This is a genomic window from Pseudomonas sp. TH32, from assembly GCF_016650855.1.
Classification (GTDB): Bacteria; Pseudomonadota; Gammaproteobacteria; order Pseudomonadales; family Pseudomonadaceae; genus Aquipseudomonas.
The window spans coordinates 3324128-3381798 of record NZ_JAEKFA010000002.1 but is presented as its reverse complement, the minus strand read 5'-3'; the positions used below and the strand labels follow the sequence as shown (position 1 = coordinate 3381798).

Here is a 57671-nt window from a genome sequence, read left to right as displayed (position 1 = left end):
CCCGTAACGAGCGCAACCCTTGTCCTTAGTTACCAGCACGTTATGGTGGGCACTCTAAGGAGACTGCCGGTGACAAACCGGAGGAAGGTGGGGATGACGTCAAGTCATCATGGCCCTTACGGCCTGGGCTACACACGTGCTACAATGGTCGGTACAGAGGGTTGCCAAGCCGCGAGGTGGAGCTAATCCCAGAAAACCGATCGTAGTCCGGATCGCAGTCTGCAACTCGACTGCGTGAAGTCGGAATCGCTAGTAATCGCGAATCAGAATGTCGCGGTGAATACGTTCCCGGGCCTTGTACACACCGCCCGTCACACCATGGGAGTGGGTTGCACCAGAAGTAGCTAGTCTAACCTTCGGGAGGACGGTTACCACGGTGTGATTCATGACTGGGGTGAAGTCGTAACAAGGTAGCCGTAGGGGAACCTGCGGCTGGATCACCTCCTTAATCGACGACATCAGCTGCTCCATAAGTTCCCACACGAATTGCTTGATTCATTGAAGAAGACGATAAAGAAGCAGCCCGAAATTGGGTCTGTAGCTCAGTTGGTTAGAGCGCACCCCTGATAAGGGTGAGGTCGGCAGTTCGAATCTGCCCAGACCCACCAATTTTGTGTGGGAAACGCCTGTAGAAATACGGGGCCATAGCTCAGCTGGGAGAGCGCCTGCCTTGCACGCAGGAGGTCAACGGTTCGATCCCGTTTGGCTCCACCACTACTGCTTCTGAAAGTTGAAAGCTTAGAAATGAGCATTCCATCATTGTGATGGTGAATGTTGATTTCTAGTCTTTGATTAGATCGTTCTTTAAAAATTTGGGTATGTGATAGAAAGATAGACTGAACGTTACTTTCACTGGTAACGGATCAGGCTAAGGTAAAATTTGTGAGTTCTCTTAGTTGAGAAATTCGAATTTTCGGCGAATGTCGTCTTCACAGTATAACCAGATTGCTTGGGGTTATATGGTCAAGTGAAGAAGCGCATACGGTGGATGCCTTGGCAGTCAGAGGCGATGAAAGACGTGGTAGCCTGCGAAAAGCTTCGGGGAGTCGGCAAACAGACTTTGATCCGGAGATGTCTGAATGGGGGAACCCAACCATCATAAGATGGTTACCTTACACTGAATACATAGGTGTATGGAGCGAACCAGGGGAACTGAAACATCTAAGTACCCTGAGGAAAAGAAATCAACCGAGATTCCCTTAGTAGTGGCGAGCGAACGGGGACTAGCCCTTAAGTGGCTTTGAGATTAGCGGAACGCTCTGGAAAGTGCGGCCATAGTGGGTGATAGCCCTGTACGCGAAAATCTCTTAGTCATGAAATCGAGTAGGACGGAGCACGAGAAACTTTGTCTGAATATGGGGGGACCATCCTCCAAGGCTAAATACTACTGACTGACCGATAGTGAACTAGTACCGTGAGGGAAAGGCGAAAAGAACCCCGGAGAGGGGAGTGAAATAGATCCTGAAACCGTATGCGTACAAGCAGTGGGAGCAGACTTTGTTCTGTGACTGCGTACCTTTTGTATAATGGGTCAGCGACTTATTTTCAGTGGCGAGCTTAACCGAATAGGGGAGGCGTAGCGAAAGCGAGTCTTAATAGGGCGTCTAGTCGCTGGGAATAGACCCGAAACCGGGCGATCTATCCATGGGCAGGTTGAAGGTTGGGTAACACTAACTGGAGGACCGAACCGACTACCGTTGAAAAGTTAGCGGATGACCTGTGGATCGGAGTGAAAGGCTAATCAAGCTCGGAGATAGCTGGTTCTCCTCGAAAGCTATTTAGGTAGCGCCTCATGTATCACTGTAGGGGGTAGAGCACTGTTTCGGCTAGGGGGTCATCCCGACTTACCAAACCGATGCAAACTCCGAATACCTACAAGTGCCGAGCATGGGAGACACACGGCGGGTGCTAACGTCCGTCGTGAAAAGGGAAACAACCCAGACCGTCAGCTAAGGTCCCAAAGTTATGGTTAAGTGGGAAACGATGTGGGAAGGCTTAGACAGCTAGGAGGTTGGCTTAGAAGCAGCCACCCTTTAAAGAAAGCGTAATAGCTCACTAGTCGAGTCGGCCTGCGCGGAAGATGTAACGGGGCTCAAACCATACACCGAAGCTACGGGTATCATCTTCGGATGATGCGGTAGAGGAGCGTTCTGTAAGCCTGTGAAGGTGAGTTGAGAAGCTTGCTGGAGGTATCAGAAGTGCGAATGCTGACATGAGTAACGATAATGGGTGTGAAAAACACCCACGCCGAAAGACCAAGGTTTCCTGCGCAACGTTAATCGACGCAGGGTTAGTCGGTCCCTAAGGCGAGGCTGAAAAGCGTAGTCGATGGAAAACAGGTTAATATTCCTGTACTTCTGGTTATTGCGATGGAGGGACGGAGAAGGCTAGGCCAGCTTGGCGTTGGTTGTCCAAGTTTAAGGTGGTAGGCTGGAATCTTAGGTAAATCCGGGATTCTAAGGCCGAGAGCTGATGACGAGCTAACTTTTAGTTAGCGAAGTGGTTGATGCCATGCTTCCAAGAAAAGCTTCTAAGCTTCAGGTAACCAGGAACCGTACCCCAAACCGACACAGGTGGTTGGGTAGAGAATACCAAGGCGCTTGAGAGAACTCGGGTGAAGGAACTAGGCAAAATGGCACCGTAACTTCGGGAGAAGGTGCGCCGGTGAGGGTGAAGGACTTGCTCCGTAAGCTCATGCCGGTCGAAGATACCAGGCCGCTGCGACTGTTTATTAAAAACACAGCACTCTGCAAACACGAAAGTGGACGTATAGGGTGTGACGCCTGCCCGGTGCCGGAAGGTTAATTGATGGGGTTAGCTAACGCGAAGCTCTTGATCGAAGCCCCGGTAAACGGCGGCCGTAACTATAACGGTCCTAAGGTAGCGAAATTCCTTGTCGGGTAAGTTCCGACCTGCACGAATGGCGTAACGATGGCGGCGCTGTCTCCACCCGAGACTCAGTGAAATTGAAATCGCTGTGAAGATGCAGTGTATCCGCGGCTAGACGGAAAGACCCCGTGAACCTTTACTATAGCTTTGCACTGGACTTTGAATTTGCTTGTGTAGGATAGGTGGGAGGCTTTGAAGCGTGGACGCCAGTTCGCGTGGAGCCAACCTTGAAATACCACCCTGGCAACTTTGAGGTTCTAACTCAGGTCCGTTATCCGGATCGAGGACAGTGTATGGTGGGTAGTTTGACTGGGGCGGTCTCCTCCTAAAGAGTAACGGAGGAGTACGAAGGTGCGCTCAGACCGGTCGGAAATCGGTCGTAGAGTATAAAGGCAAAAGCGCGCTTGACTGCGAGACAGACACGTCGAGCAGGTACGAAAGTAGGTCTTAGTGATCCGGTGGTTCTGTATGGAAGGGCCATCGCTCAACGGATAAAAGGTACTCCGGGGATAACAGGCTGATACCGCCCAAGAGTTCATATCGACGGCGGTGTTTGGCACCTCGATGTCGGCTCATCACATCCTGGGGCTGAAGCCGGTCCCAAGGGTATGGCTGTTCGCCATTTAAAGTGGTACGCGAGCTGGGTTTAGAACGTCGTGAGACAGTTCGGTCCCTATCTGCCGTGGACGTTTGAGATTTGAGAGGGGCTGCTCCTAGTACGAGAGGACCGGAGTGGACGAACCTCTGGTGTTCCGGTTGTCACGCCAGTGGCATTGCCGGGTAGCTATGTTCGGAATAGATAACCGCTGAAAGCATCTAAGCGGGAAACTAGCCTCAAGATGAGATCTCACTGGAACCTTGAGTTCCCTGAAGGGCCGTCGAAGACTACGACGTTGATAGGTTGGGTGTGTAAGCGCTGTGAGGCGTTGAGCTAACCAATACTAATTGCCCGTGAGGCTTGACCATATAACACCCAAGCAATTTGCTGACCTGAAAAGGCACCAGATTGCGGTGTGTGAAGACGAAATGAACCGAAAGTTCGATTCTTGCAAACACCGAAAGCTGTCACATACACAATTTGCTGAAGCGAGGCCAACTGGTCACGACTCAGTACCCGAATTTCTTGACGACCATAGAGCATTGGAACCACCTGATCCCATCCCGAACTCAGCAGTGAAACGATGCATCGCCGATGGTAGTGTGGGGTTTCCCCATGTGAGAGTAGGTCATCGTCAAGATTAAATTCCGAAACCCCTGATTGCTAACGCAATCAGGGGTTTTGTTTTGGGCGGTCGAAAAGAAGCGAGCTTGCTCGCGAAAGACTTTAACGCTTACACGGGCCTACGGATGCCCCCCGCGCCTATAAACTCCGCCTCCCCGTTTAAAACCCTTGCTCCCTGATCAGCTCAATCAGTGCTCTTAACCCCGCCGGCACATGGCGCCGACCCGGATAATAGAGACGCAAGCAGTCAAAAGACGGCGTCCAGTCCTCCAGCACGCGTACTAGCGTCCCTTTCGCTAAATCAGCGGCCGCATTCCATTCCGTAAGATAGGTCAATCCCAGTCCCGCCCTGGCAGCCTCAAGCATCAGAGTCGGGTTATCCAGGGTCAAAGCACCCTGCACCTCTACAGCGATCGCCTCGCCATGACGCTCAAACTCCCAGTGATAGATTGCCCCACTGGGCATCCGGCTGCGAATACACGCATGAGCACGCAAATCCATGGGACTTAGGGGCATTGGGTGGCTGGCAAAATAGTCCGGGCTGCCCAATACCGCAAAACGCTGGGCAGGGCTGATATCAATCGCGATCATGTCTTGAGGAACGGTATCCCCCAGTCGAATCCCCGCATCAAATCCCTGCGCTACGATATCCACCAGGCGCCCTTCAGTGACGATATCCAACTTCATCCGAGGATGACGTCGCAGGTACTCCAGCAGCAGTGGCATCACCTGCTTTGCAGCACCCGCCGAGGTATTCAGGCGCAAGGTCCCGCTGGGTTCCGCGCTGCGATTTCCCGCCTGTTCCAAAGCCGTGCGGATGCTCAACAGTGCCGGGGTAATCGTCTCGACAAACTCTGCCCCCACTTCAGATAACGACACACTGCGCGTCGTGCGGTTGAACAGCCTCACCCCCATTCGCGCTTCAAGCCCTGCGATAGAGTGGCTCAGAGCCGACGTTGACACGTTCAACTCAGTCGCCGCCGCGCGAAAACTGCGATGCCTTGCCACGGCCAGTACGGCTTCCAGTTCATTCAGCCCGGATGTGTTCATTGTCCTGAATCACTCACTAACTCATGCCGATTTGTACGGCTTATCAGCTCAATCATAGTGACTTACCGTAGGACGCACTAGCTCAGCGTCCCGGAGGACCTATGCAACACATCAACCAGATTTACATCAACGGCGCCTTTGTGACGCCCCACGGCGAAGAGCGTTTTGACCTGTTCAATCCCGCGACGGGCCTGCGTATTGGCCAGGTTCGGTTGGCAAATGAACAGGACGCCCAGGCTGCCATCGCTGCCGCCAAGCGAGCGTTTGCCGAGTTTTCCCAAAGCTCCAAAGCGGTACGCATCGGCTATCTCCAACGCATGCACGCCGCCGTTGAATCGATTGAGGACGAGCTCACCCAGGCAATCATCGAAGAGTACGGTGCGCCGGTTTCCCGTGCGCGATGGATGGCCAGGCATGCCGCCAGCGTCCTGAAGGATGCCGCTTCGGTACTGGAGAACTACAACTTCTCCCGACGCATTGGCATCGCCGAGGTGGTCATGCAACCGCTGGGCGTGGCCGGATTGATCACACCCTGGAACAGCAATGCCGGTTTCATCTGCGGCAAGCTCGCTGCAGCGTTGGCCGCCGGCTGTACCGCGGTGATCAAACCCAGTGAGATGAGCGCCATCCAGACTTCTATTGTCACCCGTGCGCTTCATGAAGCGGGTTTGCCTCCCGGCGTGTTCAACATCGTCACCGGCCGTGGCGAAACCGTAGGCGCGGTGTTGAGCACCCATCCAGACATTGCAAAAGTCTCTTTCACAGGCTCGACTGCTGTCGGCAAAACGATCCTGCGTGCCGGCGCCGACACTCTGAAACGAATCACCCTGGAACTGGGCGGCAAATCACCGGTGCTGATTCTCGATGATGCGGACCTCAAGACCGCCGTGCCCATGGCGCTTCAGGCCGGCTTCATGAACAGCGGCCAGGCGTGCATTGCCGGCACTCGAATCCTGGTACCTGAAAATCGCCTGGCTGAAGTCGAAGCGCTGATGATCGAGGAGGTGGCCAACGTACGAGCCGGCGATCCTCATGATCCAGTTACCGCAGTCGGCCCCATGGTCAGTCAAAAACAATGGGAGCGGGTGCAGCGCTACATCCAGATCGGGATTGAGGAGGGTGCTCATCTATTGGCGGGAGGTCCCGGTTTGCCAGAAGGTATCAACGCCGGCTGGTTCGTAAGACCCACTGTATTCAGCCGCGTGAACAACCAAATGACCATCGCCCGCGAGGAGATTTTCGGCCCCGTATTATCGATTATTACCTACGCAACCGAGGACGAAGCCCTGGCCATCGCCAACGACACGCCCTACGGCCTCCAGGCGTACATCCTGTCATCAAACCCCGAACGCGCCCGCAGGCTGGCCAGCCACATCGACGCTGGCCGCGTCCTGATCAACACGCTGGCCCATGAGCCACTGGCACCGTTTGGTGGTTTCAAGCAATCGGGTATTGGCCGCGAGTACGGCACATTCGGCATGGAAGCCTTCCTGGAACCCAAGTCGGTCTTGAGCTGATTTCTCAGCATAAAAACGCATGAATAAGATCGCCGGCCCAAACCAAAGTGCATGAACAGCCCCATATGCACGCCGTTCAGGGAAATCGATGCAAAGTGTTTCTGCATTTTTGGTATGGTGCAGCACATTTTCACAGGGACTGATTTTCTTCCGCAGGATGCGGCGTCGACCTTATTCAACGAGATGCTGTAGAAATGCCTGAACCGATACCCATCAAGGATCACGAAAAAGAAAACCGCCTGGTCAACAAGCGGCTGCTGGCCTGCGCACTGCTGGTGATCGGCATCACCTGCGCCCTGGTAGGCCGAATGTACTTCCTGCAGGTGGTGCAGTACGACTATCACTCCACAATTTCGGAAAACAATCGTGTCCATGTCCTGCCGATTACACCGACGCGCGGCCTGATCTATGACCGCAACGGCGTAGTACTTGCCGACAACCGCCCCAGCTACAACCTGACGATCACCCGCGAGCGAACGACCGACCTCAAGGGAGAACTGGACGCCATCGTCAGCCTCCTGCATCTGCCCGCTGAAGACCGCGGTGTATTCGACAAAGCGCTCAAACAGGCGCGTCATCCCTTCGTGCCCGTCACGCTGTTTTACGAGTTGACCGAAGAACAGATCGCCGTGCTGGCCGTCAACGAATTCCGCCTGCCGGGCGTCGACGTCGAGCCGCAATTCGTCCGCCATTACCCGCTGGGTGCGCACTTTGCCCACTCCATTGGTTACGTTGGCCGGATCAACGAAAAAGAATCCAAGGCCCTCGACTCGGTGGAGTACCGGGGCACGCAGTCCATCGGCAAAACCGGTATCGAGCGTTTCTACGAGTCGGAGCTGCATGGCCACGTCGGCTATGAAGAAGTCGAGACCAACGCCCAGGGCCGTGTGCTGCGGGTGCTCAAGCACACCGACCCGATCCCCGGCAAAAACATCGTGCTGAGCCTGGACGTCAAACTCCAGGAAGCCGCCGAAGAGGCCTTGGGCGATCGGCGCGGCTCGGTGGTTGCCCTGGACCCGGCAACCGGCGAAGTCCTGGCGATGGTCAGCAAGCCGAGCTTTGACCCGAACCTGTTCGTCACCGGTATCAGCTTCAAGGAATACGCCGCGCTTCACGATTCTCTCGACCGGCCGTTGTTCAACCGTGTGCTGCGCGGGCTCTATGCGCCGGGTTCGACGATCAAGCCGGAAGTGGCCATCGCCGGCCTCGACAGCGGCGTGGTCACCGCCCAGACCCGCGTGTTCGACCCTGGCTACTACCAACTCCCGGACTTCGACCACAAATACCGTAACTGGAACCACAGTGGCGACGGCTGGGTGGACATGGACGCGGCGATCATGCGCTCCAACGACACCTACTTCTACGACCTGGCCCACAAGCTGGGCATCGATCGCCTGCACGACTACCTGGCCGAGTTCGGCCTCGGGCAGAAAGTCTCCCTGGACATGTTCGAAGAGTCAGCCGGCTTGATGCCATCCCAGGCCTGGAAGCGTGCGACCCGGCGCCAACCGTGGTTCCCGGGTGAAACCGTGATCCTCGGCATCGGCCAGGGCTACATGCAGGTCACCCCGTTGCAACTGGCCCAGGCCACTGCGCTGATCGCCAACAAAGGCGTGTGGAACCGGCCACACCTGGCCAAGACCATCAATGGCGTGGCGCCAGTGGATGAAAACCCGATGCCCAATGTCGTCCTCAAAGACCCGCGCGATTGGGAACAGGTGAACCACGGTATGCAGCTGGTTATGCACGACCCGCGCGGTATTGCCCGGGCGGCGGCAGCCGGTGCGCAATACCGGATTGCCGGCAAGAGTGGTACCGCCCAGGTGGTGGCGATCAAGCAGGGTGAGCGCTACAACCGCTTGAAAACCCTGGAGCGCAACCGCGACAACGCCTTGTTCGTCGGCTTCGCCCCGGCGGAGCACCCGCGGATCGTGATTTCAGTCATGATCGAAAACGGCGAGGCCGGTGGCCGTGTGGCCGGGCCGGTGGTGCGCCAGATCATGGATGCCTGGTTGCTCGATCAGGAAGGTCACTTGAAGCCGCAATACGCGACCCCCAGCAAGGCACCGGGTGATCCCCACGTTTAAGGCCATGGGGCATGACGCGAGTCATGCCCTATCCCTTCTCAAAGGTTGCGCATTGGTCGATGTCGCCTACTGTCAATACAGGAGGTGTCTCATGCACGAATCAAATGAAATCAAACGTAAGGTCCTGCTCAACGTTCCACGTCAACGCGTCTGGGAAGCACTGACCGACGCCGAGCAATTCGGCAGCTGGTTTGGCATCGCCCTCAAGGGCAAGCAGTTCGCCCCGGGTCGGGCCATTGAAGCCCAGATCACTTACCCCGGTTACGAGCATGTGGTGTGGAAGGCGACAATCGAGCGCCTTGAGCCGCAAACGCGGTTCTCTTTCAGTTGGCATCCCTACGCCGTAGACAAGGATGTGGACTACGACACGGAAACCCCCACGCTGGTGGAGTTCACCCTTGAGGATCACGCCGAAGGCATCTTGTTGCGAGTGGTGGAATCAGGGTTTGACGCAATCCCGGAAGCTCGCCGCCAGAAAGCCTACAAGAAGAACTCCCGAGGCTGGGACGATCAGATGAACAACATCGAAGACTATTTGGCGCAGGCCCATCAGCCTTGAGCTGATGGGCCTGCGCTGCCATCAGCCTTCGTGGGCGGTGCTGATTTCCAGGGTGTCGGTGTAGGTCACCAACACGCTCTGGCCGACCTTGAGGTCTTTGAGGCCGGCGCGGATTTCCGGTTTTTCCACGGTCAGCACTTTGCTCAGGCCCGCCGGGTTCTCCAGGGTCACCTGGTTTTTCTTCAAGTCGATGTGGGTGATCTTCAGTTGCACCTGCACCTGGCGGAAGGCAGCACCGCCCGGGTTCGGGTTATCCGCAGTGGCACGCAGCACGCCGGCTTTCTCGGTGGCGTCGGGCGCGCCCTTGTCGATGTCGGTGTCCAGTACGGCTGCGACCGAATGAGTCACCAGCACCTTGACCTGATCGCCAACCTTGAGGTTGCCCAGGTCCTTGGCCTGGTCGCTGAGCTGCACATGCACCTCGCGGCCTTCAGCGCCCTGGAGCACCACCTGATGGCTGGCGGCATCCACTTTGAGCACCTTGGTGGTCACCTCATCGGCTTCCAGCGACTTGGACAGCGGGATATCGGCGGCATGTGCCGTCAGAGCACCGGCGGATAACAGGATTACCAGGGCAATGGCCTGGCGAAGAGGGCGAATGACATTCATTGAGTGGACTTCCATGTAAGAGGAGTCCTGAGTCTAGTGGCGAGTCGGCGATACGCAAATTCGCCACCCGATCCAATCGAACCTCGGGGGCAAAACCGCATCACAACAAGACAGACAGCTATCTGACAAGGAGAACGCCCATGCCCAGTCCAGGTTCGTGCCCGGGATTTATCCCGCCCTACATTCTCCATCGGCTGATCGACCACGGTTCCGATTGGCAGCGCTCGCGAGCCCTGAATACCCTGACCCACGTTCGCCAGTTACTGCCCAATCCGGGCAAGCCTGGCCAGGCTTCGGCGGCGCCCGTTACCGGCGCGTTGCAACGCAATGTCTACGACGCCGGCCACCTGACGGTGCTCCCGGGTGACCTGGTACGCGCAGAAGGGCAGCGGGCCAGCGGCGATGCGGCGGTGGATGAGGCTTACGATGCCTTGGGCGCGACCCATGATTTTTTCTGGCAGGTTTACGGGCGCGACTCCATCGATAATCGCGGTTTCGCACTGACCGGCACCGTGCATTATGGCGAAGGCTATGACAACGCCTTCTGGAATGGTGCGCAAATGGTCTTCGGCGACGGCGATGGTGAGGTGTTCCAGCGCTTTACCCGGTCCCTGGACGTGGTCGCCCACGAACTGACTCACGGCATCATCGAGAGCGAAGCCGGCCTGGTTTACCGCAACCAGTCCGGGGCGCTCAACGAATCAATCTCCGACGTGTTCGGCGTCCTTACCCGGCAATACGCGCTCAAGCACACGGCCGAGCAGGCGGACTGGCTCATCGGCGCAGATTTGCTGACCGACAAGGTCCATGGCAAAGGCCTGCGCTCCATGTCCCATCCCGGCACCGCCTATGACGACCCGGTGCTGGGCAAGGACCCGCAGCCGGCGCATATGCGGGACTTCGTCGTCACTCAGGATGACAATGGCGGCGTGCACTTGAACTCCGGGATCCCCAACCGTGCGTTTTACCTCGCAGCGACGGCCTTGGGCGGCGCGGCCTGGGAGCAGGCAGGACAAGTCTGGTATGACGCCCTCTGCGATAAACAACTCGATAATGATGCGGACTTCCAAGGCTTTGCCACCTTGACCGTCGCGCATGCCCGTGAGCGTTTCGGCGCCACCCAGGCCAAGGCGGTGGAGAAAGCCTGGGCCGGTGTGGGTGTGAGCCCGGGATGAGGAGAATGCGATGAAACAGCTACCACCCCTGGGCAGCGATGCCACGGTGCGTCTGTCCCGCCAAGGCGGGGTAACAGCGATGTTGAGCCGGCCGCGCGAGATCGAGTTTGCCCAGTGCAATCTGGATGAGCGCGAACAGATCTGCACGTTGCTCAACGGTTGCCTGCCGCTGGCCTCGGTTGACTCGGGGAGGGGCGACCAGCGCTTCTACCAAATCGAAGTGCGCTTTCGCCAGGATGATCGCGATGACCGGTTGATGCTCCAGGTGCCCGAAGAGTTGGCACCTGGAGAGTTGGTCCGGCTATGGGACAAAGGTCAGGTCTGATCCTCGGGTTACTTGATCACCACCGGGTTCACCGGCGCACCACTGCCCCCGACAATCTTCAACGGGGCGGCGGTGTAGAGGAACTTCCACTGGCCGTCGTCCGCGCAATCGGCGGCCAGTTCCTCCAGCAGCACGATTTCGGTGAAGGCGATCCCCAGGTTGCGCATCAGCGCGCAATGCAGCGGAATCTGCACCCCGGACACCGGGTCGGTGATCACTTCGTTGGCGATGGTGTCGGTCACCAGGTTGGGGATTTCCATCTCGTGGAACCACTCCACCAGCTCCCGGCTGTAAGTCAGCCCCGGCTCCATCAGGTCCTTGAAGAACTCGGTTTTGCCCAGTTCATAAAACGCGCCCATGGAGCCGGTGCGGATGATCAGGATGTCGCGCTTTTCAATGGTCACGCCCTGGGCTTTGGCGGCGTCGAGCAAATCCAGATGGTTGAAGGTTTCGCCACGGCCCAGGCACTTCTTGCCGCGATATCGGGCCATGTCGATCAGCACGGCGCGACCCACCACACCCCGTTCGGCAATCGCCAATACACTGGCCTTGGCCATGCCGCCGACTGTGGTGTTGGCGTCGTAGCCGTTCCACAGTTGATTGTCGTACCAGGCGTGCCCGAGGGCGTCGTACTGGGTCGAGCCTTGCAGCTGCATGAAGATCACGTCGTCGGAGTACGCCGCGCCGCCGGTCATGTGCGGCTGTTTGCCGAAGTGGTAATGGCTGTGGTCCAGGGTGTTGAAGCGCATCGACGGGTTGCGCGCCGGCCACATCGGGTCGCCGCCCGGGTGGCCGATCTGCACTTGCAGGGTAAAGGTCTTGCCCTGGCGCACCGAGGCGACGCCCCGCAGTACTTCGGCTTCAGTCAGGTAATTGAGGGCGCCGACTTCGTCGTCCGGTCCCCATTTACCCCAGTTCTTTGGCAGGCCTTCAAGCAATTGTCTGGTGTTCGGCTCGTTCTTATTATGAAGATCACACATAGCAATTCCGGTCCCTGTGAGAGTGAGTTACACGCAGCGTCCGCCATCGACTTCCAGGCAGGTGCCGGTGATGAACGCTGCTTCGTCCGACGCCAGGTACAGGCAGGCGTTGGCCACATCTTGCGGGGTGGAAAAGCGCCCCAGGGGAATGGTTGCCATGAACTTCTGGCGGTTTTCCGGGGTGTCCGGCACGCCCATGAATTCGCTGAGCAACGCCGTGGCACCGACGACCGGATTCACGCAGTTGACGCGGATATTGTCCGGCCCCAACTCTGCCGCCATGGTCTTGCTCATGACCACCACTGCACCCTTGCTGCCGTTATACCAGACCAGTCCCGGACGCGGACGGATCGCCGCCGTCGAGGCAATGTTGACGAACACACCGCCGCCCTGGCCGCGAAAGTGCGGCACAAAATGCTTGGCGCTCAGGAAGATGCTTTTGACGTTGACCGCAAACACCCGGTCGAACTCGGCCTCGTCGACCTCCAGCATCGGCCGGTTGCGGTGGGTGGTGCCGGCGTTGTTGATGACGATATCCAGGCCGCCGAACTGTTCCAGGGTGCCGCGCAGCAGGGCGCCCATGCTTTCATCGTTGGCCACGTTGACCTCGATGAAATGCGCATGGCCGCCGCTTTCGGCGATTTCATTGACCACCCGCTGGCCGCCGACCGCGTTCATGTCGGCGACGATCACCTTGGCGCCCTGGCGGGCAAAGGTCTTGGCGATGCCCTCACCAAAACCCGACCCGGCGCCGGTGACGATCGCAACTTTATTGGCTAAACGCATGGTGTGTTCTCCGTTCTTGTTGTTGTGAGGAATCAACCGTGTTTGATCGCAATGGTCTTCAAGGTGGTAAAGCCCAGCAGCGCCTCGAAGCCCTTTTCCCGGCCATAACCGCTGGCCTTTACCCCGCCAAATGGCAGTTCGACGCCGCCACCGGCCCCGTAGTTATTGATGAACACCTGGCCGCAGCGCAGCTTGCGGGCCAGGCGCATTTGGCGTGCGCCGTCGCGGGTCCACACGCCGGCCACCAGGCCGAACTCGGTGCCGTTGGCCAGGTGAATCGCTTCGGCTTCATCTTCGAAGGGCATAACGGCGAGTACCGGGCCGAAGACTTCCTGTTGCGCCAGGCGACTGTCTGGCGGCACATCGCGAAATAGCACCGCTTCCTGGAAATACCCGGCGCTGCCGGCCTCGGCCACCACCGTGCCGCGCGCGGCGACGGTGATCCCGGCCTGTTCGGCTTCGCGAATAAACTCGCGCACCTGGCGTTGCTGCTTCTGGTTGATCAGCGGGCCCATGTCCAGGTCCAGCGCTGAAGGCCCGGCGCGCAGCTCGGAAAAACGCTGGCTGAGGTGCGCCAGCAGGGTTTCGTAAATGCTGCGCTCCACCAGCAAGCGGCTGCCGGCGGAGCAGGTTTGCCCGCAGTTCTGCACGATGGCATTCACCAGCACCGGCAGCGCTTCATCCAGATCGGCATCGGCAAACACCAGTTGCGGCGACTTGCCGCCCAGCTCCAGCGTCACCGGGCAGTGGCGCTCGGCGGCGGCTTTCGACACCGCCGTGCCGGTGACAGTGGAGCCGGTGAACGAGATGTGATCGATGCCCGGGTGTGCGCACAACGCCGCGCCGGCTTCGTAGCCATAACCGGTGACCACATTGATCGCGCCGGCCGGAAAGCCCACCTCCGTGGCAATTTCCGCCAGGCGCAGCAACGACAGACTGGCATCTTCCGCCGGCTTGACCACACAGGCATTGCCCGCCGCCAGGGAGGCGCCGACGCTGCGCCCGAAAATCTGCATCGGGTAATTCCACGGGATGATATGCCCGGTCACGCCATGGGGCTCGCGTACCGTCAGCACCGTGTAGCCGGCCTGATACGGCAGGGTTTCGCCGTGCAGCTTGTCGGCGGCACCCGCGTAATATTCGAAATAGCGGGCAAGGGCGGTGGCATCGGCGCGGGCGACTTTCAAGGCCTTGCCGGTGTCCCGCGCTTCGATCTGCGCCAGCTCTTCATGATGCTCCAGCACTGCCACGCCGAGCTTGGCCAGCAGGCGGCTGCGCTCCACGGCAGACAACTGGCCCCACGGTCCATCGAAGGTTTCCCCGAGGGCCTGGCGCGCCGCGCTGATCGCCGCGTCGATATCGGCGGCCGTGCCACGGGCAATGCTCGAATAGGTTTCGCCGGTGCTCGGGTCGATCACCGGAATGTCTTCCAGCGAGGTCGATGCCCGCCATTGGTTCGCAATGTAATGTGCGTGGGTCATGTTCAGCTCCTGTTCCCTGCGACGCATTCGGCGATGGCGCGGCCCACTTCGACGGTGCTGGCGCTGCCGCCCATTTCCCGGGTGCGCGGGCCTTCGGCAAGCACCGTTTCGATGGCGGACACGATGGCTGCCGCCGCTTCCTGATAAAGCGGATCACCGTCACCCAGGTGCTCGATCATCAGTGCGGCCGACCAGATCTGCCCGATGGGATTGGCGACGCCGAGCCCGGCAATGTCCGGCGCCGAGCCGTGCACCGGTTCAAACAACGACGGGTAGCGCCGCTCCGGATTGAGGTTGGCCGACGGCGCAATGCCGATGGTGCCGGTGCACGCCGGGCCAAGGTCGGAAAGGATGTCGCCGAACAGGTTGGACGCCACCACCACATCGAACCAGTCGGGATGCTGCACGAAGTGCGCGCACAGAATGTCGATGTGGAACTTGGCGGTCTTCACGTCCGGGTAGCGCCGGGCAATCTCGTTCACCCGCTCGTCCCAGAACGGCATGGTGATCGAGATCCCGTTGGATTTGGTCGCCGCCACCAGGTTTTTCCGAGGCCGTTGTTGCGCCAGTTTGAAAGCGTAATCCACCACGCGGTCCACACCTTCGCGGGAGAAAATCGATTCCTGTACCGCGATTTCCCGCGACGTGCCTTCCCACATGCGCCCACCGATGCTGGAATATTCGCCTTCGGTGTTTTCCCGCACCACGATGAAGTCGATGTCCCCCGGTACACGGCCGGCCAGCGGGCAGGGCACGCCGGGCATCAGGCGCACCGGGCGGATATTCACGTATTGATCGAACTGGCGGCGGATCTTCAGCAGCGACTCCCACACAGCGGTGTGGTCGGCAATGATGTCTGGCGCGCCGACGGCGCCGAAGAAGATCGCGTCATGGCTGCCGATCTGTTCGGCCCAGTCGTCGGGCATCATCGTGCCGTGGGCCAGGTAGTGCTCGCTGCACCAGGCAAAGTGGTCGAAGTGAAAGTGAATACCGAAGCGCCGGCTGACGGCGTCGAGTACCCGCAGGCCTTCGGGCACCACTTCGCGGCCGATGCCGTCGCCGGGAATCACGGCGATGCGGTGGGTGGAGCGGGTGGGGGATTGGGACACGCCGTGTCTCCTGTGTTGTTTTTATAGGAAGGTCTGGCGGGGGCATTCTTGGCACAGCTGCGGCAACAGGGGAATTGCTAATTGTGGAATCGGCCTTCGCGAAATTCGAAGGCCGAAGGTTTATGCCGGGTTGGCGCTGAGGTAGTCGAACAGCGCCAGGCTGGTCAGTGAAGGCTGTTCCTTGCGCATGCACAGGTACATCTGCCGGTCGGCCCAGCTGTCGTCGATTTCGATAAAGCGCAAGGCCATCTCCTTGCGGAAAATCTGCACCGCGCCCTGTGGCAACACGCCCACGCCCTGGCCGGCGGCGATCAGGCGGCACACCGCTTCGAAACTGCGCACCTGCATCCGCAGCCGCAACGGCATGCCGATCGCGGCGGCGGCGTCGGTAATCAGCGGGGTGATGGCGGCGTTGTCTTCCAGCCCGACGAAGTCATAGCCGAGCAAATCTTCAAAGCGCGCGTGGCGCATTTTCAATGGATGGTCGTGGGGCACGATCAGGCACAGGCGGTCCTGGCAGTAGGGTTCAAAGCGCAGTTCTTCACCGCTGTGCCGGGTGGTGACAATGCCGACATCCGCCACGCCGTCGCGCACCGCCTGGAGAATTTCCCGGCTGCGTTCCTCGCGAATATCCAAGCGGATGCCCGGGTGCAACGTGTTCCACTGGGTCAATTGGCGCGGCAGCTCCTGGCTCATTGCTGAACTGTTGGCGTACAGGCACACCCGGCCGGTGGCGCCCTTGGCGTAGTCGGCGAGGTCCGCGTGCATGCCGTCCACCGCCCGCAGGATCGACTGTGCATGCTGGGCCAACACCTCCCCGGCCGCCGTCGGTGAAACGCCGGTGGAAGTGCGGGTCAGCAGGGCGACCTTGAAGTGTTGCTCGAGCAGCGACAGGCGTCGGCTGGCGGCAGAAAGGGAGATATGGGATTGCTCGGCCGCCCGGGACAGGTTGCCCAGCTTGACCGCCTTGAGGAACAGCTCGATGGAAGTGAGGTCGGGGGACATGCCGGGGTCCTTGTGCGCAGTGGGTGAAAAACTACGCAGTTGGCACGCGGCTGTCCAATATCCGGCAAACGAAAGGGCTGAAAGCAGATCTGCTTTTCTGTAGGCGCTGGCTTGCCTGCGATAGCATCACCGAGGTGCATCTGACACACCGAGGTGCCTGCATCGCAGGCAAGCCAGCTCCCACATTGATTGGGGTTAGAAGTCGATGCTGGCCGACAGCTTGGCCACACGCGGATCACCTTGGGTCAGGTAGCCGCCGAGTGCCGATTCCCAGTACTTGGTATTGGCGACGTTCTCCACGGTGGCGCCGAGGGTGACGTCACGCTGGTCCACCTTGAAGGTGTAGCGCGCGCCCACGTCGAAGCGGTTCCAGGTGGGCAGGCTGAGGGTGTTGGCCTGGTCGGCGTATTGGCCGCCGGTGCGCAGCATACGACCGTCAACGGTCACGCCTTGCAGGCCGGGCACATCCCAGTCCACGCCGGCGTTGAGCTGGAAGCTTGGTACGCCGACGGCGCGGTTGCCGTCGTTGGTGCCGTTCTGGGTGCCTTTGAGTTCGGTGTGGATAATGGTTGCGCCGCCCAGCAGGCGCAGGCCAGCGATGGGTTCGCCGAAGACGTTGAGTTCTACACCTTTGTTGATTTGGTCGCCTTGGCGAAAGTAAGTCGCAACGGGCTTGCCGAGTGCGTCGACGCCGGTCACTTGGGAATAACCATCACTCGGCTGTTCGATTCGGTAGACACCCAACGTGGCGCCATAGGTGCCCATGTCGACCTTGACCCCGGCTTCGCTCTGTTTCGAGCGGGCAGGTGCAAAGGCTTGATCTGCGTTGAGTACCTTGGCGGTGCCAAACGTAGTAGGCGCGGTTGGCCCCTGTGCCAGCCCTTCAATATGGTTGGCATAGAACGACACATGGTCCCACGGCTTGAACACCAGGCCATACACCGGTGTGGTGATCGACTTGTCGTAGTCGGCAGTGCGAGTGCCGGTGCCGTAGGCAAAGCCCTGAACCACCAGTTCCTGGCGGCGCAAACCGGCAGTCACCAGCAAGCGATCATCCATAAAGCCCAGGGTGTCCGAGACCGCCGCACTGCGGGCGAAGGTCTTGGCGGTGATACCCGGGTCGTTCAGGTCGCCGCCCACCGAGCCACCCTTGACCGGCTCGGCAACGTCCACCGGGTTATAGATATTGCTGGCGTGGCCGGTGAAGTCGAAGTCATAGGCGTTGCGCGCCTGGGCCCAGATGCCGGTCAACCCGAGGTTCAGCCTGTGGCTGACCGAGCCGGTCTGGAACTTGCCGTTCAAGCCCGCCATCAGGCTGGTGTTGTCTTCCTGGTGGGCGATGCGCGAGCCGCTGACGGTGGCATTGCCCTGCGTGTCATTCAGCGTGACCGACGAGTAACGGCCGATCTCGTTGGTGTGTTTGGCACCGCCGGCGATGTAGGCCGTCCAGGTGTCGTTCAGGTCGTACTCGGCGCGCAGCATGCCGAAGGTGTCTTCCAGGCTGCTGGTGCCCCAGTTCGGCGCGTAGTTGGTGTCGGCCGAAGGCGCGTTGGGGATGTGGGTCAGGTTCTGGCCGAGCAATACGGTGTTGCGCCCGCCATTGATCTGCTGTTTCGAGTAGACAAAATCTCCCGACAAGCGCAGCGCATCGCCGCGATAATCCAGGCCAACCGCAAACAGCTTCGAGCGCTGGCTCTCGTCATCAACCCCGGTATCGCCTTCGCGCTGGGAAATATTCACCCGCGCGCCAAACCGATTGTCCTCACCAAAACGCTGGCCGATGTCCAGGTGCTCGCCGACCCGGCCATCACTGCTGATGTCGGTGCTGAAACGGCGCAACGGCACATCATCGGCGCGTTTGGGTTGCAGGTTCACACCGCCGCCAATCCCGGAGCCGCCGGGTGTCACGCCGTTGATAAAGGCGTTGGGGCCCTTGAACACTTCAACGCGTTCCAGGGCGTCGGTGGACATGATCTGGCGCGGCAGGATGCCGTACAAACCGTTGAACGAAATGTCGTCGCCATTCAGCGGCAAGCCACGAATCACAAAGGCCTGGGCCTGGTTCGCATAACCCGACGCCTGGCGCACGGACGAATCGTTGAGCAGCACATCGCCGACGTTTTCGGCCTGCTGGTCGCGGATCAGTTTTTCGGTGTAGGAAGACATGCTGAACGGCACGTCCATGATGTCCTGGTTGCCCAGCACCCCCAGTTGCCCGCCACGGGCGACCTGGCCGCCGGCGTACACCGGGGGCAGGGCATTGGGCGTAGGCGCGTCGGCACTGATGGTGGTGGCGCCCAATTCCAGCGCCTTGCCGTCCTGACTGTTGTTCGCATCCTGCGGGGTTTCTGGAGTTGCGGCGTGAGCGGCGAGGCTCAGGGAGCAGCAAAGGGCGAGCAGGGTAGGGCGAAACGGCACAGCCAAACGGGTGGAAGTGGGCATGGTCGATCCTGACGGCGAACCGTCACTGTGAGGAAAAGGGCAACAACGTTGCGCGTCCTCGCTGCGCGGATACGACTCCGGTACGAATGATAGTAATTGTCATTAACATTCTGCAACAAGTTTGTGAGGTTGCGGTCTCCGTACGCGTAGGTCATTTCCGTTAAATCGCCGCGCCTTGTCACAGGCCGAGTAGAATCACGCCCTGAAAGTGATTCTTGAGGTGTGGCAAGGTGGATTTACAGCAGGGGTTTGTCCTGACCCGGCATTGGCGCGACACCCCGGCGGGCACGGAGGTCAGTTTCTGGCTGGCCACCGATCAAGGCCCAAGGTTTGTGCGCTTGCCGGTGCAGACCTCCGTGATGTTCATCCCCCAGGCCCATCGCAAGCCCGCCGAACTGCAGCTCAAGGGTGAGCGCGGCATCGAGTGGCGCGACCTGGCGCTGTGCGATTTCCACCATCGCCCGGTGCTGGGCCTCTACACCAAACAGCATCGCCAATTGATGGACCTGGAAAAGCGCCTGCGCAAAGCCGGCATCGACGTCTACGAAGGCGACGTGCGCCCGCCCGAGCGCTACATGATGGAACGCTTCATCACCGCGCCGGTGTGGTTCGGCGGCACGCCGGGCGAGGGCGGCATGCTGGTAGAGGCGCAGATGAAACCTGCGCCGGATTACCGCCCGCCCCTCAAGCTGGTATCGCTGGACATCGAGACCACCGCCCAGGGCGACCTGTATTCCATCGCCCTCGAAGGCTGCGGCGAGCGCCAGGTGTACATGCTCGGCCCGCCGAACAAAACCGACGCGGTGGACTTCAAGCTCGACTACTGCGACACCCGCGCCGAACTGCTGGAACGCCTGAACCTGTGGCTCGCCACCCATGATCCCGACGCGATCATCGGCTGGAACCTGGTGCAGTTCGACCTGCGTGTCCTGCACGAACATGCGCAGCGCCTGAACGTGCCGCTGTTGCTCGGCCGTGGCGGCGATGCCATGGGCTGGCGCGAACACGGCAGCCGCAATCATTACTTCGCCGCGGCGGCTGGGCGGCTGATCATCGATGGCATCGAAGCCCTGCGGTCGGCGACCTGGAGTTTTGAATCCTTCAGCCTGGAAAACGTCGCCCAGGCCTTGCTCGGCGAAGGCAAATCGATCTCTACGCCGTACCAGCGCATGGACGAAATCAACCGCATGTTCGCCGAGGACAAGCCCGCACTGGCGCGCTACAACCTCAAGGACTGCGAGCTGGTGACGCGGATTTTCGAGAAGACCGAGCTGCTGAAATTCCTCCTGGAGCGGGCCAGCGTCACCGGCCTGCCGGCAGACCGCAACGGCGGTTCGGTGGCCGCGTTCACTCACCTGTACATGCCGCTGATGCACCGCCAGGGTTTCGTCGCGCCGAACCTGGGAGACAAACCGCCCCAGGCCAGCCCCGGCGGGTTTGTCATGGACTCGCGCCCGGGCCTCTACGAATCGGTGCTGGTGCTCGACTACAAAAGCCTCTACCCGTCGATCATCCGCAGCTTTCTGATCGACCCGGTGGGTCTGATCGAGGGCCTGCGTCACCCCGAAGACAGCGAGTCGGTGGAAGGCTTTCGCGGTGCGCGGTTTTCCCGTACCCGGCATTGCCTGCCATCGATTGTCGCGCGGGTTTCCGAAGGCCGCGAAGTGGCCAAGCGCGAACACAACGCGCCGCTGTCACAGGCCCTGAAGATCATCATGAACGCCTTCTACGGTGTACTCGGTTCCAGCGGTTGCCGCTTCTTCGACACCCGGCTGGCGTCGTCCATCACCCTGCGCGGCCACCAGATCATGCGCCAGACCCGTGAACTGGTCGAAGCCCGGGGGTATGAAGTGATCTACGGCGACACCGACTCCACCTTCGTCTGGCTCGGCAGCGCCCACTCCCAGGAAGACGCCACGCGCATCGGCCTGGACCTGGTGCAGCACGTCAACACCTGGTGGCGTGAGCGCCTGCAGAAGGAGTTCGGCCTGCAGAGTGCTCTGGAGCTGCAATACGAAACCCACTTCAGCCGCTTCCTGATGCCGACCATTCGCGGCGCGGAAGAGGGCAGCAAAAAGCGCTACGCCGGGTTGGTCACCCGCGCCGATGGCAGCGAAGAAATGATCTACAAAGGCCTGGAAACCGTGCGCAGCGACTGGTCGCCCCTGGCCCGGCAATTCCAGCAGGAGCTCTACCGGCGTATCTTCCACCGCCAGCACCATCAGGATTACGTGCGCGACTACGTGCGCCGCACCTTGAGTGGTGAGCTCGACGAGTTACTGATCTACCGCAAACGCCTGCGCCGGCAACTGGGCGACTACGAACGCAACGTGCCGCCCCATGTGCGCGCCGCGCGCCTGGCCGACGAATACAACGACCGCCAGGGCCGCCCCCGCCAGTACCAGAACGGTGGTTGGATCAGCTACGTGATCACTGTCAACGGCCCGGAACCGCTGGAAGTGCGCCAGGCACCGATCGACTACGACCACTACGTCACCCGGCAACTGCAACCGGTGGCAGACGCGATCCTGCCGTTTGTCAGTGACGACTTTGGCACCCTGGTGGGTGGCCAGATGGGCTTGTTCTAAAACGGCTTGCCTTGCAGTGGCCAGAGCCTGCAATCTTGGCCACTGACGACCACCAGACGGCGCAGCACTCCCATGACTGAAATCACCCTGACCGGCACCACGGTCGAACTCCGCCCCCTGCAACGCGAACATTCGGCCGCCCTGGTACAGGCCGCCGCCGACGGGCAATTGTGGAACCTGAAGGTGACCAACGTGCCGGGCCCCGACACCGTCGACAAGTACGTGGACATCGCCCTGGCCGGGCGTGACGCAGGCACCATGATGCCGTTTGTGATCGTGCGCCGTGACACCGGCGAGGTGGTGGGCAGCACCCGCTTCTGGAAGGTCGACCGGGTCAACCGCAAGCTGGAGATCGGCCACACGTTTATCAGCCAGTCGGTGCAGAAATCCGGGGTCAACACCGAGGCCAAGCTGTTGCTGCTGACCCACGCGTTTGAAGTCATGGACTGTGTGCGGGTGCAGTTCACCACCGATGAACTGAATGAGAAATCCCGGGCCGCGATCCTGCGCCTCGGTGCGGTACAGGAAGGGATCGTGCGCCACGAGCGCATCATGCCCGATGGCCGCAAGCGCAACTCGGTGCGCTTCAGCATCATTGATCCGGAATGGCCGCAGGTGAAGGCGGGTTTGCTGGCCAAGCTGGCTTACTGAGGGTTGCCGCAAGCCTCAGGGCTTGTGGCTCAACTCCTCCACCAACTCATCCATCCGGTCGGCGATTTTCGGTGTGGTCGACAACACAAAACCTTTCTGCGTGCCCACATAGGTCTCGACGATATACAGCGTGTCGCCCACATCCAGCCCCAACTCCTGCAAGGCTTCGTCTGGCAGGCGAATGGCACCGTCGCCGTCCCAGTCTTCGATCGTGACGCGTTTACTGTGCATGATGGCTTCCCGTTGAACGATTGAACGGCCTAGCCTAACACCTCAACCCACTGCCAGGAGGCTCGGCACCGTGTACACCCTTTACGGAACCCAAGGCACCGGCTCGTGCATCATCGAAATCGCCCTGCAGCGTTGCGGTGTCGAGTGGCGTCAGGTTGACGCCTGCTCCTGGGAGCACAGCGCGGGCAGCGAGGCCCTGGCGCGGATCAACCCGCTCAAGCAAATTCCTACCCTGCAACTGCCCGATGGCAGCGTGTTGACCGAAAGTACGGCGATCCTGATTCACCTCGGCCTGCAATTTCCTGCCTCCGGCCTGCTGCCCCAGAAGCCTGCCCAAGTCATTCGTGGCCTGGTGTACATCGCGGCCAACTGTTATTCGGCGATCGGCATCATCGACTACCCGGAACGCTGGACCGACAGCGCCGAAGCGCAGCAGCATCAGCAGCTGGTCAGCGGCACCCGTCGCCGCCTGCATGGGGCCTGGGAAGTGTTTGCCGATCAATTTGCCGATCAACTGTTCACCCCGGCGCAGGGGCCGAATGCACTGGGGATCATGGCTGCGGTGGTGTCGCGATGGGCGGGAGGGCGTGAGGCGCTACAACAATCGCGGCCTGAGTTCGCCCGGGTGCTGGCACAGGTGGATACCGACCCCGGCGTAGCGCCGGTGTTTGCCCGACACTGGCCGCGGTGAGCAACCGCAATCAAAAGAAACAATGAGGCGTAAGGTGGCTAAACGCCTTGCTTCGCGGGCGTCCTGACCTACGCTTTCTGAAGTTGTCGTAGGAATCATCCTTGAATTTGACTGTCGCAGACATGAAACTCAAGAACCCTGCATGGAATTCAAAGGAGGTGTGCATGCTCATCCGGTCGCTGACCCTGGCTACCTTGATGGCTTTTACGGGGCCGCTGCTGGCCGCGGATGATCTCAATCCGCTCAAGCAGGACCTGGGCAAGTCACGCCCGTTGGTGGTGGTGGAACTCGACTCCGGTAACCCGACGTTGGCCACCCTCAAGAAACAGCTGGACGAGCCTGCCAACAAGCAGTCCTTTGAAGAGCGCAACATGGTGCTCTACACCGTGTCCTTCGGCAGCATCGGTGCCGAGGGCGAGAAGTTCGCCAAGGACGCAAAGGACAACAAGAAGCTCGCGCCGCCTGAAACCAACGCGCTGATCCGTGCACTCAAGCTGGGTGCAGGCAGTGGCACCAAAGTGATTCTGGTGGGCAAGGACGGCGAGAAGAAACTCGAGAAGACCGTGCCGCCGGACACCCTCAACCTGGCGGATTTCTTCAGCGCGATTGACCAGATGCCCCAGGCGGAAAAGGACCTGGCTGCCCCGGCCGAGCCTGAACCCGCGGCCCCGGCGGCTGCCAAGCCTGGCGCCAAGGCCGGCAAGAACGCCAAGCATCCAGCGCCCCAACCGGCACTGGATGATTGAACACCCGCAAGTGGCCGCCAGCCGGCCCTTGCGGTAGAAACTTGCAGCGCTGGCGTCATGAGTCATATGATAAGCGTTATCATTTGCACTCTGCGCGCCTTTCATGTCCCCGACTCCTGCGACAACTCCCACTGACCTGGCCACGCTTTACCAGCAGCAACACCGCTGGTTGCAGCAGTGGCTGTGGCGTCGCTTGAATTGCTCGCAGAGCGCCGCCGACCTGGCCCAGGACACCTTCCTGCGCTTGCTCGCCAAGAACCAGCCGCTTGAAGTCCTGGCGCCCCGCAGCTTTCTGGCCAAGGTCGCGCAGAGCGTGCTGTCCAATCACTTTCGCCGGCAAAAACTCGAAAAGGCCTATATGCAGGCCCTGGCCCTGTTGCCGGAAGAGTCGGCCCCCAGCGCCGAAACCCAGTGGATCCTCCTCGAAACCCTGGCTGCCCTCGACGAAGTACTCAGCCGCCTGGCGCTGCCGGTGCGCCAGGCATTCCTCTGGTCGCAACTCGATGGCCTGAGCCACGGCGAAATTGCCGAGCGCCTCGGCGCGAGCATCACCACGGTCAAGCGCTACATCGTCAAGGCCGGCGCCCAGTGCATCCTGCTGGACAGCCAGCGCTGATGAAACCTTCGCCACTGTCCCTGGAGGCGGCCGAGCAGGCCATGCATTGGCAACTGGAATTGCAATCGCCGGATGTCAGCGAACAGACCCGTGCCGCCTGGCTTGCCTGGCGCCAGCAAGACCCGGCCCATGAGCTGGCGTGGCAGCATTCGCAACGATTTTTTCAGCGCATGCACGACGTGCGTGCGCCGGCTCACCAGGCCTTGGTGAATGCGGCACTGCTGCCGGCTTTGTCGCGGCGCCGGGTGATCAAGAACCTTGCGCTGCTACTGGCAGCCGGCAGCGTGGCATGGGCGGCCCGGGATACACCCTTGGTGCAGCACTGGACCAGCGAGTACAGCACCGGTGTCGGCGAACAATGGCGTATCGACCTGGCGGACAACACCGAAGTCCAGCTCAATACCGACACGGCCATCGACGTGAAATACACCGAGGACGTTCGGCAGATCAGCCTGTTGCGTGGCGAAATCCTGGTGCTGCCCAACCCGGCGGATACGCGCCCCCTGTGGGTAAAAACCGCCGAAGGCCTGACCCGTGCCACCGCCAGTCGCTTCAGCATTCGCCAGCGTGGCGGCTTCACCCAACTGGGCGCCGACCAGGGTGTGCTTTCGGCGCAAATCCCCATGGGCACCATCAGTCTGCAACCCGGGGAAATCATCAGTTTCGACGCTAACACACTGCTGGCTCGCAGGCCCCAGCGCGACGGCGAACTGGCTTGGAGTCGCGGCATGCTGGTCGCCCAGGGGCGGCGCCTGGAAGACTTCCTCCATGAACTGAGCCGCTACCGGCGTGGCCACCTGGCCTGTGATCCGGCCGTGAGTGACCTGCGGGTGTCCGGCACATTTCCGTTGGGCGACACCGACCGCATCCTCACGACACTGGGGCAAACCCTGAAGCTGGACGTGGCCCATTTCACGCGTTTCTGGGTCACCTTGAAGCCGCGCCGTCACGCGGTCTGAATTTATTTTTTGCCCGAGGGTGGTCCGTTTGCGTTTCTCACGAGACTCGTATCCCCAGAAGCCAACTTTACTGGGGAGCAAGGTATGCAAGCGCGGCAACCGATACGTACAACATTGAAGAAGACATTGGCCGTTGCAGTGGTCCGGGGCATTGCCGGCCTGACCATGGCAGCACCGGTGCTGCTGGCGCCGGCGTGGGTACAGGCGGCTGAGCAATACAGGTTCGATATCCAGCCGGGTTCCCTGGCGGGTGCGCTGAACCAGTTTGGCCAGGTCACGCATATCCTGCTGTCGTACCCGGCGGCGCTCACCGAGGGTAAGACCAGCGCCGGCCTGCAAGGGCTGCATGACCTGGACAGCGGCCTGGCGATCCTGCTCGGCAGCACCGACCTGCAAGCCGTACGCGGCAGTGGTGAAAGCTATTCCCTGGAGCCGCGCCCCACCGGCGGGGCCTTGCAGCTGGGCACCGTGTCAATCTCCGGCAAGGCCCCGGGCTCGACCACCGAGGGCACCGGCTCCTACACCACCCAGTCCTCCAGCAGCTCGACGCGCCTGAACCTCACTCCCAGGGAAACCCCGCAATCGCTCACGGTGATGACCCGCCAACGCCTGGACGATCAACGCCTGAGCACCCTCAGCGATACCCTCGACGCCACTCCTGGCATCATCGTATTGCGCGACGGCCTGGGCTCGGAAAGCGACGGCTATTTCTCCCGGGGGTTTCAGATCCAGAACTTCGAAATCGACGGCGTGCCCACCGTCACCCGCATGGACAACTACACCCAAAGCATGGCCATGTACGACCGGGTGGAAATCGTGCGCGGCGCCACCGGTCTGATCAGCGGCATGGGCAACCCCTCGGCCACCATCAACCTGATTCGCAAACGCCCGACGGCGCAAGCCCGGGCCAGCGTGACGGCCGAGGCGGGTAACTGGGACCGTTATGGCAGCGGCTTCGACGTGTCCGGCCCGCTGACCGAGACCGGCAACGTACGCGGGCGGCTGGTGGCGGACTACAAGACCGAACACGCCTGGATCGACCGCTACAAACAGGAAACCCAACTGCTCTATGGCATCACCGAATTCGACTTGAGCGAAGACACGTTGCTGACCCTGGGCTTCAGTTACCTGCGCACCGACGTCGACTCGCCGGCCCGTTCCGGCTTGCCCACACGCTTTGCCGATGGCTCGCGAACCAACCTCGGCCGCTCGCTGAACACCGCGCCGGCCTGGTCCTACAATGATCACGAACAAACCAGTTTCTTCACCTCCATCGAGCAGAAGTTCGATAACGGCTGGAGTGCCAAAGCCGAATTCACCCACAGCGAAAACCAGTTCGACGAGGTCTTCAATTACGTCAACGGTTCCCTCAACAGTGACGGCAGCGGCACCACCCAGTTGCCGGTGCGTTTCTCGGGCACCCCGCGTCAGGACAACCTCGACCTTTATGCCACCGGGCCGTTCGACTTGCTGGGGCGCGAGCATGAGCTGATCGCCGGTGTCACCCTGTCCAAATACCGCGAAAGCGTGCCCAGCTATGGTGGCTGGCACTACGACTATTCCGGCTCGCCGGCGGGCGCGATCGACAATCTGTTCACCTGGGATGGGCATTCGGCCAAGCCTGACTTCAACGTCACCGGCAAATCCTCGGCAGACGAGAGCCAGTACGCGGCGTACCTGAGCACGCGGCTGCGGGTCACCGATGACCTCAGCGTGATCCTCGGCAGCCGGGTGATCGACTGGAAGCGTGAAACCCGGGACCGGCCGTATGTGGGCGATGCGACCCGTACCGATGAATCGCAAACCGGGGTCTACATTCCTTACGCCGGGGTGGTGTATGACCTCACCGAGCACTGGTCGGCGTACGCCAGCTACACCAAGATTTTCAACCCCCAGGCGACGTGGGTGCGGGACATCAACAACAAGCCCCTGGAACCGATGGAGGGCAAAGGTTACGAGGTGGGGCTCAAGGGCAGCTTCTTCGATGAGCAGCTCAACACCAGCCTGGCCTTGTTCAAGCTGGAACAGGACAACCTGGCGATCTGGATCGATACCCCGGGCGGCAATACCTATCGCAACGAGAAAGGCACCACCACCGAAGGCGTGGAGCTGGAACTCAGCGGTGAACTCGCCGAAGGCTGGCAAGCCTCCGCCGGCTACGCATACGCGGTGAGCACCGATGCCGACGACAAGCGCATCGTCACCACCTTGCCGCGCCAGAGTTTGAAGACCTTCACCACGTACCGCCTGCCGGGTGATTTGAACAGGCTCACCGTGGGCGGTGGGGTGAACTGGCAGAGCAAGGTGGGGGAGGACCTGCACACCTTCAGCCAAGGCAGCTATGCGATCGCCAACCTGCTGGTGCGCTACGACATAACGCCCAAGCTGAGCACGTCGGTCAACCTCAACAACCTGTTTGACCGGGAGTACCTCAGCTACGCGGGCAACCACGGGATGTATGGTGCGCCGCGTAACCTGATGACCAGCCTCAAGTACGACTTCTAGGGGCCGCAGGCCTGGGGTTTATGCCCCAGGCTTTTCCCCGGCCACCGCCGGCGCCTTGCGCACCGGGAACGGGAAGTAGAAAAACCGCAGGAAGGCCACCCGCTTGATCACTTCGCCGATCATCAACGGCACCACCACCGCCACCACCAGCCCGATAAACGCCGCCGCCACATCCGGCAACCCCAGGTGCTGCAGCAGGGCAATGGTCTTGTGCTGGATCTCGCCGTGGAAAATCAACAGGATCAGTGTCGACTGTCCGATGTAGGTCATGGCGCGGGTCAGCACCGCAGACGTCATCATCAACCCGGCCAGCGCCCAGCAGATGTACACACCGATCACCGCCAGGGCACTCGTCCACAGCCAATGGTCATAGCGCCGTTGGGCCAGGTCCATGGTGTCCCAGGTCGGGATGAAAATCGCGAAGTACACCACCAGTGCCACCACCATGCTCAGCAGCGAACTCTGGTGTTTGCGCAGAATGTCCCGCAGCAGGTAGCCGAGGATGAAATAGGTGCTGCTGATCAGCGTCACATCCAGGCTGAAGGGCAGCCCCGGCATCGTCCAGGTCTGGCCGCCGATGGTGATCGGTACCTGCCAGAACCAGTCCAGGGTCCACACCCCCAGCAGCAACTGCACGCCCACCACCACGCAACTCCACACCAGGGACAGGCCCAGGCGTTGCATCAGCCGCAGCATCACCCAGCCAAACAGTATCGCTACCCAGAAGTGCGGCAAAAACCACAAGGCCTGCCACGGCAGGGTGTCCACCGAGGCGTAGAGCACGCCACCAATGTCGGGCAGCAGCGGTTGGCCGCGCAGGATGTCGCGCACCAATACGTACACCAGCATCGTGGTGAAGAACGGCTTGAGCAGGGCATCGGCCTTGCGCACCGCCATTTCAACAAACGGCTGCTCGGGCTTGAAGAACACCCCGGAGAGGAAGAAGAACAGCGGCAGGATGAAGACCGCGAGTATCGGGTACAGCAAGTTCGGGGAATGCTCCACGAACCAGCCATGCCCGAACACGATAATCAGGATGCCAATGCCCTTGGCAATATCCATTTGAATCCAGCGTTTTTTCACCTGACTGCTCCCACTCTATAAATCTGCCTTGCGCCACGGCTTGAGCCACAGGCCCATGCCCAGCAACACCACGGCCCCAGCCAGGGTGCTCAACCCCAGCTGCAGCCAAATACCTTGAATCCGAAACAACACCAACGCGGCCAAACCCATCACCAGCCCACTCAACACCCAGTGCCACTTCCAGGGCAGGGCGCCGAGCAAGCCCTGGCGTTGCATCAACAGCAACGCGGTGCACAGCACCCCGGCGAGGGCGGCGAGCGGAATGCCCGCCAGGCCAAACACAAACGGCAGCACACCCAGCAGCAATACGTTCACCAGGCTCCCCAACAGCTCGCAACGCAGCGGCTGGCGGGTGTCGCCAGCGGCATAGGCGTAGCGCGCCAGCAGGGCATTCCAGGCGCCGAACACCAGCGGCACGGCGAACCAGGCCAACAGCAGCGGCAACGGCGAATCCACCGACTGCGCCGGCAGCAGCAACGCCACCAGGCTTGGCGCCGCCGCCACCAGGCCGACGCCGGCCGGCAGGGTCAGCAGGCTGGCGGTTTCCACGCCGCGCTTGAGCAGGGCCAAGCGCTCATCGCCCTGGCGGCGGCTCATCATGCCCAGCAGCACCTGGTTAAGACTCATCAGGGCAATCAACGGCAAGTTCATCAGCTTGCGGGCCAGGTTGACCCAGGTCACCGCGCCTTCACCCAGCAAGGACGCCACCAGCCGTTCAATCAACGCCAAACCCTGGCTGGCGCCGTTGCTTAAAAGCAGCGGGCCTATGCGTGCGCCCAGCTCGCGTAATTCCAGTGTTGAAGCCCTCAGCCGCCACGGCCGCCAGCCCAGGCGCAGCATCGATGGCAACAGCGCCAGCGGCATCAGCAGGCTGCCGGTGAGGCAGGCCAGTGCCAGCGAGTGCGGTTGCGTGGCGGTACCGGCGAGGGCAAGGTAGGTCACCGGCGGCAGGTTGAACAGCAACGAGCCGAGCCCCGCGACCACAAAGCGCTCGTTGGCCTGTAGCGGGATACTGAACAGCGCATGCAGCATCAGCCCCGGCACGCTCCAGGCGAGAATCTGCAAGTTGCTGCTGGCGAGGCTGGTGGCCGTCGCCGCCAGCCCCGGGCCGAGCAGTTGCACCAGCCACGGCGCCAGCAACGTCAGCAGCAGGCTGGTCACCAGGGCGATCAGCAGCAGCGCCGGGAACAACACCGCCAGCCAATCCAGGCGCTCGCCGTCCTTGCGTTGCAGGTACAGCGGCAGGGCGGCGGCACTCAGCACGCCCCCGGCCAGCGACATGCGCAACGCTTCGGGCAAAAACAGCGCGATCAGAAACGCATCGCTGCGCTCGCCCGCACCCCAGGCCGCCACCAACAACCACTCACGGGCAAACCCGAGGCACAGCCCCAGCAACGTCGCCAGGGTCAACCAGAACGCCGATCCCAGCATGCCTAGGGCCCGACGCTATCGAGCACGGGCTTGCGGTAGGACACGGTCTTGACCTTTGGCAGGCGCGCCGGAAACAGCCGCCGCGCCTCCAGCACGTTGATCCCCACCATCAGCCAGAACAGCGCAATCATCACCAGGGCGAAGCTGAAGTAGTGGTCAAAAAAACCGCTGACCAGTGCCGACAGAATCCCCGCCGTGCTGCCCAGCCAGATCGCGTTGTCCTTGGTCAGGCGGATCGGGCCGATCTCCGGCCGGGACTCGCGCCACCAGCGCCAGGTCACGGCGATAAACAGCAGCATGCTGATCACGCCGGTCTTGTAGACGAAGTTCAGCCACAGGTTGGAGATCCCCAGCAAGTGCGTGCCCGGTACCGGAGGGTCAACCTTGAAGCCGATACCCAGCGGGTAGCTGGCCACGGCCTGAGGGAACATCCGGTATTCGTCGAAGCGCACTTCGGTACTCGCGTTCTGGGTTGAAAAGATCGTCGCCAGACGCTCCTGCAACGGTGGGTACGACAGCACCAGCGCCACGGCCAACGCCACGCCGATCATCAGCAAACGCCCGGTGTACGGCACCCGCCGCGACGCCATCCAGATCAGTACCAGCGCCAGGCTGACCATCGCCCCCCGGCTACTGGCCAACAGCAGGGCTGCCGCACCCAGGCAGGCAACGCCCAGGCCGAGGCCGCGTTTCCAGCCGGTGTTGGTGATGCCGTAGCAGAACGCCAACGGCAGCAGCAGCGCCATGATCCCGCCGGTGGCATTCGGGTGCATCCATGGCGAGCCCATCCGCGACGCCATGGCACCCAGGCCCAGGGACAGGGTGTCGAGGCTGCCGTAGTTCATCAAGGTCAGGATCGGCAACATGCCCGAGGCCGAGCGCGAGCGGATAAATACGCCGATGGACATCACCAGCATCGCCAGGGTGCCCAGCAACAAGGCGATCACCAGGGCTTCGCGGTTCTTCTGTTCAACCAAAAGCTTGGCGGCGAGGAACAGCACCGACAGGTTCAGCAGCCAGCGCAACCAGTTCGCCAGGCCGCTGGCCTCGGCGGTGATGCTGACCTGGCCGACGATAAACGGCACCACGGTGAAGATCATCAGCCACATCAACATGCGGTCGGTAGGGCGCCGCGACAGCGGTGGCGCAGCCGGCAGGCGCGAGAGGAAACCGTGCCAGATCACCGCCGCCCAGGTCAGGGCGATCAGCGCTTCGCTGACCGTACTGCGAATCCCCAGGTTGAGGGTGGAGTAGGGCATGAACGTTGCCACCAGGGCGAACAGCAGCAGTCCCCAGAACGGGAACCGCAAAATCGTCACGGCAGCGGCCAGGCCGATCACCGCCAGCAAGGCCTTGACCGGGGAAAGGAACAGGATCAACCCACCAAACAGCAGGCCGAAGACGATGGCGACGAGGCTACCCAGTGAGATTCTCAATTCAATTCCTCGATCAGTTCGGCCAGGCGCCGACGGTAGGCCTGGTGGTTGAAGCGTTCGGCCCAGCTGCGTAACTGTTCAGGTGGCTGTTCAACGGGTTGGTCGGCCAGGTGCAGCATCAATTGCACCAGGGCTGCACCGTCGGTGGGTGAAAAACGTGGCGCCAACGGCGGGGTGATTTCGTCCAGCGAGGTACCGCTGGCCACCGCAACCGGGGTGCCGACACTCAGGGCCTCGATCACCGGCAAGCCAAACCCTTCCGCATAAGAAGGCTGCCACAGGCGCGAGGCCTTGCGGTAGAGGCCGTGCAACTCTGCGTCGGATACGCCGCTCAACGCGCGTATCCCGGGGTAATTGCGTTGCGCTTCGGGCAAATGTTCCAGGCTGCCCACCAGCACCAGTTCAGGCACGCTCGGCGATTGGCTGCGGGCCTGGTGCCAGGCGTCCACCAGGAACGGCACGTTCTTGCGCAATTCCCGGGTGCCCACCAACAGCCAGTAGTGCTCGGGCAGTTGCCGGGCCGTGAGGTCCGCCGGCAGTCCGGTAAAGCCGACCACCTGATTGGGCAGCACGCGAATCTTGCCCGCCGCTTTGGGAAACAGCCGCGCCGTTTCATCGGCACTGTACTGCGAAGGCGTCCACACCCGGTCTGCCGTGTGCACCGCATAGGTGATCGACGCGCGATCGCTGGCCTTGTAGATCAGCGCCTTCAGACGATTGGCGTGGTAGTTGTCCAGGGTGATCTGAAACAGATCATGCAGCAGCACCACGGTGCGCAGGCCTTTGGGTTTGGGCGGCAGCGGCAGGCCCATATTGAAGGTGCTGATGTATACATCGATACGCTCATCGCGCAGGGCCTTGGGCAGGAATCCGGCCTCGAAACGCAGGCGCTGATGGGGCTGGTGCATGGCGGTCTTGGCGCAACCCCAGTCCGGGCAATGGGCATGCAGGCGCAGCTCATCGCCGAGCGGCGCGACGCTGAAGCGCTCAAGCTCGATGCCCGGCATGGCGCGCAGGGCATCTTCCAGGGCGTACACCTGGCGGCTGATGCCCGATTGCGGCGAGGTGCCGACGGTGCGGTAATCGAGGCCTACGCGCATGCCGGCTCCTTTTGGCTCAGGGGCGACAGTTGTGCGTACACCTGCTCCAGTTGGCTGGCCGCGACACTCCAGTCATGGGCGCGGCGCACATAGGCGCGACCGGCTTCGCCCATCGGGGCGGCCACTTCAGGCTGTTGCAGCAGGCGCACCACGGCGTCGGCCAGGCTGTCGGCGGTCTGGCCGCCGAGGTAGTCCAGGCCTTCCACCAGGTCCAGGCCAGACACGCCCTGGTCAGTACTTGCCAGCGGCAGGCCGGCGGCCAGTGCTTCCAGCACCTTGAGCTTGGAGCCGCCGCCATGGCGCAACGGCGCCAAAAATACCGAGCAGCTCGATTGCAGGGCCAGCAGGTTGGGCACAAACCCTTGCCACTCGATGCGCCCGTCTTTCCAGCGTTCGCGCCAGCTTTCGGGCATGCCGAAGCCGCACACGCTCATGCGCGCATCGGGGCAGCGTGCCCAGACCTTCGGCAGGATTTCATCCAGGGCCCACTCGATGGCATCGACGTTGGGCGCGTATTCGTAGTTGCCCAGAAACAGCACACGGCGGGTCGTCGGGTCGGGGCGGGCGGCGGCAAAATGCGCGCAATCCACGCCATTGACCACCACCGGTACCGACTTGCCGGCAATCTGCGCCAGGGTCTGGGCGTCAGCGTCAGTCACGGCCACCACCTGCGCCGCCTGGCGCATGACCCGGTGTTCCCAGCGGCCGTAGCGCCATTGATCGTAGCGAATGAACGGCAGCGCCCAGCCGGGCAGGCGGTCGTAAGTAGCGGCCCCGAGGGACGATTCGACATTGTGTTCGGTCAGCACAAACGGCTGGGAGCGACGGGCCAATGCATCTTCGTAAGGCTGGAAGGTGTAGGTGTGTTCGATCTGCACCACGTCCCAATGCTCGGCCAGCAAGCGCTCGAAGGTGTCCTGCAGCTCGCCCGACAGGCCATTCACACTGGCCAGCAACGGGTACGGCGCAAACAGCCCGGCCAGCAGGGTTTTCAGGCTGCGCAGCGGGCGGCGCGGCAGGATGATCACGTGCTCCAGGAAGGCTTCCAGTACCTGGCGATCCGTCAGCGACACCGGGTGTTTGTCATGCAACAGCAAGGTGATCCGGTGCCCGCGCGCAGCCAGGCTGCGCAACAAATGAAACTGGCGCGTCTTGCCGCCGCTGGTAGCGGGCCAAGGCGAGTAGGGCAGGATCCAGAGGATGCGCATGGGTGGCTTCAATCCCATAACAGAATTTGCAGGTTCGGCTTGACCGGTACGTCCAGGCCATTGGTGCCACTCAAGGGTGTTTCGGTGCCGCGCAAGGGATCATACAAGGTGGCAGTGGTCATGCCGGGCAAGTGCGCGTTGCCGCCACGGGCCGACCAGAAGAACCACACCTTGCGCCCGTCGGTACGGGTCCAGCCGATGCTGAACAGGCCGTCGGGTAACTGGTCGGCGGTGGGTGGGTCGCCGGGGGTCAATTTTGGCCCGCTCACCTGGAGGAAATTCTGCAAGGCGGTGTACGACGGCTTGGGGTTGGTGTCGATATCCAGCAAGCCGTAACTCCGGTCGCGCACGCTGGCGCGCTGGTCCAGGTCGCTCAGGGTGAACAGGAAAATCTTGTCGAAATCCAGCGCGCTCATCAGCGCGATGCGGCGCACGATGTAGTCGGCCTGGCCCTGCGGGGTGATGAAATCCTGGACCTCTTTCGGGCCTTTATAGGTCGACCAGCCCCACTCGGTGCTCCACAGGGTAGTCACCCCGGCAGCCCGCAGTTTCTGGTTGAGGGCGCTGGTCTTGGCGACAAAGTCCAGGGTCGACGGGGTGTTGCCCTCGGGCAATTGGGTATAAGGGTGATACGACATGACCGTATTCAGGCTCGGCACGCCCAGTTGCAGCAGCCCGTCGAGCATGTTCTGGCCGTTGGGCATTTCGCTGAAGAACGCCATGCCGGCGGCCACCACCGGTTTGCTCGGGTTCACCACCCGCAGCGCGGCAGCGGTGACTTGCAACAGGTTGGCGTAGCCGGCCGGGTCGGCGACGGGGCGCCAGAACCCCAGCAGGTTCGGCTCGTTCCACACCTGCCAGGCTTCCACGCTGGGGTAACGCTGGGCCAGCAACGCCATGCGGTTGGCGAAGATGTTCGGGTCTTTGGGCGGGAACTGGTCCTGATACGGCGAAGAGGCCGGCGCAGTGGTGGCGAACTTCGCCGAGCCCACCAGGTAGAACACCGACTTGATCTGGTTCTGCTGCAGCTTGTTCACCAGTTCGTCGAGGGTCGCGACGTTGTACTGGTTCTCGGCGGTTTCCAGCTGGTCCCAGTGCAGGTCCAGGCGCACCCATTCCAGGCCCAGGGCCTTGAGGCGATCGATCTGCTTCTGATAACGCTCGGGGCTGAACCACAGGAACTGCGCGTTCACCCCCAGGAAATCCTTCCATACGATCTCTTTGTTGCTCTTGAGCACATGGCTCTCGGCGTCGGCCGGGCGGCCCCAGAGAAAGGCGGTCAAACCCAGTGCGGCGACGACCGCCAGGGTTGCCAGGTAAGTCCGTTTACGTGCCATGGTTGCCTCCTGCAATGGCGTGTTCAAACAGGCTTGCGAACTTCTGTGCGGTCAACGGCCACAGCCGTTCGCGGCCAATCGCGGCGGCACGTTCGGCCCAGTCCCTGGCCCGTTGCGGGTTGCGCGCGAGCAACAGCAGTTGTTCGCTCAGCGCAGCCACGTCGCCTTGTGCATAGATGGCGCCGTTGCCGGTGGCCACTTCCTCGGCAAACGCCCGGGCATCGGACGTAATCGCACCGCGCCCGCAAGCCGCTGCCCACGACAGCGCGCCGCTGGTGCCGCGCTGGCGGCCCAGCAGGCCGAGTTTTTTCGATTCGCGATACGGCAGCACCATCACATGGTGCGCCTGGATCGTCTGCGCAATGTCGCTGGCCGGTAAATTCAGCCGCCAGTCGATGGAGCTTGCCAGGCCGAGTTCGGCGATCTGGCTTTTCAACTGCTCCAGGTAATTGCCGCCCGCGCCAAACGCCATTTCGGCGGCAGTGCCACCGGCCAGGGTCAGGCGCACACGGTCACGCAATTCGGGGGCTTTTTCGAAGACGGCGGCCAGTGCCTGCAACAGGTCTTCGATGCCTTTGCCACGGTAGATAAAACCGAAATACAGCAGGTGCAGCGTGTCCAGTGGCGGCAAGGCCACGGGCGCAATATCCAGGTTGGCGTGGTTGATCACCGCCACCTTGCCGGCGGGCAATTGCATGCGCGCCGTCAGGCAGTCGGCACCCAGGCGGGTGAGGGTCACCAGCCGGGTCAGCCCCTGGGCGACGTGACGTTCTTCGCGCAGGGTCAAGGGATCGGCCAGCACCACTGCCGCCTGGGGCAATGGGCTGGGCAAGGATTCCAGCAGGTTCAACGGAAAGGGCAATTGCTCGCGCCGCCAGACCATGCGTTCCGGGTCATGCACCGTGGCCGTCAGCGGCAGGGCAGGGAAGGCCTTGCGCAACTCGCGCAGGGCCAGAAACTCCCCAGCCGCCCACCGCCCAGCTCGGCGTGGACCAGGTCAACACCCTGCCAGTCAAAACCGGCAAGGGCTTGCTTGATCGACGCCGTGCTGCCGACCACACCCGTCAAGGGGTAGCCACCTCGACGCCCAGTTGCTCCAGTGCCGTCTTGAAGTGGTTCGCGTAGTCGGCGATCCCGTTCTTTTCCGGCGGCAGGGGAGCGAGCAGGGCGATGCGCATCAGAACGAACCCCGGTACTTGGCGATGGTTTTCAGCACCTTGACCGGCACCTCGAACTTGCGGCGGTTGATGATGATGCCATCGACCTTGCCGAACGCCGTGGTGAGGATCGACAGCGCGTGTTCCACCACCGGCACCGTGCTTTTTTGCGCTTCCACCACCAGTGCAATCAGGTCGGCACGGCGCAGGTTGATGAACGCATCGCGATTGTCCAGCAACGCCGAGGCATCCAGCAACACCACCTGGCCCGGAATCGCCGGCTCAATCCCGCCGACCCGCACCCGCACGCCGTTCTCTTCCAGCAACTGGCGCAACTGCTCGACGATAAAGCTCACGCCTTCACCGTGTCGCGCGGAGGTCAGCCCCAGGGTCAGGCCCTGTTCGGCAATACGCTCCAGCGGCAGCAAGCCGTACAGGCGATAGATGCTCGCGTTGAAGGCGTTGGTGCTTTGCGCGGTGCTGGTGTCCAGCTCCGGCAGCGTGGTCCACAGCGGCAGGCCGAACTTGCCTTCCACCAGGCCGCCGTCGTGGATCCGTTGATCCAGCAGGTAGCACAGGTAGATCACCAGCAGCCCCACCACGATCGAGAACGGGATCGCCAGCAACAGCATCAGCAGGGTTTTCGGGAAGACGCGCCCAGGGTTCAGGGTGGCTTCTTCGATTACCGCGATGTTACTGATTTGGCTCTTGTCCAGTTCACGGTCGATCCGCGATTTTTCCAGGCTGTCCACATACAGCGCGTAGTTTTTCTCGGTGCCGTTCAGCTCACGGGCCAGGCGCGCCAGTTCCGGCTCGATGGCCAGGGCCTCCTTGCGTTGGGCTTCCAGTTCCGTCAGTTGTTTCTGCTGTTGCACCAACTGTGTACGCAGGGACTGGTTGCGGCTGGTTTCATCCAGCAGTACCCGTTGCAAGTGGATTTCCAGGGTGTTCGGCGCGCGGTTCTCGGAACTTTGCACCGTGTCGCTTTCACCCGCCACCTGGGCCTGCATGGCACGGATCGAGGCGTCCAGGGCTTTGACCGGCGGCGCGTTATCCGTGTAGGTACGCATCATGTCGGCTTTTTCCAGGAGCTTCTGGTTCAGCAGGCGACGCAAGTCTTGTTGCTGCGGGTTCAACGCGATCTGGCGAACCGTGGTCACCTCTTTGGGCTGGCCCTTGAGTTGGTCACGGGTGCTCTGCAACGCCACGTCGGAGGAGGCGATCAGGCGAGTGGAGTTGAACACTTCGCCACGCAGCACGTTGATTCGCTCGGACAAGTCTTCCAGGCGATCAGTGATGCTCGACGCGCCGATCTCGTTCAAGTGCGTAAGGATCTGGTCCTTGTAGCTCTTGATCTGGGCAGCGCTGGAAGACACCTGGCCTTCATAGAACGCATACAGGCTCTTGCGGCCCAACGCCTGGGTGCGTTCGTCGATGTAGGTTTCGACCCAATCCTTGACCACCGCCTGGGCGATTTGCGGGTCATCCCAGCGGAAGCTGATGTCCATCACCGTAGAACCGACGGCGTGGGTCACTTCGAAGTTTTTCTCCAGGCTTTTCGCCAGGCGTTCCACCGGGGTGGTTTCTTCGACGATACCGACGGTTTCCAGCACCACTCGCACACCGTCAAACACGGCACTGATGCCTTTTTTGACGTACCACTTGGTGCGCTTCCACACGCCTTCCGGCGGCTGCATCTTGTCCATCACGTCCAGGTAATGCTCCGCCACTGCCCGCACGATAGGACGCCCGGTCAGCAGGCGTTCTTCGTCGACAATCGGGTCGCGCTGGGTGCTCGGCATGACGATCGGCTGACGGTTGTCGACCTCGATCGGCATCGTCGAGTCACGGCCCGGTTTGACCAGCAGTCGCGCGGTGGATTCATACTTGGCCGGCAGCAAAAACGCCCCCAGCAAAATGATCACCAGCGCGGCAATCGCCGCCAGTTTGAACTCGTGCTTGAAGATGAAGAACAGACGCAGAAGATCACGAAAAGAACGGATCTCGATCATGGGATGTCGCTCCTTTAGTGGTTCGTGGTGTAGCTGTAGCCCACACCAATGGATTTGGTGAAGGGAATCAGCTGGTTCAGGTAAGTGTCCACGCCCTGGATCCGTTCGCCGACGTTGGACTTGGGTACAAACACCACGTCACCGCGTTGCAGCGCCACGGGCTTGCGGCCCAGTGCGCCGTTCTTCAGGTACTGGCTGAAATCGAGGAAGTAGGCGTGGTAGACGCCTTGGCCGTCCTCACGCAACAGGGCCACCATGCTCGCGTTGCCCACCGGGCTCACGCCGCCGGCACCGAGAATCGCCTGTTCCATGGTCGGGGCCGTGGCGATGGAGATTGCCGACGGGTTGAACACCGCGCCACCGACGATCACCGTGTTACCCGGTGCCTGGTTGATGTTCACCGTCACCCGGGGTTCGCGATACACCGGTGCGAGCTTCTGGCTCAGCTCGGCGGCGACTTCCGCCGGCGTGCGCCGCGCCACCTGGATCGGCCCCAGGAAGGGGTAGTTGATCTTGCCGTCGTTCTGCACGGTGTACAGCGTCAGCTCATAAATCGTGCTGACGTTGAACGCCGACAGGGTCGGCATTTCCCCGGCATCGCGCACAATCCGCAGCTGGTCGCCGATGCGGATCCGCTCCACCGCGGGTGGCAACTGCGCCATGCGGTCGAGGGCTTGCTTGCCCTCATCCACGGTTTTCCCGTCGGGCGCGACGATCCGCGCCGGGGTATTGCAGGCGGCCAATGCCATCATGGCCAGGACGAGCAAGGTTCGTTTCATCAAAGGGGTCTTCCTGTAGGTCATGATGCTCACCTCCAATAACCGGGGAACATGCTGATGCGCCGCTTAAGGGCGAGGGGGAGCTGGCGCTCCAGATGGCCCAGCCGGTAGCCGAGCAATTTGAACGCGCTGCGCACCAGTACTTCGGGTACGCGGTGCAATGCACCGGCTTCGCGTAATGCTCGAAGCTCGGCCAGTACATAGCGTTTACCTTCACCGCCGGCATCGCCAAAAGCCTGGCGAATCCACGGCTCGCGGCCGTAGAACACGCCAATGTCGAAGTAGCGGTGAAACTCATCCATGAGACGGTAATCGTGGGAGTGATAGACCAGGGCGGTGGCGGCATAGCGCACCTTGTAGCCTTCCAGCAGCATGCGGGCGGCGACGTAGGCGTCCTCGCTGCCGATCACGTCCGCGGGAAAGCCACCGACGGCTTGCAGGGCGCTGCGCCGGTACACCGAAAAAGAATCCGAGCTGAAGCAGGTCTTGATCCCGAGCTCCGGCGCATCCGCCAGGCTTTTGCTTCGGCTTTGCGGCGGGTAGTTGAAGTGGCGCGACTGGGCGCCCAGCACGCCGGCATCCGGGTGCGGCAGTTGGCGGCCATACGCAACGCCATTGAGCGGGTCCAGTTCCAGCTCGCCCACCAGGTTGGCGAAGGTCTCGGGTTCGGCGGGAATCGCGTCCTGGGTCATGACGATCAGCGCGTCGCCGTCGACTTGCTCGCTGGCCCAGCGGCGCGTGCCGCCGTGGTTGAAATCCTTGGCGTCGATCACTTCGACCCGTACGCCGAACTCGCGAAAACGCGCCACGGTGTCATCGCTGGAGGCACTGTCGACCACCAGGGTTTCGTCCGGTTGCAGGGTTTGCATGCGCAGCGCCGGCAGCAGCCGGTCGAGGTGGCTGGACGCGTTGCGGGTCGGGATGATCAGGGCAGTACGCATCACTTCTTCACTTCGGCCGGAGCCCGGCCGTAGATGTCGTCAAACCGCACAATGTCGTCTTCGCCCAGGTACTCGCCGCTCTGCACCTCGATCATCACCAGGTCGATGATGCCGGGGTTGGTCAGGCGGTGTTTGTGCCCGGCCGGAATGTAGGTGGACTCGTTGGCGTTGATCAGGAACTCGCGATCACCGTTGGTAATCATTGCCGCGCCGCTGACCACTACCCAGTGCTCGCTGCGGTGATGGTGCATCTGCAACGACAGCGAGGCCTGTGGCTTGACCACGATGCGCTTGATCTTGAAGCGGCTGCTTTCTTCCAGCACGGTGTAGGTGCCCCACGGCCGGGTGACGGTGCGGTGCAGGCTGAACGCCGGATGGTCCAGGCGCTTGAGTTCGGCGACGATGTAGCGCACGTCCTGGCTGCGCCGGGCGTCGGCAATCAGGATCGCGTCCGGGGTGTCGACGACGATCAGGTCGCTCACGCCCACCGCGCCCAATACGCGTTTGGGCGAGTCGATGTAGCAGTTGTGCACGTCATGCAGGATCGCTTCGCCATTGACCTGGTTGCCGTTGGCATCGCTCGGAGTCAGTTGGCGCACCGCGTCCCAGGAGCCGATGTCGCTCCAGCCGATGTCGCAGGGCACCACGGCCACTTGCGCGGATTTTTCCATCAGCGCCACGTCGATCGAGATATCCGGCGCCGCGCCGAAACCTTCAGCGTTCAGCTCGCGCTGGCGGCAGCTGTTGTTATTCAGGCTGTGGCCGTGGTCGAGGGCGGCTTTCGCCGCATCCAGTACGGCAGGCGCGTGCAGGGCCAGTTCCTCCAGCAGGACGCTTGCCTTGAAGCAGAACATCCCGGCATTCCACAGGTGTTTGCCGCCGTCCAGGTAACCCTGGGCGGTGGCGAGGTCAGGCTTCTCGACGAAGCGCTTGACCCGGAAACCCTGGCCCAGTACGTCGCCTTGCTCGATGTAGCCGAAGCCGGTTTCCGGGTGGTCGGGCTGGATGCCGAAAGTCACCAGGTAGCCGGCTTCCGCCAGCTCGCGGGCTTGGGCGACGGCGTCGGCGAAGGCGCTTTCATCGAGGATCAGGTGGTCGGCGGGGAGTATCAACAACTGCGCGTCGCTGCCGAAGTTTTCCTGTACATGCAGGGCGGCCACCGCGATCGCAGCAGCGGTGTTGCGCCCGAACGGTTCCAGCAGCAGGTCGAGGGCCAGGTGGTTTTTGTTGACCACGCGGTAGTCATCGAGGGTGCGGAACAGCGAGTCGCGGTTGGTCACCGTTACCACGCTTTCCACCCCCGGCAAGTGACTGGCCCGCAGGAAGGTCTTCTGCAACAGGCTCTGGTCGTCACGCATGCGCATGAAGGGCTTGGGCATGTTCTGCCGCGACACCGGCCACAGGCGGGTGCCCGAGCCACCGGAAATGATGCAGGGAATTAATCCGTTGAGGGTGTTCATCAATAGACTTCCTTGGTCGAAAGGACGGCCGGGACCGTCATGAAAACGATGTACAAGTCGAACCACACCGACCACTTCGAGATGTACTCCAAGTCGTACTCAACGCGTTTCTGAATCTTGAACAGGGTGTCGGTCTCACCACGATAGCCGTTGATTTGCGCCCAGCCAGTGATGCCCGGTTTTACCCGGTGCCGCGAGCTGTACTCGCTGACGGCCACTTCGTAGGGCACCCCGGCGGCCTTGGTCGCGGTGGCGTGGGGGCGCGGGCCGACCATCGACATGTTGCCCAGCAGCACGTTGAACAGCTGCGGCAACTCATCGATGCTGGTCTTGCGAATAAAGCGGCCCACGCGGGTGATGCGCGGGTCGCCACGGGTGGTCTGGCGGTCGGCGTTGAAGTCACTCATCTCGGCGTACATCGAGCGGAACTTGAACACCCGGATCACATTGTCGTTGTAGCCAAAACGGTTCTGGCGAAACAGCACCGGGCCCTTGGAATCGAGCTTGATGGCAATCGCGGTGATCAGCATGATCGGCGACAACGCCACCAGGCCGAGGGCCGCCAGGATCAGGTCTTCGCAGCGCTTGATAAACGGCGACCAGCCCCGCAGCGGCACATGGGACGTGTTGAACATCAGGATGCCGCCGACATCGGTGATGCGGCTGTGGCCGTAGCGCAGGGCGGCCATGTCGGGCACCAGCATCACGTTGACCGACATCTGGCGCAGGCGCTTCACCAGCCCGTTGATCCGCTGTTCGGCGGCCCAGGGCAGGGTGATCATCACCTGGTTGACCTGCTCGGAGCGGATCAGTTTTTCCAGGTCGCGGGTATTGCCCAGCAGCGGCAGGTTGCTCAGTTCCTTGGGAATGCGTTCGGTGCGGTCGTCGATAAAACCGATCAGGCCGGAGCGGATATCGCCATTGCGCTGCAAGTGGTCGGCGACGTGCACGGCGGTGTCGGTGAAGCCGAGGATCACCGTACGTTGCAGGTATTTGCCGTTCATCATCAGGTTGCGGAACAGGCGCAGCATCACCATCCGCTCCAGCCCGAACAGCCCCAGGCTGGTGACAAACCAGAACGCCAGGTTGCGTGGGCTCAACTGCGGGAACATCTGCAGGATCTGGTACATGAACAGCAGGATGCAAAACGCGGAAGACCAGGCCACCAGCATGGTGCGAAACCGCAGGCGGTTGCTGAACAGTTCCTCGGAGTACACCCCCATGGCCTGGAACAGAATAATCGTCAGGATCGCGAAAAACAGCAGCAAGCCTAGAAAGTGGGCGCGCAGCTCGGTGGCCATCGGGTCTGGATAAAACAGCAGGATCAGTGCTGGTAAAACGGCGGTGAGGCCGTGCATCAACTTTACGAAAACAACAAAAAACTCAATGAAACCGGCCCGGGTCAAAAACAGGCTGTCGACTGACGACTTCTCGCGCATAAAAACATCCCTCATTGCACACCAGGGCTTCCTTGTTCGGCTGCTCATCCATAAAGGCAGGGCTTGCTTTATAAGTGGCGCCAGACGAACAGCTGCTTCGCTGGGTAAAACGCAATTACCTATCTATTTGCAGGGAATTTGCGGGGTAATGGCTAAATGATGGTTCCCTTTCTTCGATTCGTCAAGGTTTTGACTTTTTTATAAGAGTGCTGTGCTAGACGCTCCAGGTATTATTGTCCGTGACAAATTGTTGACTTTCCTGGTCGGGTTCTCGGGTTTATCGAGAACAAAATGCTGGCGTTTTGGAGTGTAGGAACAAAATTGAGAATTTTCCTGCGGCTGAGGAAAACCTTTTTTGACGGGGGCAGGATGCGGGGGTTTTGGGGGACAACCGACGAGTGGTGAGGGCGCGGGTCCTTCACCACCTCGGGGCGCTACTAGGCTTGGGAGTTGCCTTTGAAACTGACCGTCACGTTGCGTGTTTTTACGGCCTGCGCACGTGCAAACACTCAATCGACCGGTCGACGGTGGTCTTGGCAATTTCCAGCAAATGCCATACCGCCAACAACCTCGCCCGCTCGGGGCTTTGCAGCAGTTCGCCGCAGTCGAGCGCGGTGGCGGAGGCGCTGCTGAGCAGGCTGGCGGTGTAGAGCAGGGAGTCTTCGAAGCTCAGGTCTTCGTTCACGGTGTGGAAACCCTGGGACGGCAGGTAGTGTTCAAGTGCGCGATTGAAGGCGGCGCGGTTTTTAAGCTGGTCGAGGGGTGGATCGGGGACGGGTTTATTCATGGTGTAACTCCTTTTCGGGTAAGGAGCCGGCGCCCTTCGCGACTAAACGTAGGGTGGCGGCTGTACGCAGGTTAGTCGACCGGCTGAAAAGGAAAACCCGGCGCACCCGAAGGTGCCCTGCGCACAGCCACCATAAAACCTCATGATGAAACCATGCGCCTTTTCAGAACCGGGCGACTAAACCCGTTCACTGATGAGCAGTGAAGCGGCGAAGACTAGCCACCGGTTCCGGCAGGCACAAGGCCGAAAGATTGTCTCGGAAACGTCCCGCAAATTAAAGGGATTTACCCTGCTGGCCCTTTATTCATATCCGAATTGCCTCGCGAATTTTCCCCAAGGCCACCCGCAATGTCGCCAAATCAATCGACCCCAGTGCCACCCGCAACGCATGCGGCACATGCGCCGTACAGGCAAACGGCTCGGCACTGGTGACACGCACACCCTGGCCCTCAAGCGCAGCCACCACCGCATCCGCCCGCAGGCCTTCGGGCAATACCAGCCACAGGTAATACGACGCCGGATGCGCAATCATCTCGCAACCCTGCAAGACCTCCCGGGCCAGCGCCTGACGTTGGCGCGCATCCTTGCGCTTTTGTTCTTCCAGCACATCCACTGCGCCGGATTCTATCCAGCGGCACGCCAGGTTGACCGTGAGCGTCGGCGTGCTCCAGGTCGAGACGCGAATGGCTTGCTCCAACGCCGGCACCAACGCGTTGGGTGCCACGATAAACCCCACCCGCAACCCCGACGCCACGCTCTTCGAAAGGCCGGACACATACACCGTTCGCAACGGCGCATGGGTGAACAACGGCTTGGGCGCGGGTTCGGCCAGAAAGGCGTAGGCGCCGTCTTCGATCAGTAGAAAATCGTAGCGTTCAGCCAACGCTGCAAGGCGTTCGCGGTCAGCTTCACCCATCACCGTGCCCAGCGGATTGTGCAACGTGGGCATGCAATAAAACGCCCGCACCGGGCGCCGTTTGCACAGGGCCTCCAGCGCATCCAGATCCGTATGGCCAGCCGGTTGCGGCAGCGGCTCCAGGTCTATGCGCTGGGACTGGGCCAGGGTTTTCAGGCCGGGATAGGTCAGCGCGTCCACCGCCAGCACATCCCCCGGTAGCAGCAGCGCCATCAGGCTGACGGCGAGGCCTTGTTGCGCACCATTGACGATCAGCACCTGCTCGCCACCCACTTGAATCTGCCGATTGCGCAGGTGCCGCGCCGCTGCCTGCCGTTCATGGGCGCGGCCACCTTGCGGAGCGGAATGCAGCAGGGCATCAAGGTCTCCCGAGGCGGCAATGGCGCGCAAACCGTCGCGCAGCATCTCGGCCTGACCGGGCAGTGAGGGGTAGTTGAGGCTCAGGTCCACGGTGCCCGGTTGCAGCGGTTGCTGCACCAGGCCCATGCCCCGCAGCAACGTGGTGTCGCGCACAAAAGTGCCGCGGCCCGGTTCACCCACCACCAGGCCGCAGGCCTCCAGTTCGCTGTACACACGTAACGCCGTGGCCAGGGCGATGCGATGGCTATTCATCAGGTTGCGAACGGTGGGTAACTGAGTGCCCGGCGGCAATTTTCCGGCGCGAATCCGCGTAGCCAGTTCATCAACGATCAGTTTGTAGCGGACCTGAGCCATGGCGTGTTCCCGTGCAAAGCGTATCTAGATCAATTTTTTGTTTGTATCAGGTGAGCTGATTAATCTACAGGCTTTCCCGGCGGATGGCTTGAGCATGATCGACCTCGCAACCCTGGCTGTTTTCTCTGGCGCAGTTCTACTGCTGTTGTTATCCCCGGGCCCCAACATGGCCTTCGTCATTAGCCACGGCGTGAGCTATGGCTGGCGTGGCGGGGTGGCCTCGGGGTTGGGCATCAGCGTGGCGGACCTGCTGCTCACGGCACTCACTGCAACCGGGGTGACAGCACTGGTCGCCAGTTGGCCGCCAGCCTTCGACCTGATTCGCTACGCCGGGGTGGTGTACCTGCTGTGGCTGGTGTTCAAGACCCTGCAAAAAACACCGGACCTGGACACCGCCCACGTCACCCGCGTACCCCTGGGCCGGGTGTTTGTACGGGCGATGCTCAACAGTCTGCTCAACCCCAAGGCGTTGCTGTTTTTCATGGTGTTCCTGCCGCAGTTCGTCAGCACTGAAGCCGGGCCCATCGCGCTGCAATTGGTAGTGCTGGGGATAATCCTGACGCTGATCAGTGGTGTATTTCATGCCGTGCTGGGGATTTTTGGCGGGGCGGTGAGCCGGTTTTTTGCCGGCAAATCGGGTAGCTCAGGCATACAGAAATGGGGCCTGGCGACTGTGCTGATGGTACTGGCCGTGCGGTTGGCGCTGATGGCTCGCCCGACGTGAAACACCACTCATAAAAGGACGTTACGCATGTACATCGCAGCTTTTATCTACAAGCCCGGTGAACGGGATGATGAGTTCCAGCGCCTCACGGATTTGATCGACGCACTGGCGGCAAGGCTGCCGGGATATGTGGGGGCCGAGTCGTGGCGCTCGGCGGATGGCCGGTTGATCAACGCCAGTTATTACTGGCGCGATGAAGCGTCAATCCGCGCCTTTGCCAGCCACCCGACCCACCTGGAAGCCAAGCGCCTGTACCGCCGCTGGTACGGCGGTTATCACGTGGTGATTTCCAAGGTGGAACGGGCGTATGGCGACGGCACGATCGGGCATCTGGTGCCCGCCGACCGCCACGGGCACGCGAGCGCTTAACCCAACCGCGCCGCCGCCCGTGCCACGATTTCACCCCGGGTCTTGCGCGACTCGGCGGTGCGTTTGCGGGCTTCTTCCAGCACGTGGGGCGGGGCGCTTTCCGGCCGGCCTGCATTGAACGGCGGGGCCGGGGCGTATTCAATCTGCAACTGCACCAGTTGCGCCGCCGCCTCGCTGTACAACTCGGCCGCCAGGGTCAGGGCAAAGTCGATCCCGGCGGTGATCCCGCCACCGGTCAACAGGTTGCCGTCACGCACCACGCGTTCCTGCACCGGGATCGCGCCGAGCGGGGCGAGCAGGTCGTGGTAGGCCCAGTGGGTGGTCGCCCGCCGCCCGCGCAGCAAGCCCGCCGCACCCAGCACCAGGGAGCCGGTGCACACCGACGTCACGTAACGCGCGGTGTGCGATTGGGCCTTGAGAAACGCCAGGGTTTGCTCATCTTCCATCAACGCGCCGACACCCGAGCCGCCGGGTACGCAGATCACATCCAGCGTTGGGCATTGCTCAAAGGTGGTGCTCGGGCTGAACACCAGGCCGGTGCTGGAGGTGACCGGCGCCAGGTCCTTCCAGACCAGATGCAGCTTCACATCCGGCAGCGATCCCAATACGTCGTAGGGCCCGGTGAGGTCCAGTTGCTGGATGCCGGGGAACAACAAAAAGCCGATCTGTAGAGTCATGGGGAATACGCCTGATAAAGGGATGGACGGCTTCACTCTAGTCACCTAGGCTTTGGCGAATACGCCATTGAACCCACGAATTACGCCAATCATGCCCAGAATCATCAACGTGCTCGCGTTTCCCAATGTTCAAGTGCTCGACGTCACCGGGCCCTTGCAGGTGTTTGCCTCGGCCAATGACCTGGCGCGCCAGCGGGGATTGCCGGTGCCCTATGCGGTGAGCGTGATCGCCGCGCAATCGGAGCCGGTGATGACCTCGGCGGGCCTGGCGCTGGTGGCCGAGCCGTTGCCGGCCGCCGACGCGCCCTGCGACACGCTGGTGATCGCCGGCGGTTGGGGCGTGTACGGTGCCGCCGAAGACCCGGCCCTGGTGGACTGGGTTCGGCAAAAAGCCGCACAGTCGCGGCGCATGACCTCGGTGTGCACCGGCGCGTTTCTGCTGGCGGCCAGCGGTCTGCTGGACGGCTGCCGCGTGGTGACCCACTGGACCCGTTGCGAAGAACTGGCGCGCAAATACCCGCACCTGACGGTGGAGGCCAATCCGATTTTCATCCAGCAGGGCAACCTGTGGACCTCCGCTGGTGTGACTGCCGGCATCGACCTGTGCCTGGCGCTGGTGGAAGAGGACCTGGGCCGCGCGGTGGCCCTGGAAGTGGCGCGGCACCTGGTGGTGTTTCTCAAGCGGCCCGGCGGGCAATCGCAATTCAGCGTGACGTTGTCCCTGCAAAAGGGCGGTAGCCGTTTTGCTGAGCTGCACGCCTGGATCGCCGAACACCTGACCCTGGACTTGAACATCGCCACGCTGGCTGCCCAGGCGGGCATGAGCGAGCGCAGTTTTGTGCGCCACTACCGCGCCGAAACCGGCCAGACGCCTGCGCGGGCCGTCGAGCTGATACGCGTGGAAACCGCCCGCCGGCAACTGGCGGACAGCAGCGCGTCGATCAAGCGCATTGCCGTGCACTGTGGTTTTGGTTGCGAAGAAACCATGCGCCGCAGCTTCCTGCGGGCGGTGTCGATCACGCCCCAGGCCTACCGCGAGCGCTTTTCCTCGCCTTGTTAGAACTGATCGAAAATGAACGAATAGGAATGTTTTTGTATCAAGGTGCTATGTTACCCACAGTCCATTGCGCAGTGACTTGATCCCAGGCCTCTACGTCGCGGTTTCGACCCTTCCGGCGTGCGCACTGCTTATGAATTCACCACCTCCTGTCCTTGTTGAATTGCGCGCGGCGACCGCTGCCCTGCATCGACGCCTCGATACCCGGCTGCCTTTTTCCCGCATGGACCTGGCGCTCTACCGCGAGCTGATGAGCGCCTACTACGGCTTCTACCAACCGCTGGAGCGAGCGCTGGCACCCTGGGGCGAAATCATTCCCGAGCTGGAATGGGGACGGCGCAGCAAAACCCCGTATTTGCAGGCAGATTTGCTGGCGCTGGGCCTGAGTGACCCGCAAATCGACGCCTTGCCTCTTTGCTCCGAGTTGCCGGCCATCACGAACGTGGCCCAGGCCCTCGGCGCCCTGTATGTGCTGGAAGGCGCCACCCTCGGTGGCCAGGTGTTGCGCAACCTGATCGAGATCAAAATTGGTGTCGGCTCCGTCAACGGCGGCGCGTTCATGAATGTGTACGGTGCTGAGACCAGTGCGCTGTGGCAACGCTTCCTTGTGTGCCTTTCCCCACTGCAGGCTGCGGCCAAACGCCTGGCGGCGGTGAACGTCGCCGAGTCGACCTTTGTGTGTTTCGAGCAGTGGCTGGAACGCTGCGGGGTGCTGCGATGACTACGGTCGATACGCCGCTGGACGATTGCGCCAGTGAACCCATCCACATTCCCGGCTCGATCCAGCCCCACGGGCTGCTGTTGACGTTGAGCGAGCCGGCGTTAGAGGTGCTGCAGGCCAGTAGCAACCTGAGCGTCGCCTTGGGCCTGGACGCAGAGCGCGTGTCGGGCCAGGCCTTGGCCAGTGTGCTGGGCAGCAAGGCGGCGGCAAAGGTCATTCAGGCCTTGGCAGACCTGGACGCCGACGAAGACGAGTTGCATCAACTGACGCTGGAGGGCTACGCCTACGACATCCTGCTGCATCGTCATCAGGGCCTGCTGGTGCTCGAACTGGAGCGCGCCATGACGGTTCAGCACAGCGCCGTCGGCCAGCTCGGCCGCACCCTGCGCCGCTTGCAGTCGGCCAAGACGCTTGACGGGTTGTACCAGACCAGCGTCACCGAGATTCGCGCCCTGACCGGTTACGACCGGGTCACCTTGTACCGTTTCGAGCAGGAAGGTCACGGCAAGGTCATCGGCGAAGCCCTCAGCGACGGCATGCAGCCGTACCTGGGGTTGTGTTTTCCCGCCTCGGACATCCCGCCCCAGGCCCGCGAGTTGTATCGCCTGAACTGGGTCCGGGTGATTCCCGACGCCCAATATCAACCGGTGCCGATCCTGCCGGCCCTGCGCCCCGATACCGGCGCGCCCCTGGACCTCAGCTTCGCCGTGTTGCGCAGCGTGTCCCCGGTGCACTGCCACTATTTGAAGAACATGGGCGTGCGGTCCTCCATGAGCATTTCGCTGCTCAAGGACGACCAGCTCTGGGGCCTGATCACCTGTGGCCATCGCGAGCCGTTGCGCGTGCCCCATGAACTGCGCACGGCGTGCACCAGCATCGGCCAGTTGTTGTCGATGCAGATCACCTTGCTTCAGGAGCGGCAGGAGCGCCGCCACCAGCTCGACAAGGCCGCCATGGTCGAAGAGTTGGTGGCCGCCATGACGGCCGACCAGTGCGACGTGATGGAAAGCCTGTTGCCCTGTGCGCAAACACTGCTGAACCTGACCGATGCCGGTGGCCTGGCAATTCTGGTGGAAGGGCGCCTGCACGTGTTCGGTGTTTGCCCCACCCGCGCTGAAATCCACGGGTTGTACCGGTGGGTGCGCGAGCAGGGCAAAGGCGTGGTGCATAGCCATCAGTTGTCCGTGGACTTTCCCCCGGCGGCGGCCTATCAGGCTCATGCCAGTGGCCTGTTGGCGTTCTGCCTGCCCAAGCCGGTGGACAACGCGGTGATGTGGTTTCGTCCAGAGGTTCAGTCCACGGTGGAGTGGAGCGGCCAGCCGGTCAAACATCAGGAGCCCGGCGCCACGTCCCTGAGCCCGCGCCTGTCGTTTGAACTGTGGAAGCAGCAGGTCGACGGCAAGGCGCTGTATTGGACACTCTCGCAATTGCAGGCGGTGGAAAACCTGCGGCGCAATGCCCTGGAACACGACCTTGCGCGGCAGGTCCAGCGCGAGCACGAAGCCGTACGGGCGCGTGATGAACTGGTGGCGGTGGTCTCCCATGACCTGCGCAGCCCGCTGACCATCCTGCTGATGCAATGCGGCATGATGCGCAGCATGTTGCCTGCCGACGACAACAAGGCGAGCCGGCGCCTTTCCACCGCGATTGAAACCATGCAGAACGCCACTTCACGCATGAACACCTTGCTGGAAGACTTGCTCGATATCTCGCGCATCGAGGCCGGGCGCTACAGCGTTTCCCTGCAACCGCTCGATGTGGCGGCGACCCTGGAGCAAATCTGCTCGATGTGGCAGCCGCTGGGAGCCGCCAAGGGCGTTGACCTCACGTGGCGTTCTGCTGCGGCGTTGTGTGTGCAGGCCGACCCGGAGCGTTTGTTCCAGGTGTTTTCCAACTTGCTGGGTAACGCCTTGAAGTTCACCCCGGTGGGCGGGGTGATCGAGGTGATTGCCGAGCCGGCGGGGGACGAGGTGTTATTTCGCGTGTGCGACAACGGCGTGGGCATCGACCCGGCGCAACTGCCGTATATCTTCGATCGTTACTGGACCTCCCGCGAAGGCAACCCCACCGGCAGCGGCTTGGGGCTGTACATTTCCCACGGCATTATCGAAGCCCACGGCGGCAGCCTGTGGGCTGAAAGCGTGGTGGGGCAGGGCAGTGTGTTCAGCTTCAGGATCCCGGCCGGGGACTGAGCGCCAGCAGTTCGAAGATCGCCTCAAGGGTCGCCCGGGGCGCCTCCTGGGGAATGTTGTGGCCCACACCGGCCAGCACCTCGCGGCGATAAAACCCGCTGAACAGCCCCAGGTCTTCATCTTCCGCCGGGGCCGGGCCCACGCCGTCATCGGCGCCGCACAGCGAGATGCTCGGCACCGAAATCGGCGGCGGCTGCACCAGCGCCTGTTCGATGCTTTCCAGCGCCGGGTCACCCGGTGCGTACATGAAGCGGTGACGGTAGGAGTGCACCACCACCTCGACAAAATCCGGGTTATCGAACGAAGGCGCGGTGTTGCCGTACAGGCTCGGCCCCTCGGCCCAGGACGGAGACCAGAGCGCCCACAGCAACTGGCAGAACTCACGCCGGTTGGCGGTCAAGCCGTCGACGCCGCGCTGGGTGTGAAGGTAAAACTGGTACCATAGCCGATGCTCTTTTTCCGGCGCCCGAGGCCGGGTCGACGCGGCAATATCCTGAATGTTGTAGCCATCGCCCGTCACCAGGCCGCGTACCCGCTCGGGCCAAAGTGCCGCGACGATACACGCGGCGCGTCCGCCCCAGTCATAGCCCACCAGCGTGGCGGTCTCGATGGACAGGGCATCCATGAAATCCAGCAAGTCTTTGGCCAGCGCCGCTTGCTGGCCGGAGCGCATCACCCCGGCATTGATAAAACGCGTCGGGCCATACCCGCGCAAGTACGGCACCAGCACCCGGTAGCCACGCTCGGCGACCACCGGAGCGATCTCGTCATAGCCGCGCGGGTCGTAGGGAAAACCGTGCAGCAGAATCACCACCTCACCGCCTTCCGGGCCATGGGCTTCGTAAGCGATATCGAGCATGGGCGTGCGCACGTGCAGCAATGGGGCGAGGGCGGGCATGGAGGCTCCGAGGGTGGAGAGAAGGTGGTGGAACTGTAGACCAAACGAGTTACCGAACGTCATCCGAAAGGCTGCAATTGCTTTACTTGTCTAGACCGGCTTGGCGCAAGCCGATGCAATTGCCCCATGGGTCGCGCACCTGGCACATCCACTCGCCGCCTTCGATTTCCATTGGCCCTCGATACAACGTGGCGCCCAATGCAACCAGGTGCTGCACCTCTTGAGTCAGGTCCGCCACCCGCCAATACACCACCGACCCAGCCGCGCCGCTCGCGACCTTGTTGTCGGCATTCACGATTTCAATAGCCACGCCGTCTACGTCCAGATGACCGAAGTCATCGGGCGCGTGGTAGATTCGGATAGCTCCAGGAAAGGCCTTGGCATACCAATCGGTAGCGGTGTGCCAGTCGGGGACGTGAATCAGGATGGAGATGATAGGAGTCAACCGAACAGTACCTGCTGCCAATGGGTTTCACTGATGATTGCGATCGGAATGCCGCTATTTCTCAGCTCGACGGCTTTTTTGATCTTCGTGCCATATGAGCTATGCAGCCACTGTTCATTACCAACACTTCCGACCACGAGGAAATGAACCTTCTTGCTGACCGAGTTGCCGATAAGGCCGCCGCGCTCGACCACCAGCGACTCACATTCCTTGCGCGGCCCATACGCCATGACACCGGTAAACAAAAACGTCCGGTCCTGCCACTCTAGTGTCGGCGCCGGATTGTTCAGTGGAAGGCTGGTGACAGAGGAGGGGCGTTGAGGTGATCCCACCGAGACGCCGGAAAACTGATGCAGCATTTCTAACAACTCTGTGGACTCTTCCGCGTCCAGAACGCCGTCACTCAGCATGCTGGCAAGACGCTGATAAAGAATGTTTACCACCGGGTCCTCCAGTTGGAGCAGGTGGGTTTCTATCCAGTTCTTAAGAAACTCAGCTTCCAACTGATTGATGTTTCCGTCGGCGACCAATCCGGCGGTGACGCCAAGTAATGCGTCGGCAGAGCGTCGATCCATTCGCGCCTTGTGGAAGAAGTGACTGCGTTCGAATTCCTGATGAAGATCAGTCATGCGTCCTTGCTCCTTACTCTTCGGTTTCAGTGGCCTGATTAAAATACTTTGTCTTGTCTGGCGTGAAGGTCACGATCATGTGGGTGCGTGAACAGGTCATCACTGTTTCTACCGTTGGGTCGATGTCAAGACTTTCACCACGAAGACCTTGCCACTGTGCCAGATAGTTGAGTGAGCCGAACTTTTCCAGCTTTTTCAGGCTTCGGCTGACGCCTCCTTTCCACCCAAGTGAAGGCAGCTCGCCAGCCAGGCATGCTTGCGAAAGGTCTGGGCGTTTTGTCGCCAACGCTCGCCCCACCTCCCAGCATTGGATTAAGCCTTTGTCGCTGCTTTCCCACGTCTCGCTCCAACTCAGGATGGGCCGAGGGGGCACGTTGATGCTTTGTCGTATGCGCTGGGTCATATTCCTTCCTTGAATATTTGGCGGTGCGGTAAACAGTGGAGCTGATATACACATATCTAGTGATTTTTGCCAAATACCTGTGGCGAGGGAGCTTGCTCCCGTTGGGCTGCGCAGCAGACCGCTTTGTTAACTGTGTGCTTTCTGGGAGGTTGCGGTGAGCTTTTTGGGGCCGCTACGCGCCCCAGCGGGAGCAAGCTCCCTCGCCACAGTGGGGGGCGGGTCAAATTTCTGCGCGGGTGACGATGTGTTTGAAGTGATGCCGCCACAAGTCCGCCCCCAGTTTCCCCGAGCGATCCAGCGATGAGCCCACGGTCAAGTCGCTGATCAGCGTGGGCTGCAAGCCCGCATCAAACAACGCAAACCCGGCCGCCAGTACGCAGGTGTCGGTCTGGATGCCGCACACCAGTACCCGCTCCGGCGCGAGGCTTTTCAGGTGGCTGATGGTTTCAGGCGTGGGGGCGTAGCCGTGTTTGATGAAGACATGGTCGGCGGCAATCAGGCTGTTGTCGTCGGGCGCTGGCTGCCAGCCGAGTTGGCGGGCGAACGGGGTGATGCTTTCGTCGTGGCGCTCGACGGTGGCCACTGACGGCATGCGGCCCAGCAGGGCGTTGATGCCGTCCACCAGCCAGTCGGGTGGAGCGAAGGAGGGTTGTACGTCGATGATCAACAGGACCTGGCGCATGGCATTCCTGGCAGCAGAAGGAAGGCCATGCATTGTGCCCTCAACGGATCACGGCTGCCAAACCGTCTTCACCCCGCTCAACTTCCGGTCCAGGAATGTCGCCGCGCTGATCAACGCCAAATGGCTCAACGCCTGTGGTGTATTCCCCAAATGCCGTGCCTGGTTATCAAACTCTTCGGCATACAACCCCAACGGATTGGCATAGCGCAGCAGCTGCTCAAACTCCAGGTGGGCCTTTTCCACTTGCCCGGCCCGCGCCAGGCATTCCACGTACCAGAACGAACACGCGGCAAATGCGCCTTCGGTGCCTTGCAAGCCGTCAATCTGGCTGTCGTCGTTGCGGTAGCGGTACACCATGCCGTCGCGCACCAGGCTTTTCTCGATCGCTTTCAGTGTCGACAACCAGCGCGGGTCCGTCGCCGCCACAAAGCGCACCAGTGGCATCAACAGCATCGAGCCATCCAGCGCGGTGCTGCCGATATGCTGCACAAAATGCCCGCGTTCTTCGTTCCAGAAGTTGCTCCAGATGTCTGCGTAGATCGCCTGGCGCGTCTGGTCCCAGCACGCAAACGGCGCTGGCAGAGAGCGCTTGGACGCCAGGCGGATCGCCCGGTCCAGGGCCACCCAGCACATCAGCCGCGAATGCAGGAAGTGATGCTGCTCGCCGCGCATTTCCCAGATACCGACGTCTTTGTGGTTCCAGGTTTCGCAGACCTGATCGGCCACTTCCACGGTGTGTTTCCAGCCCTCGTGGGAAATGGCTTCGCCGTATTTGTTGACCAGGTACACCGCGTCCATCAGCTCGCCATAGATATCCAGCTGCACCTGGTCGTAGGCTTCGTTGCCGATGCGCACCGGTTGCGCGCCGCCGTGGCCGCTGAGGTGGCTCAGCTCGGTTTCCGGCAGTTCCTGGCGGCCATCGATGCCATACAGGATGTTGATTTTCATCGGCTGATCACTGCAGTCACCGACGCGGCCTTTCAGCCAGCGCATGTAGCCGTTGGCTTCCTCGATAAACCCCAGGCGCATAAAGGCGTAGACGGTAAACGAGGCGTCGCGGATCCAGGTGTAGCGGTAGTCCCAATTGCGCTCGCCGCCGGGGGTTTCCGGCAGGCCGAAGGTGGCGGCGGCAAGGATGGCGCCGTGTTTGCGCGAGGTCAGAAGCTTCAGGGCCAGGGCCGAGCGATTGACCATCTCGCGCCAGCGCCCACGGTAGTTGGACTGGGCGATCCAGGCGCGCCAGAATTTCAGGGTGCGTTCCAGGCACAGGTCGGTGCAGTCGCTTTTGACCCGGGCATCGTCCACGCCGCCGAGGACAAATTCGGCGCCTTCTTCGTGGCCCAGGTCAAAGGTCGCCACAGCGGCGTCGCCTTCCAGCTGCATGGCGTGGCTGCCGGTCAGGCGCAGGCCCGGTTGGCCTGCTGCCTCAAAGCACACGTCGGCGTCATCCAGCGTGGCGCGGGTGGGCGCGCGGGCATAGTCATGGCGAACCGCGCAGCGCAGGTGAATGGTCGCCTTGCCGCTGACTACCCGCACCCGACGGATCAGGATGGGCAGGTCGTCGGCTTCTTCGCTGATGGTCAGGAAGTCGGTGACTTCCACCACCGCGTCATTGCTCAACCAGCGGGTTTGCAGCACGTTGGTGTCCGGCAGGTAGATCTGCTCGCGGCGGGCGTCGGGCAGGTCCGGCGTGAGCTGGAAAATCCCGGCGGCGGGGGAGTCGAGCAATGAGCAAAAGATCGAGGGGCTGTCGAATTCCGGCCAGCAGAAAAAGTCGATGCTGCCCTTGTCGTTGACCAGCGCCGCACTGCGCATGTCGCCAATGATGCCGTGGGCATCGATTGCACTTTGTGGTTCGTTTTTCAAATCAACCATTGCCACGAAACTCCGGATAAAGGCTCATGCCGCCGTCAATAAACAAGGTGCTGCCCACCACGTAGTCGGAGGCGTCACTGGCCAGCCACACCACCGCATTGGCCACGTCTTCGACGTCACCCACGCGGCCATAGGGAATCAATTTGAGCAGTTCGACCTCGGCCGCGCCTTCGGTGGCGGCACGGTTGATCGCGGTGCGAATCGCGCCGGGTGCAACGCCGTTGATGCGGATGCGCTGCTGGCTGACTTCCTGGGCCAGGGTGCGCATCAGCATTTCAACGCCGCCCTTGGACGCGGCGTAATTCACGTGCCCGGCCCAGGGAATCACCTGGTGCACCGAGCTCATGTGGATGATTTTTCCGGCGGCCCGGGACACTCCTTCGCGGATGCCCTGGCGGTTGAAGATTCGCAGGGCCGCACGGGCGCACAGGAACTGGCCGGTGAGGTTGACGCCGATCACGGCGTTCCAGTCGTCGAGGGTCATGTCGACGGCGGCGGCATCTTTTTGCATGCCCGAGTTGGCCACCAGAATGTCCAGGTGCCCGAACGCCTCAAGGGTTTGCGCAAACAGCCGCTCCACATCGGCTTCTTTCGACACATCGGCGCCAATCGCAATCGCCCGGCCGCCGTTGGCATTGATCTGCGCCGCCAAGGCTTCAGCCGGCGCGGCCTGGGCGTTGTAGTTCAGCACCACGGCGGCACCGGCCTCTGCCAGGGCCTTGGCTGCCCCCGCGCCGATCCCGGAACTGGCGCCCGTCACCAGCGCCACTTGTTGCTCCAACGAAATACGCATCGCCCACCCAACCTTTTTCAGAGTGCCCCATTAGCTGACTGACGGGGCGGCTCACAAGTTCACCGGCTGTCTGGAATGCGACGATGGCTGTCTATATCTATCGTTTTCGCCACGGGGATTTTCGCTAGAATCAATGCCTGATTGACGCGAGACCTGAGCCGATGAACAGCCAACCCCGCCCGT

The 57671-nt window shown here is 61.5% G+C and carries 48 protein-coding genes, 2 tRNA genes, 3 rRNA genes and 1 pseudogene (2 of these 54 running past the window's edge); 23 read left to right on the top strand and 31 right to left on the bottom strand.

Annotation, left to right across the window (positions count from 1 at the left end):
• The 5 genes from JFV30_RS18985 to rrf all read left to right on the top strand — a co-directional run.
• Positions 1-448: ribosomal RNA gene (locus JFV30_RS18985) — 16S ribosomal RNA — on the top strand; it begins 1089 nt to the left of the window's first position.
• Between the two features lie 83 nt (positions 449-531).
• Positions 532-608, top strand: a tRNA-Ile gene (locus JFV30_RS18980).
• Positions 609-638: 30 nt separating this feature from the next.
• A tRNA-Ala gene (locus tag JFV30_RS18975) sits at positions 639-714 on the top strand.
• Between the two features lie 247 nt (positions 715-961).
• A 23S ribosomal RNA gene (locus JFV30_RS18970) occupies positions 962-3855 on the top strand.
• 156 nt (positions 3856-4011) lie between these two features.
• A 5S ribosomal RNA gene (rrf, locus tag JFV30_RS18965) occupies positions 4012-4127 on the top strand.
• The 16S, 23S and 5S rRNA genes sit together here with 2 tRNA genes alongside, the layout of an rRNA operon.
• Before the next feature lie 143 nt (positions 4128-4270).
• Here the strand turns inward: rrf and JFV30_RS18960 are convergent.
• Positions 4271-5161 (bottom strand): LysR family transcriptional regulator, encoded by an 891-nt coding sequence (locus JFV30_RS18960; protein WP_201124909.1) that lies wholly within the window; start codon positions 5159-5161, stop codon positions 4271-4273.
• Between the two features lie 101 nt (positions 5162-5262).
• Between JFV30_RS18960 and JFV30_RS18955 the strand changes: the two genes are divergently transcribed.
• From JFV30_RS18955 to JFV30_RS18945, 3 genes are all read left to right on the top strand, one after another.
• On the top strand, positions 5263-6678 hold the full coding sequence (locus JFV30_RS18955) for an aldehyde dehydrogenase family protein (protein WP_201124908.1): 1416 nt from the start codon (positions 5263-5265) through the stop codon (positions 6676-6678).
• Between the two features lie 194 nt (positions 6679-6872).
• The gene (mrdA, locus tag JFV30_RS18950) at positions 6873-8765 is read left to right on the top strand and encodes a penicillin-binding protein 2 (RefSeq protein ID WP_010166602.1); all 1893 of its coding nucleotides are present in this window, start codon (positions 6873-6875) and stop codon (positions 8763-8765) included.
• A gap of 91 nt (positions 8766-8856) precedes the next feature.
• On the top strand, positions 8857-9324 hold the full coding sequence (locus tag JFV30_RS18945) for an SRPBCC family protein (RefSeq protein WP_201124907.1): 468 nt from the start codon (positions 8857-8859) through the stop codon (positions 9322-9324).
• A gap of 21 nt (positions 9325-9345) precedes the next feature.
• On the opposite strand, the gene JFV30_RS18940 is transcribed toward JFV30_RS18945, so the two are convergent.
• Positions 9346-9933 (bottom strand): hypothetical protein, encoded by a 588-nt coding sequence (locus JFV30_RS18940; protein ID WP_201124906.1) that lies wholly within the window; start codon positions 9931-9933, stop codon positions 9346-9348.
• Between the two features lie 140 nt (positions 9934-10073).
• On the opposite strand from JFV30_RS18940, the gene JFV30_RS18935 reads away from it, so the two are divergent.
• Both JFV30_RS18935 and JFV30_RS18930 read left to right on the top strand, forming a co-directional pair.
• Complete coding sequence (locus JFV30_RS18935) at positions 10074-11108, top strand: M4 family metallopeptidase (RefSeq protein ID WP_201124905.1); 1035 nt, start codon at positions 10074-10076, stop codon at positions 11106-11108.
• 10 nt (positions 11109-11118) lie between these two features.
• The gene (locus tag JFV30_RS18930) at positions 11119-11433 is read left to right on the top strand and encodes a protealysin inhibitor emfourin (protein ID WP_010166611.1); all 315 of its coding nucleotides are present in this window, start codon (positions 11119-11121) and stop codon (positions 11431-11433) included.
• An 8-nt stretch (positions 11434-11441) separates the two neighbouring features.
• Here JFV30_RS18930 and JFV30_RS18925 read toward each other — a convergent pair whose 3' ends face one another.
• The 6 genes from JFV30_RS18925 to JFV30_RS18900 all read right to left on the bottom strand — a co-directional run bounded on the left by JFV30_RS18925 (position 11442) and on the right by JFV30_RS18900 (position 19236).
• Positions 11442-12413: a cyclase family protein gene (locus JFV30_RS18925; protein WP_201124904.1), complete on the bottom strand. Its 972-nt coding sequence runs from the start codon at positions 12411-12413 to the stop codon at positions 11442-11444.
• A gap of 27 nt (positions 12414-12440) precedes the next feature.
• The gene (locus JFV30_RS18920) at positions 12441-13199 is read right to left on the bottom strand and encodes an SDR family oxidoreductase (protein ID WP_008434578.1); all 759 of its coding nucleotides are present in this window, start codon (positions 13197-13199) and stop codon (positions 12441-12443) included.
• Between the two features lie 32 nt (positions 13200-13231).
• A complete protein-coding gene (locus tag JFV30_RS18915; protein WP_201124903.1) occupies positions 13232-14680 on the bottom strand; it encodes an aldehyde dehydrogenase family protein in 1449 nt (482 codons plus the stop codon).
• Between the two features lie 2 nt (positions 14681-14682).
• Positions 14683-15789, bottom strand: coding sequence for a tartrate dehydrogenase (locus JFV30_RS18910; RefSeq protein WP_201124902.1), 1107 nt, complete (start codon positions 15787-15789; stop codon positions 14683-14685).
• Positions 15790-15909: 120 nt separating this feature from the next.
• A complete protein-coding gene (locus JFV30_RS18905; protein ID WP_201124901.1) occupies positions 15910-16794 on the bottom strand; it encodes a LysR family transcriptional regulator in 885 nt (294 codons plus the stop codon).
• 195 nt (positions 16795-16989) lie between these two features.
• A complete protein-coding gene (locus JFV30_RS18900; protein ID WP_201124900.1) occupies positions 16990-19236 on the bottom strand; it encodes a TonB-dependent receptor in 2247 nt (748 codons plus the stop codon).
• A 230-nt stretch (positions 19237-19466) separates the two neighbouring features.
• Between JFV30_RS18900 and JFV30_RS18895 the strand changes: the two genes are divergently transcribed.
• Both JFV30_RS18895 and JFV30_RS18890 read left to right on the top strand, forming a co-directional pair.
• Positions 19467-21824, top strand: a complete 2358-nt coding sequence (locus tag JFV30_RS18895) for a DNA polymerase II (RefSeq protein ID WP_201124899.1) — start codon at positions 19467-19469, stop codon at positions 21822-21824.
• Between the two features lie 72 nt (positions 21825-21896).
• A complete protein-coding gene (locus JFV30_RS18890; RefSeq protein WP_010166626.1) occupies positions 21897-22475 on the top strand; it encodes a GNAT family N-acetyltransferase in 579 nt (192 codons plus the stop codon).
• A 15-nt stretch (positions 22476-22490) separates the two neighbouring features.
• On the opposite strand, the gene JFV30_RS18885 is transcribed toward JFV30_RS18890, so the two are convergent.
• Positions 22491-22706 (bottom strand): AbrB/MazE/SpoVT family DNA-binding domain-containing protein, encoded by a 216-nt coding sequence (locus JFV30_RS18885; RefSeq protein ID WP_003208231.1) that lies wholly within the window; start codon positions 22704-22706, stop codon positions 22491-22493.
• Positions 22707-22776: 70 nt separating this feature from the next.
• On the opposite strand from JFV30_RS18885, the gene JFV30_RS18880 reads away from it, so the two are divergent.
• The 5 genes from JFV30_RS18880 to JFV30_RS18860 all read left to right on the top strand — a co-directional run bounded on the left by JFV30_RS18880 (position 22777) and on the right by JFV30_RS18860 (position 28223).
• Positions 22777-23397 carry a glutathione S-transferase N-terminal domain-containing protein gene (locus tag JFV30_RS18880; protein WP_201124898.1) on the top strand — a complete coding sequence of 207 codons (621 nt, stop codon included), beginning with the start codon at positions 22777-22779 and terminating at the stop codon, positions 23395-23397.
• Positions 23398-23561: 164 nt separating this feature from the next.
• Positions 23562-24143: a DUF4174 domain-containing protein gene (locus JFV30_RS18875; RefSeq protein WP_010166633.1), complete on the top strand. Its 582-nt coding sequence runs from the start codon at positions 23562-23564 to the stop codon at positions 24141-24143.
• 103 nt (positions 24144-24246) lie between these two features.
• On the top strand, positions 24247-24759 hold the full coding sequence (locus tag JFV30_RS18870) for a sigma-70 family RNA polymerase sigma factor (protein ID WP_029615745.1): 513 nt from the start codon (positions 24247-24249) through the stop codon (positions 24757-24759).
• On the top strand, positions 24759-25718 hold the full coding sequence (locus JFV30_RS18865) for a FecR domain-containing protein (RefSeq protein ID WP_010166637.1): 960 nt from the start codon (positions 24759-24761) through the stop codon (positions 25716-25718). Before JFV30_RS18870 ends, JFV30_RS18865 begins: the two co-directional genes overlap by 1 nt.
• An 84-nt stretch (positions 25719-25802) precedes the next feature.
• Complete coding sequence (locus tag JFV30_RS18860) at positions 25803-28223, top strand: TonB-dependent siderophore receptor (protein WP_201124897.1); 2421 nt, start codon at positions 25803-25805, stop codon at positions 28221-28223.
• A gap of 18 nt (positions 28224-28241) precedes the next feature.
• On the opposite strand, the gene JFV30_RS18855 is transcribed toward JFV30_RS18860, so the two are convergent.
• From JFV30_RS18855 to JFV30_RS18790, 14 genes and pseudogenes are all read right to left on the bottom strand, one after another.
• The gene (locus JFV30_RS18855; protein ID WP_446739862.1) at positions 28242-29306 is read right to left on the bottom strand and encodes an acyltransferase family protein; all 1065 of its coding nucleotides are present in this window, start codon (positions 29304-29306) and stop codon (positions 28242-28244) included.
• A 15-nt stretch (positions 29307-29321) separates the two neighbouring features.
• Positions 29322-30737 (bottom strand): lipid II flippase MurJ, encoded by a 1416-nt coding sequence (locus JFV30_RS18850; protein WP_201124896.1) that lies wholly within the window; start codon positions 30735-30737, stop codon positions 29322-29324.
• A gap of 2 nt (positions 30738-30739) precedes the next feature.
• Positions 30740-32167, bottom strand: coding sequence for an O-antigen ligase family protein (locus tag JFV30_RS18845; protein WP_201126218.1), 1428 nt, complete (start codon positions 32165-32167; stop codon positions 30740-30742).
• A gap of 2 nt (positions 32168-32169) precedes the next feature.
• Positions 32170-33273, bottom strand: a complete 1104-nt coding sequence (locus JFV30_RS18840; RefSeq protein ID WP_010166647.1) for a glycosyltransferase family 4 protein — start codon at positions 33271-33273, stop codon at positions 32170-32172.
• Positions 33264-34481, bottom strand: a complete 1218-nt coding sequence (locus tag JFV30_RS18835) for a glycosyltransferase family 4 protein (protein WP_201124895.1) — start codon at positions 34479-34481, stop codon at positions 33264-33266. The genes JFV30_RS18840 and JFV30_RS18835 overlap by 10 nt, the downstream gene beginning before the upstream one ends.
• An 8-nt stretch (positions 34482-34489) precedes the next feature.
• Positions 34490-35818 carry a GH39 family glycosyl hydrolase gene (locus JFV30_RS18830; RefSeq protein WP_201124894.1) on the bottom strand — a complete coding sequence of 443 codons (1329 nt, stop codon included), beginning with the start codon at positions 35816-35818 and terminating at the stop codon, positions 34490-34492.
• Positions 35808-36996, bottom strand: a pseudogene (locus JFV30_RS18825) (glycosyltransferase). The gene JFV30_RS18830 and the pseudogene JFV30_RS18825 overlap by 11 nt, the downstream one beginning before the upstream one ends.
• Positions 36996-38987 carry a GumC family protein gene (locus JFV30_RS18820; RefSeq protein ID WP_010166651.1) on the bottom strand — a complete coding sequence of 664 codons (1992 nt, stop codon included), beginning with the start codon at positions 38985-38987 and terminating at the stop codon, positions 36996-36998. The pseudogene JFV30_RS18825 and the gene JFV30_RS18820 overlap by 1 nt, the downstream one beginning before the upstream one ends.
• A 14-nt stretch (positions 38988-39001) precedes the next feature.
• Positions 39002-39766, bottom strand: coding sequence for a polysaccharide biosynthesis/export family protein (locus tag JFV30_RS18815; protein WP_010166652.1), 765 nt, complete (start codon positions 39764-39766; stop codon positions 39002-39004).
• A gap of 29 nt (positions 39767-39795) precedes the next feature.
• Entirely contained in the window at positions 39796-40707 is a 912-nt protein-coding gene (locus tag JFV30_RS18810) for a glycosyltransferase family 2 protein (protein WP_003208209.1), read from the bottom strand.
• Positions 40707-42167: a mannose-1-phosphate guanylyltransferase/mannose-6-phosphate isomerase gene (locus JFV30_RS18805; protein WP_201124893.1), complete on the bottom strand. Its 1461-nt coding sequence runs from the start codon at positions 42165-42167 to the stop codon at positions 40707-40709. The genes JFV30_RS18810 and JFV30_RS18805 overlap by 1 nt, the downstream gene beginning before the upstream one ends.
• Complete coding sequence (locus JFV30_RS18800; protein ID WP_010166655.1) at positions 42167-43606, bottom strand: undecaprenyl-phosphate glucose phosphotransferase; 1440 nt, start codon at positions 43604-43606, stop codon at positions 42167-42169. The genes JFV30_RS18805 and JFV30_RS18800 overlap by 1 nt, the downstream gene beginning before the upstream one ends.
• Positions 43607-44090: 484 nt before the next feature.
• A complete protein-coding gene (locus tag JFV30_RS18795; RefSeq protein ID WP_010166657.1) occupies positions 44091-44393 on the bottom strand; it encodes a DUF6124 family protein in 303 nt (100 codons plus the stop codon).
• Between the two features lie 304 nt (positions 44394-44697).
• Positions 44698-46023: an aminotransferase-like domain-containing protein gene (locus JFV30_RS18790; protein ID WP_201124892.1), complete on the bottom strand. Its 1326-nt coding sequence runs from the start codon at positions 46021-46023 to the stop codon at positions 44698-44700.
• Between the two features lie 94 nt (positions 46024-46117).
• Between JFV30_RS18790 and JFV30_RS18785 the strand changes: the two genes are divergently transcribed.
• Together JFV30_RS18785 and JFV30_RS18780 are read left to right on the top strand one after the other, a co-directional pair.
• Positions 46118-46747, top strand: coding sequence for a LysE family translocator (locus JFV30_RS18785; protein ID WP_201124891.1), 630 nt, complete (start codon positions 46118-46120; stop codon positions 46745-46747).
• 27 nt (positions 46748-46774) lie between these two features.
• Entirely contained in the window at positions 46775-47116 is a 342-nt protein-coding gene (locus JFV30_RS18780; protein ID WP_201124890.1) for an antibiotic biosynthesis monooxygenase family protein, read from the top strand.
• On the opposite strand, the gene inhA is transcribed toward JFV30_RS18780, so the two are convergent.
• A complete protein-coding gene (gene inhA, locus JFV30_RS18775) occupies positions 47113-47793 on the bottom strand; it encodes an isonitrile hydratase (RefSeq protein ID WP_201124889.1) in 681 nt (226 codons plus the stop codon). The genes JFV30_RS18780 and inhA overlap by 4 nt on opposite strands.
• 91 nt (positions 47794-47884) lie before the next feature.
• On the opposite strand from inhA, the gene JFV30_RS18770 reads away from it, so the two are divergent.
• From JFV30_RS18770 to JFV30_RS18760, 3 genes are all read left to right on the top strand, one after another.
• A complete protein-coding gene (locus JFV30_RS18770) occupies positions 47885-48853 on the top strand; it encodes a GlxA family transcriptional regulator (RefSeq protein WP_201124888.1) in 969 nt (322 codons plus the stop codon).
• A gap of 130 nt (positions 48854-48983) precedes the next feature.
• The gene (locus JFV30_RS18765) at positions 48984-49571 is read left to right on the top strand and encodes a biliverdin-producing heme oxygenase (protein WP_201124887.1); all 588 of its coding nucleotides are present in this window, start codon (positions 48984-48986) and stop codon (positions 49569-49571) included.
• A complete protein-coding gene (locus tag JFV30_RS18760; RefSeq protein ID WP_201124886.1) occupies positions 49568-51763 on the top strand; it encodes an ATP-binding protein in 2196 nt (731 codons plus the stop codon). The genes JFV30_RS18765 and JFV30_RS18760 overlap by 4 nt, the downstream gene beginning before the upstream one ends.
• On the opposite strand, the gene JFV30_RS18755 is transcribed toward JFV30_RS18760, so the two are convergent.
• From JFV30_RS18755 to JFV30_RS18725, 7 genes are all read right to left on the bottom strand, one after another.
• Entirely contained in the window at positions 51741-52661 is a 921-nt protein-coding gene (locus JFV30_RS18755; protein WP_201124885.1) for an alpha/beta fold hydrolase, read from the bottom strand. The genes JFV30_RS18760 and JFV30_RS18755 overlap by 23 nt on opposite strands.
• Before the next feature lie 82 nt (positions 52662-52743).
• A complete protein-coding gene (locus tag JFV30_RS18750) occupies positions 52744-53106 on the bottom strand; it encodes a VOC family protein (RefSeq protein WP_010166670.1) in 363 nt (120 codons plus the stop codon).
• Entirely contained in the window at positions 53103-53735 is a 633-nt protein-coding gene (locus JFV30_RS18745) for a BRCT domain-containing protein (protein ID WP_010166671.1), read from the bottom strand. Before JFV30_RS18745 ends, JFV30_RS18750 begins: the two co-directional genes overlap by 4 nt.
• Before the next feature lie 13 nt (positions 53736-53748).
• A complete protein-coding gene (locus JFV30_RS18740) occupies positions 53749-54138 on the bottom strand; it encodes a hypothetical protein (protein ID WP_010166673.1) in 390 nt (129 codons plus the stop codon).
• 220 nt (positions 54139-54358) lie between these two features.
• A complete protein-coding gene (locus tag JFV30_RS18735; RefSeq protein ID WP_201124883.1) occupies positions 54359-54820 on the bottom strand; it encodes a cysteine hydrolase family protein in 462 nt (153 codons plus the stop codon).
• Between the two features lie 48 nt (positions 54821-54868).
• Complete coding sequence (locus tag JFV30_RS18730; protein ID WP_201124882.1) at positions 54869-56695, bottom strand: glycoside hydrolase family 15 protein; 1827 nt, start codon at positions 56693-56695, stop codon at positions 54869-54871.
• Positions 56688-57488, bottom strand: a complete 801-nt coding sequence (locus JFV30_RS18725) for a glucose 1-dehydrogenase (protein WP_010166680.1) — start codon at positions 57486-57488, stop codon at positions 56688-56690. The genes JFV30_RS18730 and JFV30_RS18725 overlap by 8 nt, the downstream gene beginning before the upstream one ends.
• 161 nt (positions 57489-57649) lie before the next feature.
• Between JFV30_RS18725 and JFV30_RS18720 the strand changes: the two genes are divergently transcribed.
• Positions 57650-57671 carry the 5' end (the start) of an AraC family transcriptional regulator gene (locus tag JFV30_RS18720; RefSeq protein WP_010166682.1) on the top strand. 722 nt of this gene lie beyond the right edge of the window, so 22 of the gene's 744 nt are visible here — the first part of the coding sequence; the start codon lies at positions 57650-57652; its stop codon lies beyond the right edge, outside the window.

Coding starts and splice junctions, on each gene's coding strand:
- JFV30_RS18920 (WP_008434578.1), bottom strand. CDS start 13,199: ATGCGTTTAGCCAATAAAGTTGCGATCGTCACCGGCGCCGGGTCGGGT.
- JFV30_RS18725 (WP_010166680.1), bottom strand. CDS start 57,488: ATGCGTATTTCGTTGGAGCAACAAGTGGCGCTGGTGACGGGCGCCAGT.
- JFV30_RS18860 (WP_201124897.1), top strand. CDS start 25,803: ATGCAAGCGCGGCAACCGATACGTACAACATTGAAGAAGACATTGGCC.
- JFV30_RS18795 (WP_010166657.1), bottom strand. CDS start 44,393: ATGAATAAACCCGTCCCCGATCCACCCCTCGACCAGCTTAAAAACCGC.
- JFV30_RS18830 (WP_201124894.1), bottom strand. CDS start 35,818: ATGGCACGTAAACGGACTTACCTGGCAACCCTGGCGGTCGTCGCCGCA.
- JFV30_RS18740 (WP_010166673.1), bottom strand. CDS start 54,138: ATGACCCAGCGCATACGACAAAGCATCAACGTGCCCCCTCGGCCCATC.
- JFV30_RS18790 (WP_201124892.1), bottom strand. CDS start 46,023: ATGGCTCAGGTCCGCTACAAACTGATCGTTGATGAACTGGCTACGCGG.
- JFV30_RS18755 (WP_201124885.1), bottom strand. CDS start 52,661: ATGCCCGCCCTCGCCCCATTGCTGCACGTGCGCACGCCCATGCTCGAT.
- JFV30_RS18890 (WP_010166626.1), top strand. CDS start 21,897: ATGACTGAAATCACCCTGACCGGCACCACGGTCGAACTCCGCCCCCTG.
- inhA (WP_201124889.1), bottom strand. CDS start 47,793: ATGACTCTACAGATCGGCTTTTTGTTGTTCCCCGGCATCCAGCAACTG.
- JFV30_RS18915 (WP_201124903.1), bottom strand. CDS start 14,680: ATGACCCACGCACATTACATTGCGAACCAATGGCGGGCATCGACCTCG.
- JFV30_RS18815 (WP_010166652.1), bottom strand. CDS start 39,766: ATGAAACGAACCTTGCTCGTCCTGGCCATGATGGCATTGGCCGCCTGC.
- JFV30_RS18735 (WP_201124883.1), bottom strand. CDS start 54,820: ATGCGCCAGGTCCTGTTGATCATCGACGTACAACCCTCCTTCGCTCCA.
- JFV30_RS18840 (WP_010166647.1), bottom strand. CDS start 33,273: ATGCGCGTAGGCCTCGATTACCGCACCGTCGGCACCTCGCCGCAATCG.
- JFV30_RS18805 (WP_201124893.1), bottom strand. CDS start 42,167: ATGAACACCCTCAACGGATTAATTCCCTGCATCATTTCCGGTGGCTCG.
- JFV30_RS18955 (WP_201124908.1), top strand. CDS start 5,263: ATGCAACACATCAACCAGATTTACATCAACGGCGCCTTTGTGACGCCC.
- JFV30_RS18960 (WP_201124909.1), bottom strand. CDS start 5,161: ATGAACACATCCGGGCTGAATGAACTGGAAGCCGTACTGGCCGTGGCA.
- JFV30_RS18785 (WP_201124891.1), top strand. CDS start 46,118: ATGATCGACCTCGCAACCCTGGCTGTTTTCTCTGGCGCAGTTCTACTG.
- JFV30_RS18730 (WP_201124882.1), bottom strand. CDS start 56,695: ATGGTTGATTTGAAAAACGAACCACAAAGTGCAATCGATGCCCACGGC.
- JFV30_RS18835 (WP_201124895.1), bottom strand. CDS start 34,481: ATGCGCATCCTCTGGATCCTGCCCTACTCGCCTTGGCCCGCTACCAGC.
- mrdA (WP_010166602.1), top strand. CDS start 6,873: ATGCCTGAACCGATACCCATCAAGGATCACGAAAAAGAAAACCGCCTG.
- JFV30_RS18820 (WP_010166651.1), bottom strand. CDS start 38,987: ATGATCGAGATCCGTTCTTTTCGTGATCTTCTGCGTCTGTTCTTCATC.
- JFV30_RS18745 (WP_010166671.1), bottom strand. CDS start 53,735: ATGACTGATCTTCATCAGGAATTCGAACGCAGTCACTTCTTCCACAAG.
- JFV30_RS18765 (WP_201124887.1), top strand. CDS start 48,984: ATGAATTCACCACCTCCTGTCCTTGTTGAATTGCGCGCGGCGACCGCT.
- JFV30_RS18925 (WP_201124904.1), bottom strand. CDS start 12,413: ATGTGTGATCTTCATAATAAGAACGAGCCGAACACCAGACAATTGCTT.
- JFV30_RS18905 (WP_201124901.1), bottom strand. CDS start 16,794: ATGTCCCCCGACCTCACTTCCATCGAGCTGTTCCTCAAGGCGGTCAAG.
- JFV30_RS18780 (WP_201124890.1), top strand. CDS start 46,775: ATGTACATCGCAGCTTTTATCTACAAGCCCGGTGAACGGGATGATGAG.
- JFV30_RS18870 (WP_029615745.1), top strand. CDS start 24,247: ATGTCCCCGACTCCTGCGACAACTCCCACTGACCTGGCCACGCTTTAC.
- JFV30_RS18875 (WP_010166633.1), top strand. CDS start 23,562: ATGCTCATCCGGTCGCTGACCCTGGCTACCTTGATGGCTTTTACGGGG.
- JFV30_RS18885 (WP_003208231.1), bottom strand. CDS start 22,706: ATGCACAGTAAACGCGTCACGATCGAAGACTGGGACGGCGACGGTGCC.
- JFV30_RS18945 (WP_201124907.1), top strand. CDS start 8,857: ATGCACGAATCAAATGAAATCAAACGTAAGGTCCTGCTCAACGTTCCA.
- JFV30_RS18850 (WP_201124896.1), bottom strand. CDS start 30,737: ATGCTGGGATCGGCGTTCTGGTTGACCCTGGCGACGTTGCTGGGGCTG.
- JFV30_RS18935 (WP_201124905.1), top strand. CDS start 10,074: ATGCCCAGTCCAGGTTCGTGCCCGGGATTTATCCCGCCCTACATTCTC.
- JFV30_RS18900 (WP_201124900.1), bottom strand. CDS start 19,236: ATGCCCACTTCCACCCGTTTGGCTGTGCCGTTTCGCCCTACCCTGCTC.
- JFV30_RS18930 (WP_010166611.1), top strand. CDS start 11,119: ATGAAACAGCTACCACCCCTGGGCAGCGATGCCACGGTGCGTCTGTCC.
- JFV30_RS18760 (WP_201124886.1), top strand. CDS start 49,568: ATGACTACGGTCGATACGCCGCTGGACGATTGCGCCAGTGAACCCATC.
- JFV30_RS18865 (WP_010166637.1), top strand. CDS start 24,759: ATGAAACCTTCGCCACTGTCCCTGGAGGCGGCCGAGCAGGCCATGCAT.
- JFV30_RS18940 (WP_201124906.1), bottom strand. CDS start 9,933: ATGAATGTCATTCGCCCTCTTCGCCAGGCCATTGCCCTGGTAATCCTG.
- JFV30_RS18770 (WP_201124888.1), top strand. CDS start 47,885: ATGCCCAGAATCATCAACGTGCTCGCGTTTCCCAATGTTCAAGTGCTC.
- JFV30_RS18800 (WP_010166655.1), bottom strand. CDS start 43,606: ATGCGCGAGAAGTCGTCAGTCGACAGCCTGTTTTTGACCCGGGCCGGT.
- JFV30_RS18810 (WP_003208209.1), bottom strand. CDS start 40,707: ATGCGTACTGCCCTGATCATCCCGACCCGCAACGCGTCCAGCCACCTC.